The 57,671-nt window shown below is 38.4% G+C and carries 53 protein-coding genes and 1 pseudogene (2 of these 54 running past the window's edge); 30 read left to right on the forward strand and 24 right to left on the reverse strand.

Going from position 1 to position 57,671, the window contains the following annotated elements:
• On the forward strand, positions 1 to 383 hold the final stretch of the coding sequence (locus G6R09_RS01155; protein ID WP_065167232.1) for an alpha/beta fold hydrolase. Its footprint begins 418 nt before the window's first position; 383 of the gene's 801 nt are visible here — the last part of the coding sequence; its start codon lies beyond the left edge, outside the window; it ends in the stop codon at positions 381 to 383.
• A 54-nt stretch (positions 384 to 437) separates the two neighbouring features.
• Here G6R09_RS01155 and G6R09_RS01160 read toward each other — a convergent pair whose 3' ends face one another.
• From G6R09_RS01160 to G6R09_RS01170, 3 genes are all read right to left on the reverse strand, one after another.
• Complete coding sequence (locus G6R09_RS01160) at positions 438 to 1,256, reverse strand: alpha/beta fold hydrolase (RefSeq protein WP_163920114.1); 819 nt, start codon at positions 1,254 to 1,256, stop codon at positions 438 to 440.
• A gap of 84 nt (positions 1,257 to 1,340) precedes the next feature.
• The gene (locus G6R09_RS01165) at positions 1,341 to 2,693 is read right to left on the reverse strand and encodes an MATE family efflux transporter (RefSeq protein ID WP_240345679.1); all 1,353 of its coding nucleotides are present in this window, start codon (positions 2,691 to 2,693) and stop codon (positions 1,341 to 1,343) included.
• A gap of 116 nt (positions 2,694 to 2,809) precedes the next feature.
• A complete protein-coding gene (locus G6R09_RS01170; RefSeq protein ID WP_065167235.1) occupies positions 2,810 to 3,388 on the reverse strand; it encodes a nucleoside triphosphate pyrophosphohydrolase family protein in 579 nt (192 codons plus the stop codon).
• Positions 3,389 to 3,674: 286 nt separating this feature from the next.
• Here G6R09_RS01170 and G6R09_RS01175 point away from each other — a divergent pair, with 286 nt between their 5' ends.
• The 4 genes from G6R09_RS01175 to G6R09_RS01190 all read left to right on the forward strand — a co-directional run bounded on the left by G6R09_RS01175 (position 3,675) and on the right by G6R09_RS01190 (position 7,410).
• Positions 3,675 to 4,418: a glycerophosphodiester phosphodiesterase family protein gene (locus G6R09_RS01175; protein ID WP_240345680.1), complete on the forward strand. Its 744-nt coding sequence runs from the start codon at positions 3,675 to 3,677 to the stop codon at positions 4,416 to 4,418.
• Positions 4,419 to 4,751: 333 nt separating this feature from the next.
• Entirely contained in the window at positions 4,752 to 6,095 is a 1,344-nt protein-coding gene (locus G6R09_RS01180) for a sodium:proton antiporter (protein WP_163920116.1), read from the forward strand.
• A 149-nt stretch (positions 6,096 to 6,244) separates the two neighbouring features.
• Positions 6,245 to 6,976 carry a DUF4336 domain-containing protein gene (locus tag G6R09_RS01185; protein WP_163920118.1) on the forward strand — a complete coding sequence of 244 codons (732 nt, stop codon included), beginning with the start codon at positions 6,245 to 6,247 and terminating at the stop codon, positions 6,974 to 6,976.
• A 167-nt stretch (positions 6,977 to 7,143) separates the two neighbouring features.
• Positions 7,144 to 7,410 (forward strand): hypothetical protein, encoded by a 267-nt coding sequence (locus tag G6R09_RS01190; protein ID WP_065167238.1) that lies wholly within the window; start codon positions 7,144 to 7,146, stop codon positions 7,408 to 7,410.
• Between the two features lie 35 nt (positions 7,411 to 7,445).
• Here G6R09_RS01190 and G6R09_RS01195 read toward each other — a convergent pair whose 3' ends face one another.
• Complete coding sequence (locus G6R09_RS01195) at positions 7,446 to 8,312, reverse strand: LysR family transcriptional regulator (RefSeq protein WP_061000045.1); 867 nt, start codon at positions 8,310 to 8,312, stop codon at positions 7,446 to 7,448.
• A 114-nt stretch (positions 8,313 to 8,426) separates the two neighbouring features.
• On the opposite strand from G6R09_RS01195, the gene G6R09_RS01200 reads away from it, so the two are divergent.
• Positions 8,427 to 9,494, forward strand: coding sequence for an HlyD family secretion protein (locus G6R09_RS01200; RefSeq protein ID WP_163920120.1), 1,068 nt, complete (start codon positions 8,427 to 8,429; stop codon positions 9,492 to 9,494).
• Between the two features lie 51 nt (positions 9,495 to 9,545).
• On the forward strand, positions 9,546 to 10,562 hold the full coding sequence (locus G6R09_RS01205) for a DUF2955 domain-containing protein (protein ID WP_065167241.1): 1,017 nt from the start codon (positions 9,546 to 9,548) through the stop codon (positions 10,560 to 10,562).
• A 76-nt stretch (positions 10,563 to 10,638) separates the two neighbouring features.
• Here the strand turns inward: G6R09_RS01205 and G6R09_RS01210 are convergent, their stop codons facing one another.
• The 4 genes from G6R09_RS01210 to modA all read right to left on the reverse strand — a co-directional run bounded on the left by G6R09_RS01210 (position 10,639) and on the right by modA (position 13,861).
• Positions 10,639 to 10,932, reverse strand: coding sequence for a Bor family protein (locus tag G6R09_RS01210; RefSeq protein ID WP_065167242.1), 294 nt, complete (start codon positions 10,930 to 10,932; stop codon positions 10,639 to 10,641).
• Positions 10,933 to 11,107: 175 nt separating this feature from the next.
• Entirely contained in the window at positions 11,108 to 12,208 is a 1,101-nt protein-coding gene (modC, locus tag G6R09_RS01215) for a molybdenum ABC transporter ATP-binding protein ModC (RefSeq protein WP_163920122.1), read from the reverse strand.
• Positions 12,208 to 12,897, reverse strand: a complete 690-nt coding sequence (gene modB, locus G6R09_RS01220) for a molybdate ABC transporter permease subunit (protein ID WP_065167294.1) — start codon at positions 12,895 to 12,897, stop codon at positions 12,208 to 12,210. The genes modC and modB overlap by 1 nt, the downstream gene beginning before the upstream one ends.
• A 193-nt stretch (positions 12,898 to 13,090) precedes the next feature.
• Positions 13,091 to 13,861 carry a molybdate ABC transporter substrate-binding protein gene (modA, locus tag G6R09_RS01225; RefSeq protein WP_163920124.1) on the reverse strand — a complete coding sequence of 257 codons (771 nt, stop codon included), beginning with the start codon at positions 13,859 to 13,861 and terminating at the stop codon, positions 13,091 to 13,093.
• 254 nt (positions 13,862 to 14,115) lie between these two features.
• Between modA and G6R09_RS01230 the strand changes: the two genes are divergently transcribed.
• The gene (locus tag G6R09_RS01230; RefSeq protein WP_163920126.1) at positions 14,116 to 14,454 is read left to right on the forward strand and encodes a DsrE family protein; all 339 of its coding nucleotides are present in this window, start codon (positions 14,116 to 14,118) and stop codon (positions 14,452 to 14,454) included.
• A 233-nt stretch (positions 14,455 to 14,687) separates the two neighbouring features.
• Positions 14,688 to 16,094 carry an amidohydrolase gene (locus tag G6R09_RS01235; RefSeq protein ID WP_065167246.1) on the forward strand — a complete coding sequence of 469 codons (1,407 nt, stop codon included), beginning with the start codon at positions 14,688 to 14,690 and terminating at the stop codon, positions 16,092 to 16,094.
• Between the two features lie 55 nt (positions 16,095 to 16,149).
• Here G6R09_RS01235 and G6R09_RS01240 read toward each other — a convergent pair whose 3' ends face one another.
• The gene (locus G6R09_RS01240; RefSeq protein WP_205522966.1) at positions 16,150 to 16,743 is read right to left on the reverse strand and encodes a class I SAM-dependent methyltransferase; all 594 of its coding nucleotides are present in this window, start codon (positions 16,741 to 16,743) and stop codon (positions 16,150 to 16,152) included.
• A 206-nt stretch (positions 16,744 to 16,949) separates the two neighbouring features.
• Here G6R09_RS01240 and G6R09_RS01245 point away from each other — a divergent pair, with 206 nt between their 5' ends.
• Positions 16,950 to 19,004, forward strand: coding sequence for a hybrid sensor histidine kinase/response regulator (locus G6R09_RS01245; protein WP_163920129.1), 2,055 nt, complete (start codon positions 16,950 to 16,952; stop codon positions 19,002 to 19,004).
• A 48-nt stretch (positions 19,005 to 19,052) separates the two neighbouring features.
• On the opposite strand, the gene G6R09_RS01250 is transcribed toward G6R09_RS01245, so the two are convergent.
• Both G6R09_RS01250 and cqsA read right to left on the reverse strand, forming a co-directional pair.
• Positions 19,053 to 20,201, reverse strand: a complete 1,149-nt coding sequence (locus G6R09_RS01250) for a reprolysin-like metallopeptidase (RefSeq protein ID WP_065167249.1) — start codon at positions 20,199 to 20,201, stop codon at positions 19,053 to 19,055.
• Positions 20,202 to 20,498: 297 nt separating this feature from the next.
• Positions 20,499 to 21,672, reverse strand: a pseudogene (gene cqsA, locus G6R09_RS01255) (alpha-hydroxyketone-type quorum-sensing autoinducer synthase).
• Positions 21,673 to 21,849: 177 nt separating this feature from the next.
• On the opposite strand from cqsA, the gene G6R09_RS01260 reads away from it, so the two are divergent.
• Positions 21,850 to 22,503 (forward strand): HAD family phosphatase, encoded by a 654-nt coding sequence (locus G6R09_RS01260; protein ID WP_163920131.1) that lies wholly within the window; start codon positions 21,850 to 21,852, stop codon positions 22,501 to 22,503.
• Positions 22,504 to 22,601: 98 nt separating this feature from the next.
• Here G6R09_RS01260 and G6R09_RS01265 read toward each other — a convergent pair whose 3' ends face one another.
• From G6R09_RS01265 to G6R09_RS01275, 3 genes are read right to left on the reverse strand one after another with little or no spacing between them, the layout of a single operon-like run.
• Positions 22,602 to 23,171, reverse strand: coding sequence for a membrane integrity-associated transporter subunit PqiC (locus tag G6R09_RS01265; protein ID WP_065167251.1), 570 nt, complete (start codon positions 23,169 to 23,171; stop codon positions 22,602 to 22,604).
• Positions 23,171 to 24,814: an intermembrane transport protein PqiB gene (pqiB, locus tag G6R09_RS01270; RefSeq protein WP_065167252.1), complete on the reverse strand. Its 1,644-nt coding sequence runs from the start codon at positions 24,812 to 24,814 to the stop codon at positions 23,171 to 23,173. Before pqiB ends, G6R09_RS01265 begins: the two co-directional genes overlap by 1 nt.
• A gap of 11 nt (positions 24,815 to 24,825) precedes the next feature.
• A complete protein-coding gene (locus G6R09_RS01275; RefSeq protein WP_163921020.1) occupies positions 24,826 to 26,148 on the reverse strand; it encodes a paraquat-inducible protein A in 1,323 nt (440 codons plus the stop codon).
• 542 nt (positions 26,149 to 26,690) lie between these two features.
• Between G6R09_RS01275 and G6R09_RS01280 the strand changes: the two genes are divergently transcribed.
• On the forward strand, positions 26,691 to 28,202 hold the full coding sequence (locus G6R09_RS01280; RefSeq protein WP_163920140.1) for a diguanylate cyclase domain-containing protein: 1,512 nt from the start codon (positions 26,691 to 26,693) through the stop codon (positions 28,200 to 28,202).
• 71 nt (positions 28,203 to 28,273) lie between these two features.
• Here G6R09_RS01280 and G6R09_RS01285 read toward each other — a convergent pair whose 3' ends face one another.
• From G6R09_RS01285 to G6R09_RS01295, 3 genes are all read right to left on the reverse strand, one after another.
• Positions 28,274 to 28,696 carry a PACE efflux transporter gene (locus G6R09_RS01285; RefSeq protein ID WP_065167254.1) on the reverse strand — a complete coding sequence of 141 codons (423 nt, stop codon included), beginning with the start codon at positions 28,694 to 28,696 and terminating at the stop codon, positions 28,274 to 28,276.
• Positions 28,697 to 28,810: 114 nt separating this feature from the next.
• Positions 28,811 to 29,806, reverse strand: coding sequence for a RelA/SpoT domain-containing protein (locus G6R09_RS01290; protein ID WP_065176573.1), 996 nt, complete (start codon positions 29,804 to 29,806; stop codon positions 28,811 to 28,813).
• Positions 29,807 to 29,951: 145 nt separating this feature from the next.
• A complete protein-coding gene (locus G6R09_RS01295; RefSeq protein ID WP_065167255.1) occupies positions 29,952 to 30,164 on the reverse strand; it encodes a KTSC domain-containing protein in 213 nt (70 codons plus the stop codon).
• A 201-nt stretch (positions 30,165 to 30,365) separates the two neighbouring features.
• Between G6R09_RS01295 and G6R09_RS01300 the strand changes: the two genes are divergently transcribed.
• The 4 genes from G6R09_RS01300 to G6R09_RS01315 all read left to right on the forward strand — a co-directional run bounded on the left by G6R09_RS01300 (position 30,366) and on the right by G6R09_RS01315 (position 35,198).
• The gene (locus G6R09_RS01300) at positions 30,366 to 31,355 is read left to right on the forward strand and encodes a GTP-binding protein (RefSeq protein WP_163920142.1); all 990 of its coding nucleotides are present in this window, start codon (positions 30,366 to 30,368) and stop codon (positions 31,353 to 31,355) included.
• A gap of 115 nt (positions 31,356 to 31,470) precedes the next feature.
• On the forward strand, positions 31,471 to 32,856 hold the full coding sequence (locus G6R09_RS01305) for a TldD/PmbA family protein (protein ID WP_065167257.1): 1,386 nt from the start codon (positions 31,471 to 31,473) through the stop codon (positions 32,854 to 32,856).
• Positions 32,856 to 34,199, forward strand: coding sequence for a TldD/PmbA family protein (locus G6R09_RS01310; RefSeq protein ID WP_163920144.1), 1,344 nt, complete (start codon positions 32,856 to 32,858; stop codon positions 34,197 to 34,199). The genes G6R09_RS01305 and G6R09_RS01310 overlap by 1 nt, the downstream gene beginning before the upstream one ends.
• 168 nt (positions 34,200 to 34,367) lie before the next feature.
• Positions 34,368 to 35,198 carry a TOBE domain-containing protein gene (locus G6R09_RS01315; RefSeq protein WP_235859649.1) on the forward strand — a complete coding sequence of 277 codons (831 nt, stop codon included), beginning with the start codon at positions 34,368 to 34,370 and terminating at the stop codon, positions 35,196 to 35,198.
• Between the two features lie 555 nt (positions 35,199 to 35,753).
• Here the strand turns inward: G6R09_RS01315 and G6R09_RS01320 are convergent.
• Positions 35,754 to 36,488 (reverse strand): beta-ketoacyl-ACP reductase, encoded by a 735-nt coding sequence (locus tag G6R09_RS01320; protein WP_163920145.1) that lies wholly within the window; start codon positions 36,486 to 36,488, stop codon positions 35,754 to 35,756.
• A gap of 229 nt (positions 36,489 to 36,717) precedes the next feature.
• Between G6R09_RS01320 and G6R09_RS01325 the strand changes: the two genes are divergently transcribed.
• Positions 36,718 to 37,635: a LysR family transcriptional regulator gene (locus G6R09_RS01325; protein WP_163920147.1), complete on the forward strand. Its 918-nt coding sequence runs from the start codon at positions 36,718 to 36,720 to the stop codon at positions 37,633 to 37,635.
• A gap of 65 nt (positions 37,636 to 37,700) precedes the next feature.
• Here G6R09_RS01325 and G6R09_RS01330 read toward each other — a convergent pair whose 3' ends face one another.
• A complete protein-coding gene (locus tag G6R09_RS01330) occupies positions 37,701 to 39,620 on the reverse strand; it encodes a DEAD/DEAH box helicase (protein WP_065167262.1) in 1,920 nt (639 codons plus the stop codon).
• Between the two features lie 744 nt (positions 39,621 to 40,364).
• On the opposite strand from G6R09_RS01330, the gene G6R09_RS01335 reads away from it, so the two are divergent.
• The 4 genes from G6R09_RS01335 to G6R09_RS01350 all read left to right on the forward strand — a co-directional run bounded on the left by G6R09_RS01335 (position 40,365) and on the right by G6R09_RS01350 (position 45,001).
• Positions 40,365 to 42,377, forward strand: a complete 2,013-nt coding sequence (locus G6R09_RS01335; RefSeq protein ID WP_065167263.1) for an exoribonuclease II — start codon at positions 40,365 to 40,367, stop codon at positions 42,375 to 42,377.
• Positions 42,378 to 42,485: 108 nt separating this feature from the next.
• Positions 42,486 to 43,082: a DUF1415 domain-containing protein gene (locus G6R09_RS01340; protein ID WP_205522967.1), complete on the forward strand. Its 597-nt coding sequence runs from the start codon at positions 42,486 to 42,488 to the stop codon at positions 43,080 to 43,082.
• A 139-nt stretch (positions 43,083 to 43,221) separates the two neighbouring features.
• The gene (locus tag G6R09_RS01345; RefSeq protein WP_163920149.1) at positions 43,222 to 44,478 is read left to right on the forward strand and encodes a hypothetical protein; all 1,257 of its coding nucleotides are present in this window, start codon (positions 43,222 to 43,224) and stop codon (positions 44,476 to 44,478) included.
• Positions 44,479 to 44,818: 340 nt separating this feature from the next.
• The gene (locus G6R09_RS01350; RefSeq protein WP_061000000.1) at positions 44,819 to 45,001 is read left to right on the forward strand and encodes a hypothetical protein; all 183 of its coding nucleotides are present in this window, start codon (positions 44,819 to 44,821) and stop codon (positions 44,999 to 45,001) included.
• Between the two features lie 64 nt (positions 45,002 to 45,065).
• Here G6R09_RS01350 and G6R09_RS01355 read toward each other — a convergent pair whose 3' ends face one another.
• Entirely contained in the window at positions 45,066 to 45,368 is a 303-nt protein-coding gene (locus G6R09_RS01355) for a PepSY domain-containing protein (protein WP_235859650.1), read from the reverse strand.
• A gap of 183 nt (positions 45,369 to 45,551) precedes the next feature.
• Between G6R09_RS01355 and G6R09_RS01360 the strand changes: the two genes are divergently transcribed.
• From G6R09_RS01360 to G6R09_RS01370, 3 genes are all read left to right on the forward strand, one after another.
• The gene (locus G6R09_RS01360; RefSeq protein WP_163920152.1) at positions 45,552 to 46,937 is read left to right on the forward strand and encodes an aspartate ammonia-lyase; all 1,386 of its coding nucleotides are present in this window, start codon (positions 45,552 to 45,554) and stop codon (positions 46,935 to 46,937) included.
• 189 nt (positions 46,938 to 47,126) lie between these two features.
• Entirely contained in the window at positions 47,127 to 47,636 is a 510-nt protein-coding gene (locus tag G6R09_RS01365) for a hypothetical protein (protein ID WP_163920154.1), read from the forward strand.
• Between the two features lie 152 nt (positions 47,637 to 47,788).
• On the forward strand, positions 47,789 to 48,112 hold the full coding sequence (locus G6R09_RS01370) for a hypothetical protein (protein WP_065167267.1): 324 nt from the start codon (positions 47,789 to 47,791) through the stop codon (positions 48,110 to 48,112).
• A 78-nt stretch (positions 48,113 to 48,190) separates the two neighbouring features.
• Here the strand turns inward: G6R09_RS01370 and G6R09_RS01375 are convergent, their stop codons facing one another.
• Positions 48,191 to 48,532, reverse strand: coding sequence for a hypothetical protein (locus G6R09_RS01375; protein ID WP_156673538.1), 342 nt, complete (start codon positions 48,530 to 48,532; stop codon positions 48,191 to 48,193).
• A gap of 230 nt (positions 48,533 to 48,762) precedes the next feature.
• On the opposite strand from G6R09_RS01375, the gene G6R09_RS01380 reads away from it, so the two are divergent.
• Complete coding sequence (locus G6R09_RS01380; RefSeq protein WP_240345681.1) at positions 48,763 to 49,482, forward strand: HAD family phosphatase; 720 nt, start codon at positions 48,763 to 48,765, stop codon at positions 49,480 to 49,482.
• Between the two features lie 394 nt (positions 49,483 to 49,876).
• Positions 49,877 to 50,644 (forward strand): DUF2076 family protein, encoded by a 768-nt coding sequence (locus G6R09_RS01385; RefSeq protein ID WP_065167269.1) that lies wholly within the window; start codon positions 49,877 to 49,879, stop codon positions 50,642 to 50,644.
• Between the two features lie 76 nt (positions 50,645 to 50,720).
• Here G6R09_RS01385 and G6R09_RS01390 read toward each other — a convergent pair whose 3' ends face one another.
• Both G6R09_RS01390 and G6R09_RS01395 read right to left on the reverse strand, forming a co-directional pair.
• Entirely contained in the window at positions 50,721 to 51,479 is a 759-nt protein-coding gene (locus G6R09_RS01390) for a hypothetical protein (RefSeq protein WP_163920156.1), read from the reverse strand.
• 59 nt (positions 51,480 to 51,538) lie between these two features.
• Positions 51,539 to 51,985, reverse strand: a complete 447-nt coding sequence (locus tag G6R09_RS01395) for a septal ring lytic transglycosylase RlpA family protein (RefSeq protein ID WP_065167271.1) — start codon at positions 51,983 to 51,985, stop codon at positions 51,539 to 51,541.
• A gap of 529 nt (positions 51,986 to 52,514) precedes the next feature.
• Here G6R09_RS01395 and G6R09_RS01400 point away from each other — a divergent pair.
• The 3 genes from G6R09_RS01400 (at position 52,515) to G6R09_RS01410 (ending at position 55,883) form a co-directional block, all read left to right on the forward strand.
• The gene (locus G6R09_RS01400) at positions 52,515 to 52,847 is read left to right on the forward strand and encodes an SMR family transporter (protein ID WP_065167301.1); all 333 of its coding nucleotides are present in this window, start codon (positions 52,515 to 52,517) and stop codon (positions 52,845 to 52,847) included.
• A gap of 205 nt (positions 52,848 to 53,052) precedes the next feature.
• On the forward strand, positions 53,053 to 54,567 hold the full coding sequence (locus G6R09_RS01405) for a DUF1800 domain-containing protein (RefSeq protein ID WP_163920158.1): 1,515 nt from the start codon (positions 53,053 to 53,055) through the stop codon (positions 54,565 to 54,567).
• Positions 54,564 to 55,883 (forward strand): DUF1501 domain-containing protein, encoded by a 1,320-nt coding sequence (locus tag G6R09_RS01410; protein ID WP_240345682.1) that lies wholly within the window; start codon positions 54,564 to 54,566, stop codon positions 55,881 to 55,883. The genes G6R09_RS01405 and G6R09_RS01410 overlap by 4 nt, the downstream gene beginning before the upstream one ends.
• A gap of 54 nt (positions 55,884 to 55,937) precedes the next feature.
• On the opposite strand, the gene G6R09_RS01415 is transcribed toward G6R09_RS01410, so the two are convergent.
• Positions 55,938 to 56,564: a cold shock and DUF1294 domain-containing protein gene (locus G6R09_RS01415; RefSeq protein ID WP_163920160.1), complete on the reverse strand. Its 627-nt coding sequence runs from the start codon at positions 56,562 to 56,564 to the stop codon at positions 55,938 to 55,940.
• A 293-nt stretch (positions 56,565 to 56,857) separates the two neighbouring features.
• Here G6R09_RS01415 and G6R09_RS01420 point away from each other — a divergent pair, with 293 nt between their 5' ends.
• A protein-coding gene (locus G6R09_RS01420; RefSeq protein ID WP_163920162.1) for an ABC transporter ATP-binding protein crosses the window boundary here: on the forward strand, positions 56,858 to 57,671 show its 5' portion. The gene runs 1,055 nt beyond the window's last position; only the first 814 of its 1,869 coding nucleotides appear in the window; it begins with the start codon at positions 56,858 to 56,860; its stop codon lies beyond the right edge, outside the window.

Raw genomic sequence — 57,671 nt, forward strand, 5'->3', positions numbered from 1 at the left:
CTTATATGTGGTTATACCGTTTGTTTGCTTATGTCGTTATGCCGCAAAAAAGCCAGCGTCAATCACGGCACTTATTTATTCGTGAAGCTAAAAAATTATGTCAAAAAGAATTTAAGCGCTGGTTTAAACTCGCTACTGACGTTAATCCAATCATGAAGTACTTTAAAGAAAAAGAGCTCATGATCCCGACCCTTTATCTAATGGGTGAGCATGATTATATGTTTCTTAAATCAGTAAAAGAGATGATTAAACGTCATCAAAATAGTGTCTTAACACAACTCGCGAATTGTGGCCATGTGTGTAATATTGAGCAGCCAGAAGCATTTAACCGTCATTCTATTGGCTTTATTCAACAACACAGTCAAACATCCTTAGCTCACTAAAACACATAAAAACCAGTGAGGTATGACGGTCTCACTGGTGTCAATTAACGTATTTTAAGCAGCTAATACATTATTTAAAAAACGCTGTAATTGTTCGGTCACAAATTGCGGTTGCTCTAAGTTACTGATGTGTCCAGCGTCTGGAATAAGTACATATTCACTGCCATCAATCGCATCATGCATTAATTGCGCTTCCAGCGGTGGACGTGGGTTATCTTCCATGCCTGACATAATTAATGTTGGTAGCGTCAGTTGTTCTATATCATCAAAGGTATCACGACGACCAAACACCATTCGTCCCATATCAGACACAGCAATAGCACGATCTCCTTGTAAGCTTGATAAATAATCGCGGAAATTACTCACTAGTTGCGGATTATGAAGCTGGCCGTCACGGCGAAAAAATAATGGCGTAATCATATCAATCAATGCTGCTGGTACCTGTTGTTGATCGCGTAACGTATCTAGCATCGCAAAATATTTAGTATGTAACACCTCAGGCTCATAGCCTAAAAATGTATCCATTAACACTAATGCCGTCGCTCGCGCAGGTGCTTTTAGAGCCAATTCAGCGCCCCACATACCGCCAACAGATAAACCAATCATCGCAAATTTTTCAATCTGCAAATGATCAAGTAAGGCCAATACATTATCAGCATAGTCACGTAAGCTACGCGTTGCTATCGGCGCACTATCAGAACCACCGTGAGCCCAAAAGTCAGGTACAATACAACGATAATGTTGGCTTAATACCTCGATTTGCGGTGCCCACATTGTACTATCCCATAAATAGCTATGACCAAAGACCAGAACTGGGCCTGTACCTTGATCACGATAAGTCATTTGCTGACCATCAATAGCGAACGTTTGCATTGTAAGTATCCTTTCTTAGTTAACATTATTGATTAATATGGATGAATTATTACGCTGCGTTATTGCAACACACTAGCATAACAACTATGCCATTGATGTTTCTTGGTATTTATTTCGAATATGCGCAAGCCCTTGGCGATAGAATACCCAAGCACACAATCCAGCCGCGATATTACCGACCATAGCCCCTGTAAACAGCCCTGATAAACCCGAAAAATGGGCTCCAAGCCATAGCACCGGTAAATAACACACAAATAACCGCAATGCAGAAATCAGTAATGCACGCATTGGTAGCCCCATCGCATTGCAAACCGATACCATTAACATACAAATACCTAATGCCCCTAAACTAATAGGCACACGCGTTAAGTGAATCATCAAAATATGCTGTACTGAGGTGTCTGTGGTTAATAGCTGTGTTAATGGTTGCGCACTCAAAAATAATACCGCGGCAATCGCAATTTGCCATAGCAGCACAAAACGTACCGCGATCATGATTAACGCTTCAATGCTGGCGATGTCTTTTCTGCCCAGCAACCGCCCAACCATCGGTGGCATTGACATAGTGAGCGCAAGTACCACCACTAGCGAAAAGAACTCTAATCGTGATCCCAGCGCCCAAGCAGCAACTGTTGCAGCACCAAAACCGGCCACTAATTTAGTCGCTAAAATCGCTGAAACTGGCGGTAATAATTGGCTTAACATTGCCGGTGCCATAATATGAAGTAGTTCTTTAATGGCTTTATAAACCGCGAATCCTCGCCAGTCAAAACTCAACCATTGGCGTTTAATTAACAGCGGATAAACCACTAACATGCCAATACTGAACGAAGCAATCGTTGCCCATGCTGCGCCGTTAATACCCATATTAAAAGTAAACATGAATAACGGATCTAAACCAATATTAAGCACGCTGGTAATAACCATCATTATTCCCGGTAGCAAGGTATTACCATTGGCACGACAAATGCTATACGCAAAGTACACCATCGAGCCACACCAAGCGCTTGCCAGCCATACTGGCCAATAACTATCAATGACCGCAAACACATCGGATGGTGCACCAAGCAACCATAATAATTGATGACGACCAAACCAGATTGCAGCACACAATGCCATGATCCCTAAATCACCAATGATCACCACCACCCCACCAAGCTGACGCGCACGATGATGATCATTATTTCCTAACACTCGTGAAATTAATGCCGTGGTCGCAATGCCTAATCCGACCTGTAAACCAATAACCAGCATTTGCATTGGTAAGGTAAAGCCTTGCGCTGCTAAAGGTAAAATACCTAATTGACCAATAAAGGCACTGTCGACTAATTGAAAACTCATCAATGACAATACCCCAAATAACATCGGCCACGTCATGGTGAACAATTGATGGGCTAACCCGTGAGATTCGAAAGGAGTAGGTGTTTTTTGATTCATAATAGTAACTTAAATAAAACGTTTATAAATATCTAGTGTCAAGCCACAACCTTGTACTCAATACCAATAAAAAATCCCCGCCATAGCGAGGATCAAAAGTAATCTTGAAGCGTAAATTAGCGTATGACTAATTTTACTAAATCTGCGGGGCGATAATAGACCGATTTCAACACTTTTCCTGTACGAATCAGTTTTCCATCGACATCAACATCTTGAGCACATTTAGCAATAATATAATCACCTTTAGTGCTCGCCATTAATACAACACCTTGCTTAGCATAGAAAGCTTCAGTTTCGTCGTATTGTTGCTGACTACGGCATACTTTACTCATGTTACTTGAATGCACTTCATTCCAACAATCAATAAAGCTAAAACCTAGACGCTCAGACATTTGCAATAAGATATCAATTAAGTAACTGATACCAATATTATCATCAATTTTTTTATCGCCTAAATGCACCAAGCGGCCCATTAAAACATACACTGAATCAACAATCGCATCAGCTTGCTCAACTAAAGAATCAGCTTCGGCCAATTCGGTCATTTCTTCAACGGCTAATGAGGTATGTAGCGCATCAGCTTGTGCATCAAGACTGGCTGGGTTTTCAATATCTAAATCAAAGGTGGAACGAAACTCTCGAATATCGCTGTAAAGGTGATCGAAAAGGGGTTGGTCTAGCGTAGAAAGCTTCATTCGAATATCCTTGTTTCAGGTTTAAAGGCTGGCGGGATTGTAGCGTTGATAATCATACTGATGGTCTCAACAAAATCACGCGACGGTCGACGATACTAATCCAATCCTTTGTCAGATACAAAACCAATTACTGAAAAATCGTTAGCTTGATGACAAAATAGACTTAACCGTTGTTAGGTGACGCTAAAACATAACAATTGAGATATCATTATTCGAATTTAATCACTTGCGAATAAAAGTAAAGCCAATAAAATTTCTACGGTAACGCTCATAGCGAGATAATAACATGTATGTTGGAGAAGTGATGATTGCAGGTCACCGTGGCGCGCGCGCAGTCGCCCCAGAAAACACATTAATATCCATGAAAGCCGCAGCTGATGCTGGCGCAACATGGATTGAGACTGATACTCAGCTGTGTGATGATTTAATCCCTGTCATCATCCATGATAAAAGTGTTCGTCGTTGTACCAATGGTTCTGGAAGTGTGCGCCATAAAACACTCAATGAATTAAAACAATTAGACGCTGGAAGCTGGTTTGCAACTGAATTTGCAGGCGAAACAATTCCAACATTAACTGAGTTACTGCAAGCCTGTGACGATTACAGATTAAACCTTAATCTTGAAATCAAAGTCCATTATGAAGAAGAAGTTGAACTTCAAGTGCGTAAAACGATTGAGGCGATTAAAGATTATGGTTTCGATACTGAACGATTAATTCTTTCTAGCTTCTCCTATAACGCGGTAAAGCACTGCCTACAACAATGGCCAGAAGTTCGCCGTGGACTGATCATTGAAGACTGGGTGCCTGATATTGCACGTTTAGATGAAAAGCTGGATCTCTACAGTATTCATTTGGATCATCATTTACTTAACCAAAAGCTTGCACAAGAAATCACAGATGCAGGTAAAGTGCTCCAAATATGGACCATGAATGATCCTAAAAAAGTAGAGAAATTTACTCAATGGGGTGTCAGCACTATTATTAGTGATGATCCTGGGTTATTAATTTCAGCAACAAATAACCAATAGCCACTTCCTAAGATATTGTTTGTGAGTCAATTATTTGAAATGATTGGCTCGCTACAACCACCCTTTCCCACTTCTTATTTATCCACTCTTCGTTAATCATTGTTAACCTATAATTAAGACAGCAATAATTAATATTTAAAATCGCAACCTTACATTTCGAAATAACGCGGACAATTTATATTTGATCTCATTAAAATGTAACTATATGTTTATAGAGAATATAAATTATTGTCATTCTATTTATAACTCTCTTTTATTACACACAAAATCAGATAATTATGCTAGCAACAGTCAAACGACAACTTATTTGATATCTAGTGGAGTACACTATTCATGTCAGCTTATGACACCATCTGTATAATGGCAGCCATTGCTATCCTTATATCAATTATTAATCACCGTATCGGTAAATTTCAGCCGACCATTGCCATCACAGGTTGGTCAATAGCAATATCATTTATTCTCTTAATATTGAGTAAATTAGGCTATATACCATTTAATGATGAACATGAACTGATTCAAATGGTACAAGGTGTAAAATTTGATGACTTCCTACTCAAAGGCGTGCTGGGTTTCCTCCTCTTTGGTGGTGCATTAAATATTCAATTACCTCACCTTAAAGATCAAAAGTTTGAAATATCATTTCTTGCGCTTGCAGGTACTGTTTTCTCAACCTTCTTTATTGGTACTGTGTTGTGGGTGCTATTTAAAATTTGCACCATTGATGTTGATTTTATCTATTGTTGTTTATTTGGATCACTCATCTCACCTACCGATCCTATTGCGGTATTAGCCATTGTTAAAAAACTCAATGCGCCTCAACGGATCTCGACCCAAATTGAAGGTGAATCACTGTTTAATGACGGTGTTGGCTTAGTTATTTTCGTTACTCTGTTCGAAATTGTATTTAGCAAAACCGCTCCTACGGTATCAAGCACAGCACTGCTGTTTATCCGTGAAGCATTAGGCGGTATTGCGTTTGGTGCAATACTTGGCGTGGTCTTCCATTTCTTAATTAAAACCTCGCATGACAATATGTTCCGCTTAATTTTAACCATTTTAATTCCAACATTTGGTTATGTGGTAAGTGAACATATTGAAGTTTCAGCGCCACTTGCGATGGTTGTTGCCGGGATTATTATTGGTAACTGGACGCGTAATACGATTTCAAAAGAAGCATCTCACCAGATTTCACACTTATGGGAACTGGCCGATGAAATTCTAAATGCAATTTTATTCTTACTAATCGGCTTTATGATGATCACCTTTAGTTTCCACTTTATTGATATTGTGGCAGTGGTAATTGCAATACCATTAGTATTGCTAAGTCGTTATCTTACTATTAAATACTCTTATAAAATCTTTAGCCGCCACCGCCGCTATAACCCGCTATCAGTTAAAATATTAACCTGGGGTGGATTACGTGGCGGATTAGCACTAGCGATGGCAATGGCGATTCCCGCGGGAATACCAATAGGTTTTAGCCCTGATATTGATGTCAAAGAAATCATTGTATTAATGACTTATGCCGTGGTTATTTTCTCAATCATCGTGCAAGGTTCAACGATTACACCAATGATTTATCAAGCAAAAGCTGAACAAGAAAAAATGGATCAAACTGCTGCTGATAGCGTCTCAACCACAGAGCCATCAACATCTGATACCATTAATCGTTAATCGTTAATCAGCGTACTGGCCACCGCCAATAACGGTGGCCTTTCTATTGCCAAGTTACTTATATTGAGTATTAATGTAATAAAAATGTTGACCGCTACTAAATTAATCATATGATGATCATTACCTATTAATTAACTGTCATGACGCTTATGAGCAAGGATTGCACTCTCGTTGAATGGAGCAAAGATCGAATTTGGTATTGCACGATGCCATACCGAGTTGCGGGCGCGCCGATTGGCCATCGCATGACAATAATTCGATTGAATAACGATAAACTGTTTATTCACTCTCCCATTGAGATTACCCCGACACTACAACAACAGATTAGCCAATTAGGTGATGTTGGTTACGTAGTCACACCCAATAAAAGTCATCACATTTATCTATCTGATTGGTGGCTCGCTTATCCTCAAGCCTACTTTTATGCACCGCCAGGACTCATTCATAAACGCAGTGATCTCACCTTTGATGATGCCCTTGGCAATACCACTCCCCATCACTGGCAAGGTCAATTACTGCAAACTGTCATTCGCGGCAGTGATACCATGGAGGAAATTGCTTTTTGTGATCCACACTCTAAAACGCTGATTTTAGGTGATGCTTTAGCGTGGATGGTAGAAAGCCGTCACCCACTCACGTTCCTTATTGCGACTATCAATGGTTGTTACTTTAAACCAGCAATGCCGTGGTATTGGCGTATTACTTTTCAAAACCACACTCAACTGCGGCAATCAATTCAAGAAATTCTCACTTGGCCTTTTGAGCGTATTATTCTGTCACATGGAAAAATCATTGATCATAATGCCAAAGCACATTTTTCTGCCGCATTCAGTTGGTTAATGCCACATAAAATAAAGCTTACCACCACCAAAAAAGCATAAATAAGCCTATCTATTGGTTATTTAAATAGATAGGCTGCAATAGATATCAATTCATGTGCAAGATCAATATCGTCATTACGCTAAACGTGCATAGTAATTAAAGTAATGATAACAACACCCATAGCGATATTCATTATCCTCAATCGCTAGAGTTTAGGAGTTAATTAATGAACTTATTGAAACTTTATTCTCGTGATATTCTCGGTCTTAGCGTGGTCGGCTTTTTTATTCTCAGTGTACTTGGCATGATATTCGGTGCTATTGCATTATTCAATTATGCGAGTGGCGATACAGTATTAGCGACATCAAATGCTCAGCTTGCCGTATCACATATTGCTTTTATTATTCCTGCACTGATCATCGGCCATTATATTAATCGCCCAACTTGGGTTGCCACGGTAGAAAAACTAAAATTTGCGCGAGAAATAAAATAACGCAGCACCAATATATTCAACGAAACGGATTAATATTATTCTTCTGCAAATTTCTGACGTAATAACGTTACCATTGCGCGCGTTTTTTCAGGTAAAAAACGCCGCGATGGGTAAACTAAGGTCATCATAATATCGGAGTAATTAATATCAGTTAACACTTGAACTAATTTCCCTTGCTGTAAAAACTCCCGCATTAAAATAGTCGGTAACAATCCTATACCTTGCCCTAAACTTGCCATATGTTGAATCATATTAATGTCTTCAGACACCAGTCGTATTTTGGACCCTTCAGGCAATAAGGTCGCATTATAGCTGCTGGTTAATAACCAATGCTGCTGCAACTCTGCCATATTTTTAGGCTCTGAGTGTTGTTGTAAATAAGCAGGTGATGCAAATAATCCATTGGTCGAGGTTAAGAATGTTTGCTGTACATAATCATGGTTAATAATTTCAACCATATTTGGCAATAACTGCAAATCAATATTTTCTCTTTCTAAATCAACACTTTTTTGCAAATAAACCAATTCCAGCCTCACTAACGGGAATTGGCTAACATAAGTATTTAATACTTCAGCAAACATCGGAGATGAAATAAAAGAGGCTGTCGCCGCTAATCGTAATGTACCTTGTAAACTATTTTGCTGGCTCTCAAGTAAATTGATTGCGTGATTAACATCCGTTAATGGTTGGCTTATATGTTGATACAGTAAGCGGCCATTTTCGGTTAATTCAATATGTCGTGTAGTGCGGATAAGCAGTTGACAATGCAGCGCTTTTTCTAATTCTTGCAACCGACGACTGACTTTTGAACGTTGTAATCCATGCACTGTCGCAGCAGCACTAATACCACCATGCCTTACTGTTAGCATAAATAAATACAGATCATCCATTGATGCTTTCATCAAAGTATCCACTATTGTCCTATTTTTAGTACGTAAGTGTCACATTTGTTGCAGTATTTAATCAAGCTCAATATTTTTATACTACTCGCTTGATCATGACCTTCGGAATATTCCATGCCTAATTCTCATACCACTTTTCAACGTTGGATGCGTTGCCTTATTGTGCTTTTTATTCTACTAATGGCCTATATTGTTATTGCTGATAGATATGTTCCATTAACCAGTGAAAGTCGTGTTCAAGGTTATGTTGTACAAATAGCGCCTCAAGTATCAGGAACAATTACCCAAGTTGATATTAAAAATAACCAACCCGTATCCAAAGGCGAATTATTATTTCGTATTGATAATCAAAAGTATCGTTTAGCCGTTGATGAAGCGCAAGTTGCGTTAGAGCAAGCTCACCAACAAGAACAAGGGTTATATGCGCAAGCTAATGTCGCTAAAGCAAATATTGCCACCAGCCAAGCTAATTATAATAACGCTCATCGTGACTTTATCCGTATAAATAAGTTAGCAAAAAAACAACTCGTTTCAGCATCAATGCGTGACAATGCTTATGCAAAAAATGAAACCGCACAGGCTAATTTAGCAGCCGCAAAACAACAAGCGGTGGTGATCAACACCCAACTTGGGCCTAAATTAGGTCAAAGTACTATCGTATTAACGGCTGAAAATGCCTTAGCGCAGGCTAAACTGAATTTAGCCCATACTGATGTCATTGCTCCAAGTAATGGTGTGATCACCAATCTTCAAGTTGATATTGGTACTATGGCAAATGCTAACCAACCGATGCTGACCTTCATTCCTACTGATTCAATGTGGGTAACAGCTGATTTTAGAGAAAAATCTATTGCTAACTTCCATGAACATTCAAATGCTTATGTCGCTTATGACGCTTTACCCGGTCAAGTATTTCCCTTGACCGTTAAAAATCGTGACTATGGTGTCGCTGCGGCTCAACAAATGGCTAATGGTCACCTTACGCATATCGATACCAGTAACCGTTGGGTCCGTGATGCACAGCGAGTACGGGTTAATTTCACCAACCAACAACCATTGCCGCCACAGCTGTTTGTTGGCTCTCGTGCAACAGTGGTTGTCTACCCACAACATGATCCTATATGGCAATTGTTAGCCAAGATTGAAATCCATATCGCCAGTGCTCTGCATTTTATTTACTAATTCACAAGTGCTGTTAATCCACTTGATGATGAACTGACGGAGTCATAACTTATGAAAACAATGCGCCTTTGGTTTGGCTGCGTCGTTGGTCTCGCTATTACGATGGTATTTGGCTGGTCATACGGGTTTTTCGCGGCTTTATTACCTATTATTATTATGACCAATACCGATCACTGGCATTGGGGTAGTTTTCAGCAACTGATTGTGGGTGTTATTTGGGTCACGATTGAAGTCAGTCTTATTAATGGCTTTTTTCAATCATCGCCCTTACTGTTAACGGTTGTGGTAGGAATATTCTTCCTCGAAAAGTGTATTGCGATGAGCCATAAAAGCAGTTATTTATTTGGCTTTGTCGGCTTACTTATCGGCTCAATTGCCCTCAATTTTGCCAGTTATAGCAGTTTTGATTTGGAAGACTTTTCAATTACCTTGTGGTGCTGTGCGCTGGTTACTGTACCTATTTGTGCTCTGGCCTATTTTCTGTTTCCAGAGCCCATGGTTGAACAGGCAGTCGATACAACTCACGATGCACAACGTTATGATCATATTGGTATGATAAGACAAACCGCACTAGGATGGATCATTGCCATGTTGGCATTTGTGGTATTTCAAGTCGGCGATCTTAATGACTCATTATCAGCTCAAGCCTCTATTATTATTGTACTAGCACCGATGACCTTAATTGGCTCATTGGCTGCTGCTAAAATACGTATTATTGGTACTTTTCTGGGGTGTTTAGCTGGGTTAATTATTCAAGTTGGACTCTATTCATGGTCCGATAACGGCATCCTCTTTATTATGGCTTATGCTATTGCTGCGGGGATATTCTGCTCTTGGTTATCACTTGGAACAATTAAATCGAGTATTGCTTTTTCGGCAATGTCAGCATTAACTGTACCGCTTACTAGTTCATTAATTCCTGATAAAAAAGATGCTGTATATGCTATATTTTATCGGTTTAGCTCTATTTTCGTTGCTGTTGTTTTAACTTCAATGTCGATTTGGATTATTCATCATTTTCTGGTTCGTGTGATCAAATCGCCCAATGAATCTTTTGATCACGGATAATAGCTATCCATTATTGCTGAATATAAAAAAGCCTCCAACGAGGAGGCTGAATACACTATAAAATCATTAATTACGATTAATTACAGAAAACGCGTGCTTGACGTGGAGTATAAATACCAAAAGTCACCACACCTAACAAGCCATTAACAAAAGTTTGTTGTACTTCAACCTTAGCAACTTTATCTGCGCCGCCACATAATTTTGCAGCATCGACGGTTTTATGTTGGCCAATACCTGAAACAAAAAATGGTTGAGATTTATTTAATTCAGCAGTCTTAGCTTCTGGTGTAGAAGACATCATAAACGTTTGCTGTGCACAACCAGTCATTACCGTCGTCGCCATTAGTGCAGCAAAAATAATTTTTTTCATTGAGTTAGCTCTAAAAAGGGTAAATAAAAGTGATACTCATTTAAGCACATAAATAGCACCTTTCGTATTCTTTTAAAGCATAAAAACATCAACCGTTTACTTATCACCCCAACCGAATAAATTTCACACAAACCACTGCAATGGTTATATAAATCACTATGTTATCTATAAATTATTACGCCAAATCATCTTTAGTCACGCTGACACCTTTAATCTGAGCAAAAACCTGATCACCGACTTTTAGCGCTAATTCATCTGCTGCCCATGCAGTAATATTGGCCCATAAATGGGTCTCACCAATACGCAACTTTACTTCAACTCTTTCATCCTCTGCATAATGAATTTTATCAACTCGGGCTGCAAGAATATTACGAATACTGCTGGCTTGAGGGTAATGGCGCGCAATTGAAACGTCGTTAGAAAATATGCGAACACGCACCCATTCTCCTCGTTGATGAGGCAATTGTGTTACCCACAGTGAAGCATCATGACTAAGCATCACTTGAGTAAGCGCATAGCGTGGATGATTAATATTCACTCGCGCGCTCAGCAACGAACTCTGCTCTTTTGCTGGTAACCAAGGGCGCATTTCAGGCGAACTCCACACCGAATTAACATGGCCCGAAATTAACACCTTGCCCTGATTAAGCATCACCATTGAATCTGCTAACCGTAAGATCTCATCTAAACTATGGGTAACATAAATAATTGGCGTATTGACTTCTTTCGCTAGTTTTTCTAAATAAGGCATTAGCTCTTGTTTACGCGGCATATCAAGTGAAGCTAGTGGTTCATCCATTAGCAACATATCTGGCTTAGTCAGTAATGCTCGCCCTATTGCCACCCGCTGTTTTTCACCGCCAGAGAGTGACGCCGGATAACGCTGTAATAGTGCTGATATCCCCAACAGTTTAACCACATCATCAAAGTGCTGTTGGTCTGGGTGCTTAACGCCGTAATTCAAATTGCCTTTAACAGTATAATGTGGAAATAAACGAGCATCTTGAAATACATAGCCGATATTGCGTTTATCCGCGCTTAATGCGATCCCTTGTTGGCTATTAAACAATACCCGTTCACCAAGCTGTATATAGCCATTATCAGGATGACTAAGCCCACTCAAAATATTAACTAACGAGGTTTTACCTGCCCCTGAACGACCAAAAATAGCGGTGATCCCTTGCATCGGCACATCAAGATCAATCGCTAATGCAAGATCACCGAGTTGCTGAGTAAAACACATTTTAAGTCGTTTTTGGTGGATGTTGGTGTTCATTACGCTGCCCCTAATCGTTTTCGGGCAATACGAGTCAGCCATTCAGAGGCAAATAATGATAATAACGCGATAATAATAGCAACCACACACAGTCGAGCCGCTTCACTTTCTGCGCCTGGGGTTTCAATAAAGGAGTACATTGCTAAAGGAATGGTTTGTGTTTGACCTGGAATATTAGACACAAAAGTTATCGTCGCGCCAAACTCACCTAATGCACGTGCAAAGGCTAAAATAGTGCCTGTCAGGATCCCCGGAATCATTAACGGTAAAGTGATGGTCATAAACACTCGCATAGGCGATGCGCCTAAAGTACGTGCTGCTTGTTCTAGCTTCTTATCTACCCCTTCCAATGCTAATCGAATTGAACGTACCATCAATGGAAACGAGACTACAGCCACTGCCAATGCTGCACCACGCCAACTAAAGCTAAAGCTAAAACCAAACCATTCATAGAGCCATTTACCAATCGTACCTTGACGGCCCATAGTGATCAGTAACAAGTAACCAATCACCACCGGTGGTAACACCAAGGGTAAATGGATCAATCCGTCAAATAAGGATTTACCCCAAAATTGACGTCGAGCTAGCACCCACGCACAACCAATACCTAACGGTAAACTGAAGAACACTGCCACACTGGCAATTTTCAAACTTAGTAGTAACGCTTGTAATTCATATTCAGTGAGCACTAACAACAATCCTGTGGCGTTTTGATTCGTTATAGCAATAGCATAGGTAATCATTGACTTTCAGTCAGCAATGATTTGATTTCTGTGCTTTATTCGCCGTCTTTTTAAGCATAATCACGGTAAAACATAAAAGACACTCAGTTTTCACTCAGCACCTTGTTATTCATTCACAAATGAGCATTGTCGTTAACTATTACTTTGTCACCTGATCAAAACCATAAGATTTAAAGATCGCTGCTGCTTGAGGTTGCTGTAGATACTGATAAAACCCTTTTGCTGCAGGAGTAACATTGCCTTTCACTAATGCCATTGGGTAGACAATCGGCTTATGTGAATCGGCGGGGAATTGATAAACTGTTTTTACTTTTTTAGAAATCTCAGCATCTGTTTTGTACACAATTCCTAATTGCGCCTCACCACGCTCCACTAACACTAATGCAGAACGGACATTATTTGCGCTGGCTAATAATGGCTGTGCTTGTTTCCATAATCCTAACGATGCTAACGCTTGTTTTGCATAAATACCGGCAGGAACATAATTAGGATCCCCGACCGCTAGGCGTGTGCCGTCTAATGCTTTGGCTAAATTCCAACTCGCACTCACTTTGATGTTATTTTGTGGGTACGCTAATGGTGCGACCATCACTAAGCTGTTTTTAACAATATCTTTACGAGTGTTGGCTGCAATTACCCCTTGCTGCTGTGCATAATCCATCCACTTTTCATTGGCTGATAAATAAATATTTGCAGGTGCACCTTGGCTAACTTGACGCGCTAATGCTGATGATGAAGCAAATGATAATGTGGTTTCAACACCCGTTTTCTGTTGATATTTTGCGGCAATTTCATTAAGTGCATTGGTAAGCGATGACGCAGCAAATACCGTCACTTTCTCAGCAGCTAAAGCAGGTTGTGTAAAAAGGGATAATACCGCAGCGGTGATAACAGCAGATTTTAATGACATAACAGACTCCATATAATTTCGATATATAGTAATGTATATATCGAAATTTACCAAGGACAACTTGATACCAATATCACCTTCTACATTTTAGGCTTTGATGAATATCACTGCTGTATTTATGCTCTATTACAACAAATAAACAGATAAATTGAACAAAATAAGTTTTTCATAATTAACGATTTCTATACTCAAAAATAGGCATATTATCTAATAAATAATTAACGGTATTTATTACATAATATAGTAAGCAGTATATGAAAATTCTGATCCATGTTAACCAAGTTGAGCGCTGGGAGATTGCGTTAAATAATGTCAAAAACATCATTACAATGGATAACGCTACAACCATTGAATTGGCATTAAACGGAGAGACTCCCGCTCAGGTAACGTCCACGATGCTGGCACAAAATAAGCAAACCGAGATTATTAACGACTTCCTGCACCAAAATGTCATGATCACTGTATGTCACCATTCACTGACAGCGTTAGCTATTAGCCCTAAACAGCTTCTTAACGGCATTGAAATAGTACCCTCCGGTGCCTATGAGATTGCCCTTCGACAACATCAAGGATTTGGTTATCTTAAACCTTAACCACAATCTAAAAAGACATACCAAGGTGTTCGATTTTAAATTCTGTAAGATTGATTATTTGAAAAGCAATCGATTACTTTTTTTTAAATTGAGCATCTTTATACCTTTTATTTGTTAAACTCACCTCATCAACAAGATCTCGATCACAAATAAAAGTAATCCGTGAAATAGTTATTTTCATTCATCTATTGCGCTGTATTATCGGCAAAAATCCATCGTCACGGTAATACATCATGTTTAAAAAAACGTTACTTGCTGTTTCTTTAGCTGCTACTTCACTTATTAGCACATCTGTTTATGCCATTGAAAATGTCGATTTGTTGATAAAAAATGCGACTGTACTCACCATGGATCAAGACAAAACTGTCTTTGATAATGGTTTAGTCGCTGTCAAAGGCAATAAGATCTATGCTGTTACTGATGGTACCAATATAAGTGAATATAAAGCTGCTAAAACAATTGATGCTGATGGCGATATTGTTATGCCAGGCCTTATCAACTCACATACTCACGCTTCGATGACAGTTTTCCGTTCAATGGCTGATGATGTGCCCGATCGTTTACACCGCTACATTTTCCCATTAGAAAAAAAGCTGGTTTCACGTGATATGGTTCGTATTGGCGCGCAACTTGGCAACGTAGAGATGCTAAAAGGCGGCGTCACTACTTACGCTGATATGTATTATTTTGAAGATGAAGTTGCTAAAACTGTAGATCAAATCGGCATGCGTGCGATCTTAGGCGAAACCATTATCCAATTCCCAGTTGCCAGTGCAAAAACACCGGAAGATGGTATTAAATACACCCTTAATTTTATTGAGCAATATAAAGACCATCCACGTATTACTCCAGCATTTGCACCGCATGGCCCATACACGAACTCAACCGAAACACTGCAAACCATAGCTAAACTATCACTTAAACACGATGTGCCTGTAATGATGCACCTTGCCGAATCTGATCGTGAGCGTGAAGTCATTGCCAAGCGTTCAGGTGGCCTATCGCCAATTCAATATATGGAATCCATTGGTGCATTAAATGCTAACTTCTTAGCTGCTCACGTTATTGATGCTAATGACGAAGATATCGCTATTTTGAAAAAGCATGATGTGGGTGTGGCTCATAACATGAGTGCAAATATCAAATCAGCTAAAGGTGTAGCGCCTGCATTAAAGATGTTTAATGACGGCTTGCGAATTGGTCTAGGTACTGATGGTCCTATGTCTGGCAATACATTAAGCACCATTGATGAATTTAACCAAGTAGCGAAAGTACATAAACTGGTTAATAAAGATCGCGCAGCAATGCCTCCTATCAATGTGATTGAAATGGCAACAATTGGCGCTGCACGTGCTTTACATATGGAAGATAAAATTGGTTCTTTAGAAGTAGGTAAGCTAGCTGATATCATTGTTATTGATACTAAAGCACCGAATATGATCCCAGTTTATAATCCTTACTCAGCATTAGTATATTCTGCTTACGCGACCAATGTTAAACACTCAGTGGTTGACGGTAAGCTGCTAATGGAAGACCGTAATATTCTGACGGTTAATGAGAAAACGGTGCGAGATGAAGCATTAAAATTTGCAGATGTGGTACGTAAAGCTGTGGTTGAAAGCGGCGAAATCGTTCAATAATTTAATGCTAATAGTGATAGAAAAGAGTGTATATCAGCACTCTTTTCTATTTAAATCAATCACATGCTATGCGCGCAATCCCTCTAATCGTTGGCTGCACAACCGCTATCATTTTTCGCATTTTTTCATATTGTATTTCTTCAATTACAAATCCAGCATCAATGATCGATTGTTCAGTGGTTCGATTTAAGTGACAATTATCCGCCACTTTACGCCAAATAAAATTCAGCCGTTGCTGCCAACGGTAGCACTGAGATCCAGGTTCCGCGGCGACATGTTCTAAGAAAATAAACCGCCCTGTTGGCTTTAATACTCGCTTAATCTCTTGCAAAGATGCAGCAACATCTTTCACGGAACAACACACTAACGACACAAACACATAATCAAAAAAATCATCTACAGCTTCAATAGATTCCGTTGAACATGATAATACTGTCGCTTTAATCTCAGGTTGTGATTGTAGTTTTTGTTGTAACTGCATTCGCATATGCTGATCTGGCTCAGCTAAATAGAGAGTTAACGAAGGTTTAGACGGATACACACCTAAACTCGCTCCTGTACCTGCGCCAATTTCCAACACATTGCCGTCTACATTCTCAAGTAACACTCTACGCCATTCAATCAAACAAGCTTCTTCAGTGTATTGCATTACTCTGTCATAAAACAAAGCGCTAAAAAAAGACATAAATACTACTCACACTCACAAATGATCACCATAACATGTTAAAAGTAATAAACAGAGGCTGAGTGTCTAATTATTGTATTCAATCAGCCTGAAACCATATGTAAAAACTTGCTAATAAACAGCGATAAAGATAAAATTAACAATAGCCACCAATTAGCATATAAAAACTAATGAATACCAACAAAAGAATATCCGATTCTTATCGTTATATTGAACCTAACCTGTTTATTATTGGGCTGTTTGGTAGTATCGGTTTTCCTGCATATTATTTTATTTGGACGTATCTTTTTCCTCAGTCCTATGAAAACTTGCCATTACGCTTAGTTTGTATGTTGCTATTTGTACCCTTTGCTATTAAAGATTATATGCCTAAGCTGTTTTTGCGCTATAAAGAGAAGCATTTTGTTTTTACTATCTGCTTTGGGCTCCCTTTTTTCTTTTGTTATATGATGATACGTAATGAATGGTCAATTGAATGGATCATGTCGTTTATGGCTGCCATTTTTTTATCAATTATAATTATCTATGATTGGCTACTTATTCTTATCTCTACCGCAATAGCCGCATGTATCGCAGCTCTCATTAGCTATCTGACGATGGGGGATATTAGCCACGGTTTTCATTATTCTTACATTATTGTATTTAGCTTTTCTTACTTTACTGGTATCTGTTTTAATTACCGAAATCGAATAGAAATTGAAAGTAAGCAACTGTTTTCGCGATCATTTAGTAGTGGTATAGCTCATGAAATGCGTAACCCTCTCGGTGCGTTATATGCATCCCAAGAAGTATTGTTAGAACTCTTACCTGAGAGTTTGACAGATGATCCTCAGCATAATCGTCTAATATCTAACGCGGAAATAACCAAATTACGCAATATAATTAAAGATAACATTTCAATTATAAATAATGGCCAGAGCACAATTAATCTATTACTAAGCTCTATTGATAGTCAAAAAATATCACCACATTCTTTTCACCATCTTTCTATTGGCGATGCTATTAACGATACGCTTGCTGTATATGGTTATCAAACAAAAAGCGATCGTGATTTAGTCTTTTTTCAAATAAACAAAGACAACATTTTATTTGGCAATGAAATTCTTCTTCGCTATGTTTTCTTTAATTTATTGAAGAATTCTTTTTATTATAAAGAAAAAACTAATTTTAAAATATTTATCTCTGTGTATAGTAAAAAGAATGAAACCATTATTAGTGTCAAAGATTATGGCAAAGGTATCCCTTTAGCTTTAATTAAAAACATATTTGAAGAATATTATACATCAGGAAAAAAGAATAATACTGGCTTGGGACTTTCTTTCTGTAAAAAAGTGATTGATGCTTTTGCGGGAAAAATTGAATGTTATTCAACAGAGAATGTATCAACGACATTTATCATTCGATTACCTAGCGTTTCATCCCCTATTATAGATAAAATTAAATATAACCTAATGGCAATGAAATCGGTATGTTATATAGGTAATCAAAGTAAAATATTATCTGATCTTAATCATCTTGCCTTTTTTTATAATTTCACGCTTTATTGTAAAAAGAACTCATCAAATAATGTTGTTGATATTAATAGCGATAATTATGACTGTATAATAATTGACATTAACTCAGTTGATAGTCATTTACTGAAACAATTACAAAATAAAATTGACACCACAACAATTAATATTATTTTTGTTTCACATACAGATTATGTTAATAAGATAATTTTATCTGACACATACAAAGCATATTTATTTGAATATAACCATATTGAAGTGTTACAGAAAAAAATTATAAGCCAATTATTCAGCAAAAGAAAACCCAATAATAGTCTGCCATCGCCTGCGAGTGTTGCTAAAAATAGGATCATGATTGTTGATGATAATGTTTCACTACGTTTATACTCTGGCATTTTACTAAAGAATGCAGGTTATGACGTGGTTGAGGCTGATAATGGGCTGACAGCTCTCAATTATTTACAAGAATCAGCAGTTGATCTGATTCTAATCGATTCACAAATGCCCGTTATGTCGGGTATTGAGGCAACCAAAGAAATTAGAACCAATAACAAATACCATGCACACCAGCATATACCTATTATTTGTTATTCAGGCTCGTTGGATGAAGACCAAAAAGAATCTTTCATCAATGTGGGTATGACTGATTTACTCCTAAAACCATCATCAAAAGCAATATTGCTGCGTACTGTCCATAAATGGCTTCATGCATAGCATTAGCTAAAGTAGGTATAAGTGATTATACCTACTTTATACTATGTCTTAGTTCGCCAATTTACGTCGACCGTAAACAACTAATGACATCATCATCATCCAAAATAGAGATAAACTGCCACCAGAGCCGCCATTATCATTATTTTGAGGCCACTGTGTATTAGAGTCTAATAAATTAATGCTCGCTGGCATCACTTCATCATCCGTAACAGCCACTAAATACGTACCTTGCTTGGTATCAGCATTGTCAAATAATGGATATACTTGATCAAAAGGTAGCGTTACTACTGTGGTCTTACTACCAGCTGCAAAGCTAACCTCTATAGGCGCTAAAGCCGCTTGCTTATCACCATGCACCTTGGTTGCAACATAAACAGTCGCTTGCTGTGCGTTATCAATATCTTTGCTTCTAGTAAGGATAATTTCAAATTGTTGCGCATTGATATCTTCACGTGGTGAAGCGACTAATGTCTGTACACCAGTTAACGGCGTAAGGTTGTCTTTCTTGCTTGCGCTATGATTAAGGAGTTTAGCAACATCTGCAGTACCTTGATCACAACCTGCTTGACCATTCATAAACGGTAGGCCATTCGCGTGATTATAGCTAGTGAAGCCTGACATTAAGCTGGTTGTGCCTTCAGCATTACATTGCTTAGTACCATAGCCATTTTTGAACAGTTCTTGAGTACTATTAGTAGTATTTGCTTTGGTATGTTTCGCACCAAAGGTGTGGCCAACTTCATGCGCATAAACAAATTGGTAACGCTTATTAATGATACTATCAGCACTTAATACTAACGGCGTGTTGTTCATCTCAGCGAAATCTTCATCTCCAATCGGTGAACGTGCATGACCTTTGGTGGTATTTGATAGCTGCGCTGCAAAAGTGGTTAAGGTATTTTTAATAATACTTGGATCACTCTGTATCATTTGCTCAATATTTTCAGATACTTCTTCAATAGTGGCATAAGAATAATCAAGATAAGTTACCGTTGCAGGAACAAGATGAATATCAATATTATAATGATCCCATACCTTATTTGCTTGCACGATATTTTGATAATGACCAACAACCCATTGTGAAGCGGTTGGTTGATTTGATAAATCAGTTGGTAAAATTAACGGCGATTCAAAATTAGCTGCATTTACAGTGCCAGTAAACATTGCTAATAATAAGCATAATTTTTTCTTTTGCATGATTATCCTTTTAAAATAATACAAGATTGATTATTTAATGAAGTGAAGTCTCTTTTAGTTCGCGATGTAAATAAATACTACAGAGGCTGAAAACAATATCAACATTTAATTTATTTATATTTTAAATATACCCAAAAAGATTATTAATAGACTAAAAACGTATTTTAAACACCACCTAAATAAAACATACAATTAAGTAATTAAAAACAAATAAGCCTACTAAATACTATTAGCAGGCTTAATACCATCTAATCAGTTAATACTATATATTTAACTGTTACTATATATTAGTCATTATTATGATACTAATTGTAATTTATTATTCATCATAGCGCATGCATTTAATATAATATTAATCTCTTTATCTGTTAATTCACTATTCACCGAAAATCGTATTAGATTTTTATTTTTTGGTGTTGCAGGAGAACAAAAAACAGAACCAAAAACGTTCATATCTTCTAAATAATCACGCATAAATTCAGTGTTCGTTTCATTGCCTGTTTCTAGGGCAATAATCTGTGACTGGCTTTGAATAGTAAATCCAAGTTTAATCAACCCATAACGTAATTTATCCGCTTGTTCGACCAATCGTAAACGACGCTCATCACTGTTTTTTATGACATTTAATGTCGCTTGTAATACCGCAATTTCATGAGGTAATAAAGCGGAACTAAAAATAGCCGGTCGCGCGACAAACGGTAACGCTTGCCCTACTTTATGGCTACACAATATCGCACCGGCACGATAAGCAAACGCTTTTGCTAAACTAACTGTTATAAAATCAACATCATCCGTTAATCCTAATTCAGCAACGAGGCCTGCACCTTGTGGTCCATGAGTGCCTAGCGAGTGCGATTCATCAACCAAAATAGCACAGCCATAACATTTAGCTAATGCGACAATTTCAGTTAATGGTGCAACAGTGCCTAGCGTACTATAAACCGAATCAACTAAAATCAATCCAGGGCCATTACGCTTAATCAGTTTTTCTAAATGACGAATGTTGTTATGTAAAAAACTGTGAATTTTTGCTGCTGCTATTCGTGCGCCTTCCCATAAAGACATATGTGCAAAAAAATCAATATAAACGGGCGTATTAACCGGTAAAATAGTCTGGATTAACCCAACATTAGCCGCCCATCCTGACTGAGACAAAATGCAATGTTCAAAACCAGTGTAATCAGCAAGCTGATGTTCAAATGAATGATCATCCTCTTTATGTTGGAATATTGCGGACATAACAACATCTTTTTTATTATTACGTAAGGCATCAATATGTACTTTACGAATATAATCATGATTTGAAATTGCTAGGTAATCATTACTTTGCAATAACACACCATTATCTGTGGGCTTTTTCCCTAATACTAAATGTTGTTGATTTTTTCGAGGATAAATAAGATCTTCTAAATGATGTTCAATTTTTTTTTATAAATTCAGGTAGCACTTTAGGCGAATTATGGATTGTCATTGATATATACCTTTTATTAAATTAACGTTATTCACACAATTATAAATAACACTGGTATATTATTTATTAATATAACTTCGCACAACTATTTATTTTTGTTATCTGGCTTCAATTAACCTACTTTGTGATTTGATAATATGAGAAACTCTATAAAAAAATAATCACACAGAGATAACAATGAAATACACCGCAGCAATTTTTGATATGGATGGATTATTACTTGATACAGAAAAGGTCTGCATGGCAGCATTTCAACAAACCTGTATTGAAATGAATATTCCCTTTAAAGATGATATTTACCTCAATATCATTGGCCGTAATCAAGCTGGCATCAAACCGATTATTGAACAAGGGTATGGCGATAGCTTAAATTATGCTGTTTTTTATCCACGTTGGATGCAACATTATCATGCAGTTGTTGAACACCAAGCCATTCCTGTAAAAAAAGGCGTCATCGAATTATTAACGTGGCTACAAGCACAGAAAATTCCTATGGTCGTTGCAACATCAACCCATAATGCACTAGCACATAAAAAACTTCATTTAGCGGGGCTGTCTCAATATTTTTCACGCATAACCAGCGGTGATGAAGTCATTAATGGTAAACCCGCCCCTGAGATATACCTGCTTGCAGCGCAGCGCTTAAATATTGAACCTCAACAATGCCTTGCTTTTGAAGATTCAAATAACGGTGTAAAAGCTGCCGTTGCTGCCAATATGACAACCCTACAAATTATCGATTTAGTTGAACCTGATGCTGATACTCGTGCATTAGGGCATCATATCTTTAATACTATGGATGAAGCATTAGCATTTTTAATCGCAGTTTAGCCAATATATCTCGCACTAATTGCCAATAAAAAAGCCCACCAGTTATGACTAACAGGTGGGCTTTTATTCATTCGCTAAGCTTAAAACAAGCTAATACGTTACTTCACTGCATTTGCTATCTGTGTGGTTAACTCACCAACAGCGGTTGATAATGCTTCCACTTGTGCACTGTAACCGTCTTTTGCAAGTGGAACACTAAACTCAAATGGATGTACTGTTTGCAAATTACCATTGGCACCAATAATCATCCACTCACCAGCGACATTAGCGACACCAGTATATACGCCATTAAACTGGTTAATACGTACTTGTAATCGTGACGCTCCCGCAGTTGATAACGTTGGGGTTAACTGTGTAGCCCATAAATGATGTTGCTTTTGACGCAAATCATGAGTAATACGGCGCGTTAACTGTTTTGCTAATGCCTCACCCCATAAGTTTTGTTGGGCTTCAACCATTTCAGTTGCCGAGGTTTGATAAACCAAACCATTCCCCGCTAGATGCGCAGCTACCTCAACAGGTCGTACAATCAATAATGGCTGATTAGTTGCGTGCGATACTGTTAGCGTCTTACCTGCTGGTAATAAGAATGTATTTACTCCTTCAGGCGCACTACTACAACCACTAGCGGCTAACGTAATTGCTGCGATGACAAACCATTTTTTCATTATTTACGACCTCCAACAGGTACTGGATCTTTTGTTTTCTCATCACCAAACACAAGTGAATTTGGCTTTTCGTTGATTTGACGTAACACCGGTTGAAGTTCAGTCATAACAGCTTCGAAACGAGTTAACGCACCTTCAAGATTCTGATATGGCGCAGCATCAGGACCAAAACCATTCAGGGTTGTTTGGATCTGTTTAAGGCTTGCACGTACATCACCAGGCAATGCTTGGGTATCTTTTTGCTTTAATAATCGATCTAAATCGTTGATCGCTTTTTGCATCGTCGCCATTGTTTTTTCAGATGCTTTTAATGTCGCTGTCATTGAATTTAACGTATCTTCAACCGGCAGCTTATTAAACTTATTCAGTAAATTAGTTAATTGCTTCTGTACTTCAGCTAAATCTCCCGTTTTGGTTGGGAAGAGATCATAGCCATCATAGGTCATTTGTTTTACAGGTTTTTCTGCTTTGTAAACATCAGTGCCAATATACAATGCACCAGTTAATAAATTACCTGTTTTCAATGTTGCACGTAGACCTAGCTTAAACTCTTTTTCAAGATTTGTTTTCAGTGAAGCAAGTGTACCTTCATCTGAACGATCATAAACGCGCCCTAAATCAATACGTATCAATACTGGGATTTGCTTGCTGGTAAATCCTTCTTGACTGGTCGGTAAACGCAGCGGCACTTTTTGTACAGTACCAATTTGAATACCACGATACTCAATCGGAGCACCTGCTTTTAAGCCTCGAATCGATTCACTAAACAGCATTACAAAATCAAGGTGTCGCTCAAACATTTTTTCACGCACAGCAGTACGATTATCATATAAACGGTAATAGGCTTTTTGCTTAAGTTGAGGCGTACCTTGATCATCTGCTGGTGTTGTAAATGTCACACCGCCAGTTATTAATGATTCTAAAGAGCCAATTTTAACATTAAAGCCTTCAGCACCCACTTGCACTTTTACACCAGAAGCTAGAATGAAATTGCTGCTAGTACGCACTAAGCTATCATAAGGTTCAAAAATAAATAGTTGATAATTAGCACGTTTACTATTGATATCAAAACTGACTTTCTCTACTCGGCCAACAGTAAAACCATCATAAAGTACTGGATCACCAACACCTAATTTACCGGCTTGACGGCTGGTTAAAATAACCCGTAAACCTTTCGCATCGGCTGGCGCGACAGGAGGAACATCTAACGCGACAAAGTGATCTTTATCTTTCTTTCCTTCGCCTGGTTGCATTTCAATGTATGAACCAGAAAGTAATGTATCTAAACCTGATACTCCCCCTTTACCTATACGCGGCTTAACTACCCAAAATAGAGTGTCATTTTTAAGCATGCGGCCAGTATCATTGTTCATCTGGGCTGTCACTGTGATATAGCTGTAATCTTTACTTAATTGAACTTTTGTAACGACACCAACTTTCACATTCAACGATTTGATTGCTGTTTTTCCAACTTCAATACCCGATGCATTTGGTAATCGAATCGTGATCACGGGTCCTTGGCTATTAAGGTATTGAACAAACATCCAAATACCAATAGCAAGTGCAACTAATGGAACGATCCATATTGGCGACACTTGTTTCAAACGTTGTACTTTTGCCTCTGCTGGCTGGTTATCACTCATAATCTGCTTTCTCATTTATGTACACTAGGCACTTCTGAAATGGATTCAGTAGCGTCTAACTCTGAATCTTGCTTACATGGTTTATTTTTTGGTGTCCAAAATATCCGCGGATCAAAACTCATCGCAGATAACATCGTAAATATCACCACCGTCGCAAAGCACAACGCTGCAGGACCCGGTGAAATCGCCATCACATTTTGTAACTGTACTAAAGCCACTAAAATAGCAACCACAAAAATATCAACCATTGACCAACGACCGATAAATTCTGTTAAGCGATATAATTTTAACCGTTTAATCGCGACATGACTTGAGTCATCCGCGCGTTTACCTGCACAAAAATAAAGCCATGCTAGAGTAAACATTTTGGCCATCGGAATAAAAATACTCGCGATAAATATTACTAACGCTATCGGCCATGATCCCATTTTCCAAAGTAAAACAACGCCGCCAAGGATCGTTGAACCTTCGGTTTGCCCTAAACTCACGGTATACATCATTGGATATAAATTGGCAGGAATATAAAACACTATCGATGCGAGTAAATAAGCCCACGAATATTGCAACGAGTGGCTAGCGTTAAAAACATGTAATTGACTATCACAACGCAAACAACGTGCTTTATGCGACGTTGGCAGCGGATTAATTTGATTACAGGCATGACAACCAACATGATTATGATCTATATGGGTATCACCAGCACGCACGCCGTTCACTGGTTTCATAGCAAAAAACTGATCCCACAACCATGTTCTATCAACTAACGATACACATTTGACCACTAACACACTATAAAGACAAAAAGCCCAAAATGAGTTACCTAAACCAATATGAGCTAACGCTGAAATTTTTACTAAACTGACTAAAACGCCAATTAAAAAAACATCAACCATTAACCAAGGTTGAATAGTAAATAAGATGCGGCATAAAAATTTGATCCAAGCGCGAGCATGAACAATATGTCCTACATTCTTTACTTTATGAGCATGATAATAAAGATATAACACCAGCATTACATATGCGGCAGGAAAAACAATTACTGTTACCATTAATAAAATAGCTAATACACTATTTTCAAAATGTTGTAATGTTTCAGCTGCATTTAGCAGTGTAATTTGATGCCCCATTCCATTAACTGTAAAAGAGAGAAATGGAAATGATAGGCTCAATGCTAACATCAGCAAACAAGCAATACCGTAAGCAACAGGACGTTGAAAAGGTAAACTAACAGCCTTAGTTAAGGTATGCCCACACCGAGGACAAGTTGCTTTATCACCTTCATTTAAATTAGGGATATCAACGACTAACCCACATTCTTCACACGCAATCATCATTGATTGTTGCACGTCAATCGCCTCTCGTGCAGGCTTAATTTCATTACTCAACGTACATCACCTATAACAAAAATCTGATGGTATAATTCACTAATATTCTAAACATCGTCTTAAAAACAAACACATGCCTAGCGAACTATCGCAGACCAATTTGAACTAGTTTATAAATAAATTTAATTTAAATAAATAGTATTATCTATAGTTGCTGATTCAGTATATATCCAATACTACTCTACTTATTAGAGCTGATTTTGAACGGTATACATTATAGCAGTATTCTCAATTAATACTGTACTAGATTTGACCTCTCGTCCTTTAAACAGATATCTAAAGACTGCCATATACCCCAAAATTACTGATAAGTTTCACTCTTTGTGCATAAAAAACTGATAATCATGGCTTAGTAGTGTTTTATAGTAATTTTCATAGTCAAAAATATAAGAAATTGTTACAAATTAAGACTATTCATCAATGATTATAAAACAGTAGAATGCTTCACAATTAGCTACCACTGCATTTTCTAATGAAAAAGACACTACAGCATGAACATTAGCCATAGTATTAGAAAAAAAATCATCCAGTACACTTTACTATGCCTAGGCTTATTAATTATATTTAATATCTCTTATTGGTCTTATAACCAATATACTAGCATTAATAAATTACTTTCACGGAATAAAGCTGTTACAGAAAATAACGTTGCAACTATTATTAGTAAGCATACTAATCTACTCACCGCCATTGCAAATGATGATATAGTCAAAGATACATCATTATTATTAACACAACGAATTGAGATTGTTCGCCCTTACCAAGAAGCTTTTAATATTGAAATATTAGGTATCAGCGATATGAAAGGCAACGCAGTAACAACATATAGTGATAGTATAGAAAATATTAGTTACCGTCGTTATTTCCAACAAGCAATACAAAAAAATAAACTGGCAATAAGTAATTTAATCTATTCTCCTATTTCAAATAGTTATGTTTATATTATATGCAAAGCTTTCACTAACGCCGATGATAGCGGTACTATTTTTGCTTCTGTCTCATATTCTGAAATAAAAAATGCACTTGCTTATCAAGAAAACATTAGTATCCGAAATGATATTTTAAATAATTGCCGAGACTCAAATAACAATTGTAGAAATATTAAAATACTCAAAAACAACAAACTTTATTCTTCATTAGATAATAATCAAATATCAAAAAAAATTAAAAATAAAAACACATTCAGCTATTATACTTTAAATAACAATTATCAACTTGAAAAATTAACACTTCGTCCATTAATAAATACACCATGGTATTTATTAACAACACTTAACTATAATCAATTTTTAAAAGATAAATTTTCATTCATTATTATAAATATTTTAATTTCCATCTTAGCATCAGTTGGCCTGGGATTTTATTTAATGAAAAAAGTCTCTATTATTACGTCACCTATTGATGATTTTATTAAAGAAAGTGCTGGTATTATTCCGATTCAATCACAATCAAAAAATGATAATGTTTCAATAAATCATCACTTTAACAACATTATTAGTACAACTAAAGATGGTGTTTATTGCTCACGTACTAATTTATTGAACCGTAAATATTTCATTCAACATGCTAATATTACTATTCAAAAATATCCTAATGACTTTGCACTGTTATTTATTGATCTTGATAACCTAAAAACGATCAATGACACATTAGGTCATCATTATGGGGATGATGTTATTGCAATGTTTGCTCAGCATGTTGCTTCATTCTTTAACCACCCTACAGATTTAATTGGACGATTTGGAGGGGATGAATTTATCGTTCTTACTAAAAACTTCAATAAAGAATTTGATTTAATTGCTAAATTACAACAGTTAATTGTAGATCTTAATGGTTCAGTCAGTAATAGTAAATTAACGATTCCATTTTCAGCATCCATTGGTGTTGCGCTGACAGATAATGAAACACGCGATATCGAACAATTAATCATTAATGCTGATAAAGCCGTTTATGACAGTAAGAAAAAAGGCAAAAACTGTTATAGCTTTTATATTCGTCATTAAAAAAAGCCCCTAATTACATATACTATTTCTAGTTAAAAGTATTTAGGGGCTCTCAATCAAACAACTATATTTTAATCTTGCTGTACTGCTGGTATAGGGAATAATCGATCATAAGCAATGTTATAAACATACGCATAAATAAGATAAAAAAGCACCATACCAATATCAAGTACAAAAGCCTCCCAAAGAGTCACTTTCAGCACCCATGATAAAATAGGGATAGTAACAACAAGTAGACCAGCTTCAAATCCAAGACTGTGAACAATACGGATAGCAGTTGTTTTTACTGCTGTTTTATAGCGACGGTATAACATACGATCAAACCATATATTATAAATATAGTTCCAACCCGTTGCTAAAATTGAAAAGGCAATCCCTACTACGCCAACATGACTTCCATCAAACCCTAATTGACTTAATACTCCAACCAATAAAATTAGGCCAATAACTTCAAAACAAACCGCATGGCGAATACGATCCAACCGCGTTCTCATCAAAAATTTCCTCAGTACATTTATTTTTTATCATTGATAGCTTTTATGCATATTACTATAAATGTTTTTTTGCTCTTAACAAGCTAGAACCCATCCGAAAAACAGATAGATTAACTATTTGTCTAACAATTCAGATGCTTTATAATATCGTTGAGTCGCTGCTGTAGTTGTTGCAAGAATATTGGAATGTATCGATCGCTGTAATGCTTCTTTATCTGTCTGAAGCTGCATAACCTGCTGGCGCAATTTCTCTATAACCAATTGATAATCATCTTGTTTTTTTGAATCCTCTGCTAACTTTTGGAATAGGGATTCCATATTTCCTGTATTTTTTTCGGTCAAATTTTGTGATGCAATTAATGCCTGCTGGCGCTGTTCTGCTTCAATAGCAAGCTGTTTGACAAACGATCCCATCTCATCAGCAGATCCAACCAGACGATTAAATATTAATAAAAAAGAACAGATTTCTGCATCGGTAGAAAAATTGGGATAACGAATTTTATGATCTATTTCTGTCCATGCTTCTTCAAAAATAGTCCGTACTTGCACTTCAGTAAAAATACGCCGTTGTTGTAACTCACTACCAAAGACATAATGCAACGAGCGATAACCAGCGGGATGAATTTTCACTTTAATATCTAATGGTAACTCAGCAAAAACTTCATCATCACCACTTCTTACATAATAAACAGGTGGTTCTTCATACTGCCATTGATTGATTAAATAATCATGAATTGCTAAACCATCATCTTTATATAAATGTAATGCTCGAACACCAATCAGATCAGTAACAATTTCATCATAATTATCTCGATTAATACCAAGATATTTAGCTTTAAATGTCGCACTTTGAGGTACGGTTTTCCTGACAATTTTTGCCATTAAATGTTGAGGATTTTTTACTCGCCAACGCACAGAATGAACGTGGGAGCACTGCTGGATAATACGTGCGTATGATTCTGCAGTCAGGTTTAAGGCTTGTGTTCGTTGTTCATGGCATAAACCTATCGCTTTTAAGGTCGGCCACGTTATTGAGCTCGCTTGCCATTGTTGGTCGCTGATTCGATTATTATGTAAAAACTGTTCTTCTGTCAAAAAAGCAATGCTCATGATGACCACTTCTTGATAACTAACTTTATATGTGGCACTTATCATAGATCAAGCAATGCATAGTTTGCTATTTTAATTGCGGTAAAATATCCTTTTTACACTTACTTTCCCATTTTAGTTATTTAAAATGATGACTAAATTACCACTAGGATATAATTGAATAACTCGTTTTAATCACTTGCTGGTAATATTCATCAATCGATGCTGCTAACCTAAAATGAGAAAAAGCATATAATGATACATGGTTATATATCTCATACTCACCACGCTGTCCAAAATCGATATAAAGGTAATCTTTGGTCGCATCATGACCTATTTTCCTGATCAAATCAGAACCAACAACACACCAATTAATCATTCTTATTTTCCGTCTTATCATTGAATAACTCATCATGCCAAAAACGTTATAACATACCTAGGCTTTTTACATTTGCACTATTTTTGCACTCAAAAACAGCACTTAGATAACGCTTAATCGAGTTGTGCTAGTCACTTTAATGTCACTCACGTAAACTGAGATAATTATTTCGTGCTCAATTGTTTAGGAATTTAGTCACATATGAAACGTATTCCAACTAATATCATTACCGGCTTTTTAGGCGCGGGGAAAACAACCTCAATTCTCTCTTTACTTGCTCGTAAACCAGAACACGAAAAATGGGCAATTTTAATTAATGAGTTCGGCAATGTTGGTGTTGATGGCGCTATCTTAGAACAACAAGGCGCTATCATTAAAGAAGTACCTGGTGGCTGTATGTGCTGCGTTGCTGGGCTACCTATGTCAGTGGGTATTAATGCGCTACTGGCACAAAAACCCGATCGCTTATTGCTTGAACCTACAGGTTTAGGCCACCCAAAAGAAGTGATCCACAAATTAACGTCTGAAAGCTACCGTAATTATGTCGATCTTCGTGCAACAATTACTGTCGTCGATCCGCGCCACTTTGCAGATAGCGTTTATACCGATAACGCCAATTTTCAAGATCAACTTGCACTCGCTGATGTCGTGATTGCTAATAAAATTGACCAATGTGATGATTTTGATTTATATACCTTTCAAACAGCAATGGAAAAAGCTGAACCTAAAAAAGCCTTAATTGCAGAAGTTGAACATGGTCGCCTTGAACTTGAATGGCTTGATATTGAACGCACAGATCGTAAAGCACAGCATAGCCACCATCATCACAGCCACGATCAAGCTGAGCCATTACCAGAATTAGAATTAGCACCAGGTCAGCAATTTATTCGAAAAGAAAACCACGGTCAGGGATATCACAGTTGTGGATGGTTCTTTGCCGCCGATCAATTATTTGAATTTTCAAAACTGTTTAGCTTATTTTCTAATCTTAATGCTAACCGTGTTAAAGCGGTGGTTAACACTGAAAATGGTTGCTTTGCATTTAACGTTGTCAATCAAGTGGTATCGGTTAATGAACTGTCATTAGAAGGCTTTGAATCTCGTATTGAAGTCATTGATAACGAAATTCTGCCATGGGATGAACTTGAAAATATTTTATGTTCTATTGTGGAAAATACGCTCGCTAACTAGTTTTATTTTTTTTCATTATCGAACCATTGCTCATACCGATTGCAGTAATAGTGAGAATTTTTATCACTTTACTGCTACGTTATAAAATAGAGCTCATAAAAAGAAGGGAGCACAGATGCTAAACCCTAATACTGCTAAAACAGTGATTGATCACGCCCTATTCCTTGGTGCTGACTTCGCTGAATTATTTGTTGAACATCACCAATCCAGTTCTGTCCAACTTATTTCAGCTGAAATAGATAAAGTTAACTCAGGCATTGATTTTGGGATTGGTATTCGCCTATTTTTTGGCCATAAAGTGCTTTACGGTTACACCAACAGTACTGATGAAGAAGAATTAAAACGTGTAACGTCTCTGCTCGCAGCAAAAGATAAACGCGACCAAATTTTAACGGCAGGTGCGCTTAATTTAAATCGTTATGACAATAAACATAGCTGTCAATTACCGCTAAGCCAAGATGCTAACATGGCGGCTAAAATTGCTTTTTTACGCCAAGCAGATCAAGCCGCTCGTGCTGAGAACGAAAAAATAGCCCAATTTATTGGCAGTGTTGCTCAACGCGAACAACAAATCGAAATCTTTAATTCCGATGGCCTTCATATCGGCGACACCCGCCATTATACCCGTATATCGGCAAATGCCGTTGCTCAAAATGGCAGCGAACAATCTACCGGCTATGAAGCTCCTGGTGCATTTACAGGTTGGGAGTTTAATACTCACATTGACCCACAAAAGCTTGGCCATGATGTCGCTCAACAAGCAATGGTAAAACTGTTTGCAGAAGCGTGTCCTTCAGGGGAAATGCCTGTCATTATCGGCAATGGGTTTGGTGGCGTTATCTTCCACGAAGCCTGTGGTCACTTACTTGAAACGACCTCTGTCGCCAAGAAAGCCTCTGTATTTCACGATAAAATGGGTGAAATGATTGCTAACTCTGTCGTCAGTGCTGTTGATGACGGCACCATGACCAATCAATGGGGCTCGATTAACATTGACGACGAAGGCATGGAAACGCAGCGTACGCAATTAATTAAAGACGGTAAGCTAACGAGCTTTATGGTTGATCGTATGGGTGGCTTAAAAACAGGCTTTGCACGCACAGGATCAGGCCGCCGAGAGTCTTATAAGTTTGCACCCACCTCACGCATGCGTAATACCTTCATCGAACCTGGAGCAAGCACGCTTGACGATATGCTTGCTGGCGTTGAGCGCGGTATTTACGCTAAAAAAATGGGTGGAGGTTCAGTGCAACCCGGAACAGGTGAGTTTAACTTTGCGGTTCAAGAAGCATATCTGGTTGAAAATGGCAAAATTACTAAACCACTAAAATCTGCGACTTTAATTAGCACAGGTCCTAAAGTATTAAAAGAAATCAGTATGATCGGTAATGATTTTGCCCTTGCCGCTGGCATGTGTGGTTCAGTGAGCGGTTCAGTACCAACGACAGTAGGTCAAGCTGCGCTGAAAGTGGATAATATTCTTGTAGGAGGTGGCAACTAATGGCAGATCAAAACGCACTACAGCAAGCGATTGATTACGTACTTGATCGTGTTCAGGCACAAGATGCTGCTGCCGATGTTATTGCTAACCGTAGCAACAATTTTTCATTAAAAGCCAACCAAGGTGAACTTGACGAATATAAAGTGACCTCAGGTCAAGTAATTGGTGTACGTGTAATTAAAGATCAACACACAGCCACCAGTTATTCTGAATCACTTGATCTCGCAAGCCTTGATTTAATGGTGGATAATGCACTCACTAATGCGCAATATTCCCAGCAAGATCCCCACCAAAAAATAAGTTGTATTGATAGTCGACTTGCAACCACTGAGCCTGAAGTTTATCAAACTGAAACGGCTACCGTTGATGAAAAAATTACACTCGCATTATCACTAGAACAAGGTGTTGTAAGCAAACCTCACGCAACCAGTGCGCCTTACAATGGCTTTGCTGAATCAGATAGCCATGTCATTCTTGCGAATACTCAAGGCACATTGTGTAACCATAGTGAACGTTCAACCTATTGCTATGCCTACACCCTTTATGAAAAAGACGGTAAGCAAGCAATGCATGGCGGCATGTCATCTGGACGTTTATTTAGTCAATTAGATCCTAGCTATTGTATTAATCATGGCTATGAGATGGCACAAGCACTATTGGATGGTGCGCCTATTGCCAGTAAACATTATTCTGTGATTTTCACGCTTAGTGCTTTAAGTAGCCTATTTTCTGCGTTTGGAATGTGCATGTCTGGACAAGCAGCGATGAAGGGGATCAACCCTTGGCGTGATGCTCTTGACACACTGGTCGCGAGTCCACTGCTCACCATTACAGATACAGCATACATTAATGGCGGCTTCTCTATTAAAGCGTTTGATAGTGAAGGCTTTGCAACCCATGACACGTTATTAGTCGGTGATGGCAAGCTACAAAGCTTATTACACAATAGTCACACAGCGAGCTATTTTGGTATTGACAATACTGCCAACGGTTCACGCTCAGCTAAAGGTGGCTTAGGTGTCAGTTCTCGCCATACTGTTATTAGTACGGGTGCAAGTTCTGAAGCAGAAATCACCGCTGGTGAGTATCTAGAATTAGTCGAATTACAAGGTGTCCACTCAGGTGCTGATGCAGTAAGTGGCGACTTCTCATTTGGTGCTAGCGGATTTCTCTGTCGTGATGGCGTGCGTCAACAAGCCGTTCGCGGTATTACTGTTGCTGGTAATTTCTATCAAATGATCAAAGAAATTGATGCTATCAGCAACCAATTAGAAAATGATTATAATCGCAGTTTCTACGCGCCTAAAATCCGTTTTACACGCCTAAATATTGCTGGCAAATAATCAATAATCCGTTGTGATAATAAAACCTTACTGATGATAATGTTCTACATTCAATTCAGTAAGGTTTTTCGCAAACGCTAACACTTTTCTGTATACCTACGCCCTATTTATCTACACAACACACAATCATCATGATTAGATTTAAGATCTATTGCAAAATGCGATACCATGAGCAAAACACCGAATAAGAATAAGACCATGAATCTTACTGCTATTGCGACACTCCAAATTGATAATAAAATGTTTGCCAACCCACGTCGAATTGCATTATTAAAAGCGATTGATGCTACAGGCTCAATTAGCCAAGGCGCAAAATTAGCAGATATTAGCTATAAAGCAGCTTTTGACGCCATTAAGGATATGAACAGCTGTCATCAACAACCATTGGTTAATAGCGAAAAAGGTGGCAAAGGCGGTGGCGGCGCAACCCTGACACGTTTTGGTCAACGTTTAATCCAAATGTATGATCTGTTAGATAAAATTCAAGACATGGGCTTACAAGCACTTAATGATGATAATGCTCCGCTTGATAGCCTATTGGGTATAATGAGTCGATTCTCCTTACAAACCAGTGCGCGTAATCAACTATTTGGCCATATAACGACGATCGAAACCCATGATCTACATGATATCGTTACTATTGCAATCACAGAGCATCATCATATTCAGGCGACAATCACCCACGGCAGCACAATCCGCTTACACCTCAAACCCAATAAGGATGTGGTAACATTAATTAAAGGTCCAGCCATTACGGTTTGTAGCGAAGAAAATCTCATTCATGGCAAGCGAGATCGATTTGATAACCAATTACTTGGTACGCTGACCGCAATGAAGCAAGATCGCCAATCGACTGAAATCACTATCAGCTTAACCGATGAAATTAGTATTTGTGCTTTTGTAGATAATCAAGATGTTATGGATGAAACATTACGCTTAGGAATGCCTATTTACGCTTTATTCCACTCCACTCAAGTTATTGTGGCAAGTATGTATTAAATAGCAGAAATATGCTCAATAATCGTATTACGCTCAAAGGAATGAGCTTATATCGTCGGGGATTGGTTCTGGATTCTGTGAATCAACACTGCATTCAGTTGAGAACGCATTATAATTAAACCCCTTCTTTATACAGGCAGTAAAATTAATATAATCCTCATATTGCTGAATAATAATCAGCCCACAAGAAATAAATACAAATACTAACGTTATTATATTTAGCCAAATTTTTTGCTGCTTTAATGAACGTAAAAAAAGCACGACCGATAACGGTACACAAGCAAGACTAATAAACCACAGTACCGATGATGACAATATCATTAAATAACCACTACCCAATAACACTGGTAGCAGTTTAAGGCTTTTTATGCAAAATATCCCGTTATAATGTAGAAATATACCTATTTAACAAAGAAAGCACACAAAGAGCGATATTTTTAAATCTTAGTGATGCTTATGTGAGCATATTTCAATCCTACAAACCATAGTGTCTATTTATATTGAATACAAATAGACACTATGGTTTTGTAGTGACGTTGAGCAATAAATTGAGAATTAAATAACAAGACCACCATCGACTTTTATTACTTGCCCTGTAATAAAACTCGATTGAGCACTGGCTAAAAACAATGCGCAATTAGCAATATCTTGCGCTTTACCCATCCGTTGTAATGGCGTTTTTGATGTCATATGATTAATCACCTTTTCAGGTAAATCAACCGTCATTGGTGTTTCTATAAACCCAGGTGCTATACAATTTGCGCGTACTTGTGCACCTTTACGAGCAAATTCTTTCGCCCATGATTTTGTCATTGCAATCACACCCGCTTTCGTCGCGGCATAATTAGTCTGACCAATATTACCATCTGTACCAACAACAGAAGACATGGTAATAATAGAACCACTTCCTGTTTGCATCATTGTAGGGGCAATGGCTTGGGTCATATTAAACACCCCTTTCAGATTCACATCCATGACTAAGTCCCAATCAGACTCAGTCATTTTATCAATCAAGTTATCACGTGTAATACCGGCATTATTCACTAACACGTCAATCTGCCCATATTGCGCTGTAATTTTTTTGGCAGCTTCTGCAACACCCTCTCTATCACAGACATTCAGCTCTAAAGCTGTAACATTAGCAAATTGTTGCTCCAAATCAGCCATCATGCCCATGTTCATATCACAAGCAATAACACGGGTTGCATTTTGGCGGGCAAATGTCTCAACGATGCAACGACCAATCCCTTGAGCCCCACCTGTTACAAGGCATACTTTATCTGTTAGCATATTTTTCCCTCATTGTATTTATTCGCGTCCTACAACCAAGCTAAAACTCAGCACTTACTATCAGTCTAGATAACTCTCGCCAGAACATTAAGCTCAATATCACAAGACACAATTGCAGAAATAAGACACTTACGCTCAAATTCAAGCGGTAACAAATGCAACTATGTTTATATTAAGTATACTTTGATCATAGAAGTAATATCGATAAATCGATAACGCAGGGAAAGCGATGTTAGATAAAATTATTTTTTTTCTTCATGTAGTACGCTGTCAATCCGTCACAGAAGCAGCCAAGCAATACGGTATCTCTGCCTCAGCAGGAAGCCGTTGGATCACTGAACTTGAAGAAATGATGGGCATAAGCCTTGTTAAGCGTACTACGCGAAAAATTTCAGTCACCCAAGCAGGACAACATTTATTTCAACGATTTACGCAAATTAATAATCAAATTACTGATGTTCTCAATGAAATTCAAAATATCAGTCAAGAAGATATCGGCACCATCAAGGTCGCATGTACCCCGTTGTTTGCTAAATATTATCTAAGCGAAATCATTGGTGAATACGTCAGTGATAATCCTAATATTAATTTCGTAGTCATTGAAACTGCTTTTGAGGTTGATAATGTCCATGAAGTCGATTTTGCTATCCGTGCCAATGCGACATACCGTGGTTTTCAAGACAAAGACAGTTTGTTAGTAAAACGTACGTTACTACGAGAGCCGCTTAAAGCATGTTGCTCACCCGTATATATCGCCCGTTACGGTCAACCCGTTGTGCCGAATGATCTCAAAAAACATTTATGCTTATTTGCGACAACATTGGTGGGTGGGAATCGCTGGATATTTGAACAAGATGGGGAATATAATTCAGTCCAAATTTCGCGTACCGTTGAAGTCGATGACAGTGAAATTTTAAAAAATATTGCCTTAGCTGGCGGTGGGATTGCTTATCTACCCTACAGTTTGATTCAGGATGATTTACAAAATAACAAATTAGTCTCAGTACTCAATGACTATATTAGTAGCGAGTTTGAATTAAGCTTGTATTACAAACCCAGAAAATACATGCCTGCACGTTGTGCAAACTTTAAGGATCATTTACTCAAACGGGTTACAGATATTAACCTGAGTCGTAATGTCACTTAAGGTGCTATAAATCACATACAAAAAAGCCAGACTTTCGTCTGGCTTTTTTATTACACTAGCGCAAATTATGCATCAGTGCGAGGCTTACGGTCGCCTGATGGACGTGCTGCACCATCACGGTTGCCACGGTAACCACCACGGCTATCGTTGCCACGGTTGCGATCGAAACGACGCTCGCCACCGCGCTCACCGCCACGGTTGCCGTCACGGCTACCACGATGACCACTACGCTCACCGCCACGGTTGCCGTCGCGATTACCTGTACGTGGACGGTGCTCACGTAATACTTCACCTTCAACAACAACTGCTTTCACGTCATTCTGACGAATGCGTAGTTTCTTCAGTTGCTCTGATACTTCTGCTGTCATCTTCTTAGGAAGTTGAACAAAAGTATGAGAAGGAGCAAGTTTAATTGCACCGATGAACTCTTTGCTTAAGCCAAGTTCGTTTGCGATTGCGCCAACGATATCTTTAACTTGAACACCTTGCTCACGACCAACTTGTAATTGGTAAGTATCCCAATCAGCGTTGTTGAAGCTACGACGCTCACCACGCTCAGGACGATCACCACGACGTTCGCCACGCTCAGGACGGTCACCACGACGGTCATCACCACGACGCTCACGACGTTGTGATTCACGCTCGATAGCAGCGATCATTGGGTCTGGACCTTTGTAGAATAAAGGACGGTTACCTTGCTGACGCTGAAGAAGCATTGCCGCTAGTGTTGCTGCATCAACATCGATTGACTCTTGTAGTTTTTCAACAAGTTCAACAAATGCATCCACGTTAGTTTGTTCTTTTTGTGCTGCTAGTTCTTCACCTAAACGGTTTAAACGAGATGCAGCAACTAGATCACGTAGAGGAAGTTGGATTTCTTCCATACGAGACTTAGTAACACGCTCGATAGTACGTAGCATGCGGATTTGGTTAGTACGAACCAATAGGATCGCTTTACCGTCACGTCCAGCACGGCCAGTACGACCAATACGGTGAATGTATGATTCAACATCAAATGGGATATCGTAGTTGAATACGTGTGTAATACGTGGAACATCAAGACCACGTGCCACAACGTCAGTTGCAACTAGAATATCAATCACGCCACGTTTGATATGGTCAACAGTACGCTCACGAAGCGACTGAGGAATATCACCGTGAAGTGCCGCAGCTTTGAAGCCACGAGAAGATAACCAATCAGCTAGACGCTCAGTATCTTGACGAGTACGAACGAATACGATTGATGCATCTGTGTTTTCAGTTTCAAGCAGACGACTCATTGCTTCGTCTTTTTCTACGCCCTTAACAACCCAAAATTGTTGAGACACTTGAGAAACAGTGCGGTTTTCACCTGCAACGTCAATACGTGCTGGATTACGTAGGAAACGATCAACGATTTCTTTAACGATAGGAGGCATAGTTGCAGAGAAAAGTACACGTTGTGCAGTTTCTGGTGCTTGTTCCATGATCCAAGTAACGTCGTCAACGAAACCCATTTTTAGCATTTCATCAGCTTCATCAAGAACGAAAGTATGTACTTCGTCTAGGTGAAGTTGCTTACGTGAAATAAGGTCTTTAACACGACCAGGTGTACCTACAACAATGTGTGAACCATTTTTTAGTGCACGCATTTGGTCAACGATTGAAGCACCGCCGTAAATCTCAAGAACCTTAAGGCCTTTGATGTTTTGACCAAGTACTTTAATTTCTGCAGCAACCTGAATTGCAAGCTCACGTGTTGGAGCCATAACAATAGCTTGTGGCTTATGCTGAGAAAGATTTACTTTATTCAGTACAGGCAGCGAGAACGCTGCAGTTTTACCAGTACCAGTCTGTGCTTTACCAAGCGCATCTCTACCTGTTAGAAGTAAAGGAATTGAAGCCGCCTGAATAGGTGTAGGCGAAACAAAACCCATAGAGTCTAGAGCAGATAAAAGCGTATCGGCCAAATCTAGTTGGCGAAATTCTGTAACAGTTTCTTGCATTGGGATCCCAATATATGAACGACTTAAAAACGGGGCCCCTTTGCTACAGAGGGTTCTGCAACAGCAACCACTAGCACGGGCCTCGACTAATAGGAGGCGTATTGTGGGCTAATACTTGATAAAAAGCTAGAAAAAATTGAACAACGTCACAAAATAACTCACAAACATCTATTTATTGAACAAATAGTACGACTGATAAACATCCGCTAATTTCTTATCGATTATCAATTAACTATGTTGTTGAAAATACGAACAATCATATAATTCAAATCCTGCCATCTTTGATTGAACATACTTTCGTTATTAGATTAGAGTTATCTTTTATTAGTCTTTTTATATTAATCGTTACCCTTTATCTTTTTATAGAAGTTAGTTTTAAATTTTTTATTTCCTGCTTTAATACCAGTAACACTGAAATCTTATTATCTATTGATTATAAAGATATTTATTTTTATTTACTGACGATTTATCACACAACAACGTGGATAACTTAAACTAAAAGCATAAAATATACTGACTTAAGGCTATTTTTTGTTTCTAGCTTACATTTACGACATAATTTAAATATTTTGTCATATATTGTCATTGAACATTTGAATTATGATAAAAAACGCGTTAAATCACAATTAACCGATTGATTATATAGCTTATGATTATGCCGAATGAAAATTTAGACAGTCAAATCTTGGTTTTAGATGACCAAAAACGTATAGTGTCTATGTCGATAATCTGAGACCAGACATAATGTTTCAAGATAACCCGCTGTTAGCACAGCTAAAAAAGCAAATCCAAGAAACACTTCCTAAAAAGGAAGGTTACATCAAAGCAACCGATCGTGGCTTTGGCTTTCTAGAAACTGATAACAAAGAAAGCATCTTCATTCCGCCTATCTATATGAAAAACGTTATGCATGGTGATCGTGTTATCGCCGTGCTTCGTACTGAAAAAGAGCGCGAAGTTGCTGAGCCACAAGAGCTTGTTGAGCAATCTATTACACGCTTCATTGGCCGTGTAAAACTGATTCGTAATCGCCTACATATCATTCCAGATCACCCGCAGCTAAAAGAAGCGATTAGAGCACGTGCAGCAAAAGGCATTAACCCAGAAACCTTAAAAGAAGGTGATTGGGTTGTTGCTGAACTGACTCGCCACCCTCTTGCTGGTAGTAATCAACCATTCTTCTGTGATGTCACTCAAAAAATCACTGACAGTAATGACAAGATTGCACCTTGGTGGGTAACACTAGCTCGCCACCAGCTTCCTAATGCAGAGCCAGCACCACAAGATAGCTGGACGATGCTTGATGAAGGTATTGAGCGCCAAGACTTAACTGATTTGCCTTTCATTACTATTGATGGTGAATCAACCAAAGACATGGATGATGCTTTATATACTGTCGCTAGAGATGACGGCAGTTTTGAAATCACCATTGCGATTGCTGATCCTACTTCTTATATTGCTGTTGGCGATAAGATGGATGATGAAGCACGTGAGCGTGGATTTACCATTTACCTTCCGGGCCGCAATATTCCAATGCTGCCACGTGAACTAAGTGATGAATTATGTTCACTTATCGAAAATGAAAAACGCCCTGTTTTATGCTGCCGTGTTTCAATTGATAATAGCGGTGTCATTCAAGATGATATCTCTTTCTTTGGCGCATGGATCAAGTCTCAAGGTCGTTTATCTTATAACAATGTGTCTGATTTCCTTGAAAACGGCCATTGTGATGACTGGACTCCAAGCCCAATCATAGAGCAACAAATCGTTGCTCTACAGGGTTTTGCTACCTTACGTTCTGATTGGCGTATGGCAAATGCAGTGGTATTCCCAGATCGCCCTGATTACCGCTTTGAATTAAGTGAAGATAACGACGTTGTTGCTATTCACACCGATTTACGTCGTATTGCTAATCGCATGATCGAAGAAGCAATGATCACCGCTAACATTTGTGCGGGTCGTGCTTTACAAGAGAAATTTGCAACGGGTGTATTTAACGTTCATAGCGGCTTCAACCAAGAAAAACTTGATGCTGCAATGGAGTTCATCACTAATGCAGAAGCACCGTTTACTAAAGAAGACGTTGTTACTTTAGAAGGCTTCAGTGCATTACGTCGATGGTTAAATACGCTAGATAGCACTTACCTTGATAACCGTTTACGTAAATTCCAAGCATACAGCGAAGTCGCTAATACACCGGCACCTCACTATGCAATGGGACTGGATGTTTACGCGACATGGACATCACCGATTCGTAAATACGGTGATATGATCAACCATCGCTTACTTAAAGCGTTGATCACAGGCAATGAGCCAACTCAAAAGCCTGATGACAATGTGGGTGATGAAATTGCTAATCACCGTCGTCATCACCGTATGGCTGAACGTGATGTGTCTGATTGGTTATACGTGCGTTTACTTAAAGATGCCGTGAAGAAAGAAACGGTCTTTAAAGCTGAAATCTTTGATATTAATCGTGCTGGTATGCGTGTACGCCTACTTGAAAACGGTGCAGCAGCCTTTATTCCTGGCTCGCTGATTGTTGATAACAAAGAACGTATTGTGTGCAGTGGTGAACTTGGCATTATCAGTATTGATGGTGTTAAAGAATACCAACTAGGTGATACTTTTGATGTGAAATTAGCCGAAGTTCGCGCTGCAACACGTCAATTAGTGGCTAAACCTGTACAGCAATACCCTGCGCCAGAAGTGACTCCTGCGCCAGAGCAAGCAACAGACGCACCACAAAAAGCATAACGATGTAAATCAGCTTTACCACACTACAAAAGGCCAGTGAATGCTGGCCTTTTTTACAGCTTTCACACTATTATTCCAATATAAATCATTCAAAGAAGTCAGCTATCAATGTCAAATCACATTCCAGCAAGCAATAACAAAAAAAATCACAGCTCAGAACAAATTCAGCTTATCGAGCAACAAGTAAAACAGTGGCTAGAAGATGTTGTTATCGGTCTTAATTTATGCCCTTTTGCTGCCAAACCTAACCGCAATAAACAAATTAAAATCTTTGTCAGCGAAGATGATAATGAAAATGATCTGCTTGAAACCATTTATATGCAGTTCAAAGAGCTTGATGAAACACCAGCAGAAACACTAGAAACAATTTTAGTCGTCGCACCTTTCTTATTTGAAGAATTTGACGATTACAATCAATTTCTCGATCTTGTTGAAGGCTTGGTGGTACAACTAGGTAAAAGTGGCATCTACCAAATTGCGAGTTTTCACCCTGATTACTGCTTCTATGGCGCAGAGCCTGATGATGCAGAAAACTTGACTAACCGTTCACCCTACCCTGTGTTTCATCTTATTCGTGAAGAAAGCATGGCTAAAGTGATCAAGCATTATCCAAATCCGGAAGCGATTCCTGATCGTAATATCGAATGTGTAGAAAATTTAACCCCAGAACAAATGCGCCAGTTATTTCCTTATTTAATCAAATAACGCTACGCTTACTGCAGGTTGTAAATATCTGAACTAATCACACTAAAATGACGGCAATATCGAATCATTGTCGTTGTTTATTTGTTATATTCATGAGCAGCTAGATTTTTCGTTTAGGTCTCATCATTCAATGCTATTAATGTCACGTTTATACTCACCCAATACTCGCTTTATACTGCCTTTTTTCATTACCACACTCATGATCATCAGTTATCCTTTATTAATACCGATGATGACTGCTTATTCAGCATTATGGATCAATCTTCCTTTTGTATTATTGGGTATCGTAATAATCCTTAATTACAGGCTTCCTCAAGCTGAAAGTGGGCTAATTGCCATCATTATGTTGATTGCCTACAGCATGATTATTAACTGGCTCCAAGTGTCATTAGCAAACACAGATACCAAGTTGATATTTTGCCTTTTAGCGACATTATTACCGCTGAATCTGCTATTGTTACGCTTTATTCGGTGTTCACAGCGGTATGTATTCGCATCAGTAACGCTAGTGTCATTACTGATGATCCAGTGTGCTACTGGCGCAGCGATTAGCTATTTTTATCAAGCTGATTTCTCAACTTGGCAACAAATCCATTTGTTTACCTACCACAATATTTCATCATTACCGCTTATATTGATTGTGTTTAATCTCGCAATAAGTTGTTGTACTGGCGCGTTAGCCATCAAATATCATCACCGTGTTGATCGCCATATATTTATCTGTACGTTGCTATCAACTACCACATTTATCTTTTTTCATTACCCTTTTATTTCCAGTAGTGCGTTTACACTGTGTGCGTTGTTGCTATTAATTGACATCGGCTATTGTCGTTATCAGCAAAGTTTTTATGATGCATCGACTCAACTTGCTGATCATCGCGCATTGGAGCAAGCCTTAACTCGCCTGCACTCCCCTTACACTATTGCCGTTATTGACCTTGATAATCCCGACAAAATTATTGAGAAGCATCATCCCCAAGCTATCGCAGATATTCAACGCTCAGTGGCAAACTTACTCACACAACAGCCACAATTATTACCGCACTGCTATTTTGTGTCACAGCAATTTATTGTCATTTTTGAGCATATGGATTGTGATACTGCACTGGTGGTATTAACCCAATTACAGCAAAATATTGCGGTAGAAAAACATATTATTGAGCCGATTATCGTTGAATCTGAGCATGATGAAACAGCAGTAAAACCAAAAAAAGGACGTAAAAAGACTCTTAAAATCAGTGTCAGTATGGGTATTAGTCATGCTCATGATGAACACCAACCAATGACGGTTTTAGAGCGCGCAACTGATGCTTTAATGACAGGAAAACAAACAAAAAAGAAGAAAAATCAGATCTATACTGCGGTAAACAATGACCAACAAGCACTTATGTCATAATGTAACAGGCAAATAAAAGCCCGAGAGTTATCGGGCTAACTAAAAGTTTACAATCATTATTGTAATTTTAGTAAAGAGCAAGGCACAACCATAAGTCGTATTAGCGCTCTCAGCGGCCATACCTGCGCTAACGACTACATAAGAAACATTTTTATAACATTAATTACCAAAAAATAACCTCCTTATTTGCCGATCGAGCGAATATCTGAACATAACAGTGGTAAATTGAAATAATCTTACTTCAAGCGCTAGCTTACTGCTCAACTGCTTATTTGAAATTTTGGTATAAAATAATAAGAGCTAACTAATTATTGATGAGCCATCACACGGGAGGATTAAAATGAACAACCAAGATAGAATTGAAGATATGGAACAAAAAATATCCATTGCCTATCAAGAAGGTCATTTTGAACAGGCTAGAGCCCTTGAAAAAACACTCAAGCGTATTCGTGGACATCATAATTTATACGATGAAAATGACCCCTACTCTCTAGAAGGGCGAATTTTTAACGATGATGAATAACATATCAACGGATAAGTAAGATCTGTTATCTTGCTTATCCATTGTATAACTTATCAGATGATAACTACTGCTGAATCTCGGTGTTATTTGCTTGTTCATTTAAAATAGCACCCGAATACAAATCCATTTCTAACTCAACTTGCTGGCCGGCTTTATTACGCGCTTTAACCATAATCTCATTATGCTTGCGCTCGACTTTAATCATTCGAAAATCATAATAACCACTCGATTCGAGCTGCTTCATTGCTGTAGGTACACTTAGCATTTCAACCACGGATGTATCAATCGGATCTGCATTGCTAACATAGCTTTGTAGAAGACAACACATACTGCTACTAATGAATAAGACTTTTATACTTCGAATCACCTTTACCCCTTAATAGCATTATCGCTATGGTTTGATTGAATAATAACGTATTCGCAAACTATGATGCCAATAAAAATCTATGCCAACAGTAGCCTATAATAATTTATCAACCCATGATAATTATTAGCGGTTACATCCTATAGCTTGCCATTATCAAACATCTTCATTTTAAAGGATAACATTATGTCAATATTATACCGTATCGAAACTGATAGTATGGGTGAAATAGAAGTTCCTAAAGACGCGCTGTACCAAGCCCAAACCCAACGCGCAATCAATAATTTTCCCATTAGTGGCTTAACCATGCCAAGTGCCTTTATTCAAGCTCTGGCTTATATCAAGCAAGCGGCTGCGCGCACCAACCTCGATCTCCAACTGATTGATGACAAAATTGCACACGCTATTATTGACAGCTGCCAACTGATTATTGATGGCGATCATCATGACCAATTTCCCATTGATGTGTTCCAAACGGGTTCAGGCACAAGCTCTAATATGAATGCCAACGAGGTTATTGCCACCTTAGCATCACAACAATTAGGCATTACAGTAAGTCCAAATGATGATGTTAACTGCGCTCAAAGTAGTAACGATACCATTCCAACCGCCATTCAAGTCAGTGCCGCATTAACTTGCCACCAGCAACTCTTACCGGCATTACTTCATTTAGAGCAAGCACTCGAGAATAAAAGTCAGCAAGTTAATCATTGTGTGAAAACAGGCCGTACCCACTTAATGGATGCAATGCCGATAACCTTAGGACAAGAACTAAGTGGCTGGCAAAGCCAAATTGAACATGCGCGACGTGGCATTGAGCTAGCACTAGACAATGTATCGGCATTAGCGCAAGGAGGAACCGCGGTGGGTACTGGTATTAACACCCATCCACACTTTGCTGCGATTTTCGCAAAAAATATTGCTATCGCAACCGCAGTGCCATTTACCACTAGCAGCAATTTCTTTTACAGCATGAGTAGCCAAGATGCTGTTGTGGCTTTATCAGGCCAATTAAAAACTCTTGCTGTTGCTATCATGAAAATATCAAATGACTTACGCTGGATGAACTCAGGTCCGTTAGCGGGTTTAGGTGAAATTGCATTAGAACCATTACAACCTGGCTCATCTATCATGCCCGGAAAAGTTAACCCTGTGATTCCAGAAGCGGCAGCTATGGTTGCAGCGCAAGTGATCGGTAATGACGCAACTATTACCGTCGCAGGTCAATCAGGCAACTTCCAACTCAATGTCATGCTACCTGTTATTAGCTATAACTTACTCCAAAGCATTAGTTTATTAGCCACAACAGCAACGCAATTAGCTGACAAAGCGATTACTACATTTACGGTTCGTGATGATCACCTCAAGCACGCTCTTAGTAAAAACCCGATTCTTATTACTGCATTAAACCCTGTTATTGGTTATTTAAAAGCAGCAGAGATTGCTAAGAAAGCCTATAAAGAACAACGACCAATAATTGATGTCGCAGAACAAGAAACGGATTTAACCCGCACTGAGCTAGAGTTATTATTAGATCCTAAAAAACTCACTCAAGGTGGCATTGCGAAATAACACCGCATGTCACTATAAAATAGAAAACATTGTTCAGTTTTTGAGCATTAATCCAGTGAATGTTAGTATTAAGCAATAAATCACTACCATTACTTGTCCAATAATAAAACTGGATGTAACGTATAATATAAATAAACGCCAGTTCAGTACTCTGCACTGGGTATCACTTACAAGCAAAGAGCATTATTAATGAAAAAATTTGTTTTAGCAGCAGCTATCGCATCAACACTATTTTTAGCAGGTTGCAGTGATAAAGTTGACGAATCTACACTTACCAATGTTGTTCAAACAAGCCAATATGAGCAACCTAATCTAGGTATTACTGCACAAACAACACCTTTTGCAGTTAAAAACCTAAAGATCACCAAAGTATTACTTGATACTAAAACAGACTACAAAGCAGAAGTAAGTTACGACTTGGTCGCTAATAAGAGCTTAGATGAATTTAAAAGCTCAATGAAAGAAGTAACGGCTAAATCACAAGCACCAGCTACAGATACAGATACAGATACAACAGCTGATGCCAAGAAAGATGATATGTCATCAGCGTTACATACTCTAAAAAACAACCTTGCTGCTGAAGTAATGGTCGTTGCATTTGGCGCTAAATACGGTGATTTTAAAGCCGGTCAAATTGTTGATACTGTTAATGAAACTGTATCATTGAAAAAAGTAAATGATCAGTGGGTTAAAGATTAATTGTCTTACCCGCAACCATACAAAAACCGCCATCACGGCGGTTTTTTTTATTCTATTAAAAATCGTTATTTACATTAAAAGCTAGAGCGAAGCGATAAACTCAGTTACAGTTATTGTCATAGATGAATGGATATTATAAGGAAGAATATACGATGAATCTTACTCAAGCAGTCCTGACAGTACCTTCTCATATGGTACCTGGTGGTATGCCACAGCCTAATCTCAAACAACTGGGGTTTAGCGATTATAAACGTAGTGTAGATGTTGATACAACGACACTGACACGTTTTGAATTTTCTCGTCCAACCAAACATGCGACTGAGACACAATTTGACGAAGCAATTGAACAATTTATTTGGTTATTCGCTAAAGGCACGCCTTATGTTATAGATAAAACCTTTGCTGATAATACTCCCGATAGCCATTACCGTTATTACTACACCAATAATCAACGTGTGTGCGAATCTATCAACTAACCTATATCTCTTTATAGCCAATCTGTCATATTCATCCTCAATATTCTGAAACCAGATTGGCTATAACGCACACAAATCTTATAATTTTGCAAGTATTCCACTGTCACAATGCAGACGAATCCAATCACCATCGTCTTTCAATAATAATAATGTGCCGTCAATATTGATTGATTTTTCAGTTAGTTGATTAAGTTGATGATCATTACTACGAAATACACGTTTCAAATTCATGCCTAATAATGTATTCAAATAATGCTGTAATGCTGGATCTTTTTGAAATAGTACTGACGAGTTATCGGCCAATTGAAATTGGATTTGTTCAATATCAGTAACAACAACCTGTTGCTGGGTTAACTCAGATGCTAGATTAATATCATTGATGCAGTTTGTTGTTATTATAATTGTTGTATTTGTCATCATTGTTCCTATCTACAAATTAATATCCTGTGATTTACATTACACCCGCTATCACTAAATGAACATAAGATCATTTTTATATTGCAACAACTTCGCTTTATTGCTCGTGTCACGCACAGTAAATGTCGTAAAAAAGCCATAACAACGTCATAAAACTGTCATCGCTATTTCCTACTCTACAGTCCATTGCACCACAATCATAAAGCTATAAACAATAACGGAAGGAATGACACGTGCCATTGACAACCCAAGCAACAACCGCCATTAAAGCAACAATGCCAACTTATCTAGCTATTTTTGACTTAGATGAAACGCTCATCGCCGCTGATTCAGCCAGCTTATGGAATAATTTTATTGTTACTAAAGGATTAGCCCCTGTTTCATTATTAGCCCAAGAACAAGCCATGATAACAGCCTATAGTAAAGGCACACTTGATATGGATAGCTATATGGCAGCAACTCTTGCCCCACTCAAAGGCAAAAGCCAACAACAAATAAAACCCTTGGTTGATGAGTTTATCGATAACATCATCACACCAGCCATCTACCGACAAGCACTTGAGCGTATAGCGTGGCACCGTAAACGTGGCGATCATATTCTCATTATTTCCGCAACTGGCGAGCATTTAGTAAAACCAATAGCAGCCGCCCTTGGAATCAATAATGTCATTGCGATTAATTTAGAGCAAGATCATGGTGTTTATACCGGAGCGACAACCGGTATTCTGAGTTTTAAAGAAGGCAAAGTTGAACGGTTGAAAATGTGGCTGCAACAACAAAGTCATACTTATAAAGGCAGTTATGGCTACAGTGACTCTGCCAATGATTTACCCCTACTTAATGTTGTGAATAAACCTTTTGCCGTTAACCCTGATCCAACATTAGCGATGCATGCGCAAATGAATGAGTGGACGATCATGGATTGGCGCCATGAAAACAATATTCTACGCTGAACATTTAACGCCTCTTCTCACAAAATATCCCTCTAGCCAACCTTCTCGATTCACTATAACAGGCTCTCAAAAGTGAGAGCATGTTAACAAACGATAAATAAATCTATTAACTATGCTTGATAATACATTTTCAGTACCCATTTACAGATAGTAACAAACTAAATGAATTATCTTGTAGCCAACTATAGATGTAGTACAACGAACGTAATACAGTATTCGCGCATTATATTTCGATTTACAAATTACAACGGTGTATTCATCACCAGTTCAATATATTTATGAGAATAATGTAGTTTGTAAGTAATCTTATTTAGCAAGGCTGAGAGTCAAAGTATCTCATCAGCCAAGCAACGGTACACCCTACCAATGACAGGGTATTGAGAAGGTAATCATCATGACTCCACAAGAAAAAGAACTGATTCAAAGCGTTGCTGCTAAGCTTCAAAAAAGCCCTGAAAGCAAAAAAGATGCTGAAGCAGAGCAATTTATCAACACTGAAATTGGCGCACAGCCAGATGCTATCTACAAATTAACACAAGCGGTTCTTGTGCAAGAGATGGCACTTAAACAATTAAAAGAAAAAAACGATTACTTAGAGAAAAACGCTGAGTATTACAAAGAAGAATCAAACCGTGGCACTATGAGCCGTATGTTTGGTGGTTCTCGTCAAGCACCTCCACAACCGCCACAGCCACCAGTTCGCCAGCCAAGTGCTTTTGGCGGTTTCATGCAAACAGCTGCTGGTGTTGCTGCAGGTATGGTTGCAGGTAGCGTTATCAGCAATATGTTATTTGATGATAAACCAGCAGAAACAGCAGCGGCAGATCCTGCGCCAGCAACGGATCCTGCAGCAGATACAACAGCAACTGATACTGCACAAGCAGATCCAGCTGCCGATGCAACCACAGATCCACAAGCAGATGATTCAAGCTTCTTAAATGATGATTCAAACAGCTTTGCTTCTGATTATACCGGTGGCTTTGGTGACGCTGGTTTTGACGATAACAGCGGCGGTTTTGGCGACGCTGGCTTTGGTGATTCAGGCTTTGGCGGTGACGACAACGGCTTTGGTGGCGATGATCTATTCGCTAACAACAGTGGTTTTGGCGATACTGACGGCGGCTTTGGCGGCGATTTCGGTGGCGACGACGACGACTTCTAAGCTCGTAATAACCAACAAATAAAAAGAGTGCGTTTGCGCTCTTTTTTTATCCCCCAACACCTATAAAGGTTAAGTGTTATACCTGATTAGAAATTTCAGTAGCGTTTGATTTATCGATTAAAGCGCGATAAGCCGTTGCTTCAATGGCCGCAATAACAAACGGAATAGCGATCACAATAACACCCCAAATAAAGATATAAATAAACTTGAGACCCATTGCTAAATTAGGATTAGCAAACAACAAGAAAATTGGTAATCCAATAAAAAGAATATAAAAAGCAACCGGTAATAAACCAGCAATCACAAATGCATATAACTTTTTATCTTTTGTTATTGCCAGTGCATCTTTAAACGAGGCTTCTTTACCTGCTGCAATAGCTGGAAGAACGAAAGATAAACGTGAAAACACAATCCAGCCAACGATACCTAATACCAACATTACGCTGTAAACAAAACCATTTGATGCGATTTGATAATCAGCCTCAATTAACAGCCAAATAGCTTGTAATAAAACAAATAACACTAACAAATAGCCACTATAACGACGTTGTTGAGCATCAAATTTAATCCCCTGCCACGGCGCGTCAGCGGTGTCATCTGTATCATGTTTATCTAATATTTGTTGAGTGCGTAAACAAATAATCGAAGAGATCAGAAAGATCGCTATATTAAAAATAAACACCAATATTTCATTATAGAGTTCATTGCCAGCTACTGAGACTTTCATTGAACGTAAAAAATACGTCACTAAAAAAGGAATCAGTAAGGCTTTTAATAACCTTTTTTTATTATGTAAAACCGTCGATAGCGACTGGCTTAATGTTTCCAAAATCATATCCTAACTCCTTAATCAACGTAGCAATACTGACGATTACAACGTTAGCTTCCTTATTGTTATTTTAAAATTTCCATTTTTACATTTAACACGCCGGATCGTGTATTCCCTATTGCCTTAAATGCAGAACTCGATAAATCAATCATACGTCCTCGAATAAAAGGGCCACGATCATTAACCGTAACAATCACACTTTTATTATTACTAATATTAGTAACTTTCACTCTCGTACCAAAAGGTAAAGTACGGTGAGCTGCGGTTAATTTACCTTGGTCAAAAATTTGACCGTTAGCTGTTTTACGTCCTTGAAACATATTGGCGTAAAAAGATGCTTTACCGTAAATGACTTTATTGGCTTTTTTATGTTCAACTGGCTTAATGATTAATACTGGACGCTTAGTTTCAACCGTTGGTGCTTTATTAAGTTGTTCGGAATTTGTACACCCAGACATCATCATAAGGGCCAAAAAACTCACTCCACAATAGCGTATAACAGACCAATTCATATCATTCCTCCAGCTCATCAAACTTATTCAATCACTCACTTATAGACCAAGTAATACAATCAATTACTTGTTAAATTCTATCATTAAATGTAACTAAAAACCGAACAAGATTATATTCAACTGTTTTTAAAAGAAAAAAAACCGACATTAAAGGTAATGTCGGTTACAAAAAGAAATAATAAAACATACTGTATACACCCATTTTTATCTCTACTTCCAATGTAAAAATAAACAATGACACTATAAACCCAGCAAATAACATACCAATATTTAATCCGGTAAATTTCTGTATCTTATTGCTGCTAATAAGCGATATTGTTAGCTAAATATTACTTAAATATTTTTTAGTACCTAACTACAAACAATTTCATTGCAATATAGATAGCAAAATGCAACACCAATCGCTGCATTATTGAAATGCCGTAATAATTAATTACTCAAATTTACACTAGTCGCTTAGTTAAAATATCTTTAGAATGCGCGTTTTCAACTCCTGTAGAAATCCAATATGTTTAAGCTATTAATCTCAATGCCGCCTCAGATCGCCCTTGCTATCGCAATTATTTTTGAAGTCATTGCCACCTCTTTTATTCCCAAAGCAGAGCAATTTACTAAATTAGTACCGAGCACTATTGTTATTGTCGGTTACGCAGTCGCTTTCTTTTTATTATCGGTTACAGTCAAAACAATGCCAGTAGGAATTGTTTATGCTATCTGGAGTGGTGCTGGGATTGTTCTGGTTGCGACCATTAGTTACTTTGCCTACGGACAGCGATTAGACTTACCTGCAATTGTCGGTATTGGATTAATTATTGCGGGCGTATTAGTGGTTAACTTATTATCAAAAACAGTGTCACACTAACCGCTAGTGACTCTTTACAACATCAAATAAGGAATGAAGGATCAAAGACTTCTTCCTTATTTATCACTGCTACATATTGCGGTTCTGCCGTTCGCCGTTTCAAGTAATACTTTGATACACTTAATAGATAAACTTTTTTAATGGTAGATATAAAATAAACCTATTGAAATATCGGTGCAGTTAGCGTCGTTAATAAGGATATTTTATGTCACATCCATCATTGAAATTCTCGCATCAACACCAAGCAGCAGCGCTGTTATACCGCGCAACCTTTGGCCCTCAAATTGATGATCTAAATCCACTGGCTAAGCTCGATGTTAACCAATGGTTTGAAGAACAATACAATGCCTCGCCTTCTTATCATTTGCCGCAACTGCGTCATGCGGTACTAGTATCAGGTAAAACTGAGCCCACAACTAATTTACGGCTTGGCGTATGGTGGCAATATGCATTAACAGCTAACGATCAACTACGCCAGCGTATGGCTTATGCCTTGAGTCAAATTTTAGTGGTTTCAAGTGTTGGTGTTGGCAATCGCCATGAAGAGCTTGCAGCATATTATGATTTATTGGTTGAACATAGTTTTGGCAATTTTAGAGATTTGCTCAAAGCGGTAACAACAAACGCAGCAATGGGTCGCTATTTAACCTTACGTCGCAGCACCAAAGCAAACCCTAAAAATAATACTTTCCCTGATGAAAACTATGCCCGTGAATTAATGCAATTATTCACTATCGGTTTATGGCAATTAGATAAAAATGGTCAGCCACTCACTGATCATAATGGCGATCCAATTGCTTCATACACCCAAAATGATGTTCAAGAATTAGCTCGCGCGCTTACTGGTTGGCAAAGTGGTCATAATGAACACCCAATGACACCGCGCGAACGTAATCATGACACTGAGCAAAAATTCATTTTAGGCCAGCACTTTGCGGCAGGTCAAAATACCGAGCAAGATCTAGATCAAGCATTAGATCTGCTTTTTAAGCATCACAATACGCCATTTTTTATCGCTAATTTATTAATTAAACGTTTTGTTACCAGCAATCCAACCCAAGCCTATCTTTACCGTGTTGCACAAGCCTTTATTGATAATGGCAACGGTATTCGAGGTGATTTAAAAGCGGTGTTATGGGCAATATTAACTGATAGCGCTGTTATTGATGGTCAAGCAAGCAGTCAAAGTCAACTAGGGTTATTAAAAGAGCCAATTCTCATGGCCGCTAACCAAGCTCGTGCACTAGGTGTGACATCATTAGGGGATTATTGGGAAGTAAAAAGTAATGTTCGCTACTTTGGTCAAAGTCCATTACAAGCAGAAACCGTGTTTAACTTTTATCTGCCAGACTTTGCGCCGCAAGGTGAAATTGCCGCAAATGGGTTAACAGCACCTGAATTTAGCCTATTAAGCAGCTATCAAATGCTCAATATTCATAATCGATTATGTGCAGTCCTAAATTGTCACCAATCAACCAAACCGCAGCAATGGTTTTATGCAATTCAACCTTTTATTGCCGTTCAACATGATAGCAATGCCTTAATAGAGATGATTAATACCCGTGTTTTTGCAGGGCTTCTTTCTGATTCTCTACGCGCGCAATTATTTGACCTGTTAGATAATCACATTGCGATAAATCAACAAGTTCGCCGAGTTGAATCTGCTCTTTATACCGCCTTTACTTCACCAGAGTTCTTTTGTCAGGAGTTCGTAGCATGACAATTACATTATCTCGCCGCCGTTTTTTACAATCAACAGCTGCATTATCAGCCGCGACATTATCAACCCCATCGCTTGCGTTACCACAAAACAACACTGTAGATGGCCATAAAGCACTGGTGGTTATTTTCTTACACGGTGGTAATGATGCTTATAATATGATCGTACCAACCAGTGTTGATGCGTATGCCGATTATCACGCTGCACGACCAAAGTTATGCTTAACTGAAACTGAAATTATTCCGCTACCGGTGGCAACAGATAACCATATAACGCTCGGTATACACCATAAAATGTCTGCGTTAGCTGAGTTATTTAACAATGGTGAAGCCACCGCACTGATCAACAGTGGTCAATTACTCGCCCCAACCACAGCATCAGCCATTGAGACTAACCAAGTTGCTTTACCGCAATTTTTGATGGCGCACAACATGCAACAAAACTTATGGCAAACAGGTTCTAACGGCCACAATAACCCACTTGGCTGGGCTGGAAGAATGATGGACATGCTTAATTTACAGAGTGAGCTGTCGCCGCTTATTGGTCTCAATGGTGATAAGCGCCTATTACGCAGTCAGTCTTTAGGACAAACCGTTGTTAGCGACCAAGGTGTAACGAAATACGCCGAATGGAAAGATGAGGTTAAACTTGATCAATATTTTGCTCACTTTACTGAGCGTAGTTACGACAACATCTACAGCCGCCATTTCGCTAAAGTAATGCAACAAAGTGTGAGTGAAAATGAAGCGTTAAAGCAAGTACTTGCGGCTCATCCTGCAACAGCTGTTTACCCTGAAACCAAATTAAGTAAACAGTTAAGCATGGTGGCACGCTTAATTGATGCTCGCCAAACGCTAGGCCAACAACGCCAAGTTTTCTTTGTTGGCTTGGGGGGATTTGATACTCACGTTAATCAAAAAGCCGTCCATGATGAACTTTATACTGAAATTAGTGAAGCCATGGCAGCTTTTAATCAAGATATGCACTCGCAAAATGTTCATCAACAAGTGACAACTATCACCATGTCTGACTTTGGGCGTCGTATTCAAGCCAATGAATCGGGAACAGATCATGGCTGGGGTGGACATCAACTTGTAATGGGAGGTGCGGTTCAAGGTGGACAAGCTTATGGACAGTGGCCAAATCTTACACCTGACAGTGAAGATGATTTTAACCACGGTCGTATTATTCCAAGTATGGCAGCTGATCAGGTCAATGCTTCTTTATGTCGTTGGTTTGGACTTAATGACCAACAAGTATTAACCCTATTCCCACATTTAACCCAGTTTAACTCACCGTACGTCCCTTTCATTTAAGCGGCCAACACAGGAGAAGTAAAGGCTTCTCCTGTGAATATCTACCACTTATTATTAAATAATATTACTCACATAAGCTGCCATATTATGCATAAAATGGGCACCAAACGGCGTGAACATCAGCATAAACAGCGTAATATTAACAATAATTGTTAACCATAAAATCGCTTTAAAGGGCTGTTTCTGAGATTTATGGCGCAGTATTTTTTGAGCCCATAAAGCACCAGGCCACCCTCCCAGCACAGCAAGTAAATGTAAACTTGCTTCCTTCGTACGCCAAGCATCTTTTTGAGCTGCACGTTTATCATGTGCGTAAACAGCAAACGTGACAATACTTAGGCAAATATAACCAATTAACACCCAATATGGACAGCGCGCTAACCACACCCACCCTGCCACTAATGCCAAAAAGAGAACACTGAAACCTTGTGCTTTACTCATAGGCGCGGTGTATTTATACATACCTGAATGTGATTTAACAAATTGAACCGATTTGGCTGCAATTTTACCGTTTTGGCTCGTACCAAGTTGATAATAAACACGTTCATTAATTCGTGGGCGACTTTGGCGTTCTGCTAAAGCACTCACATGAAAAAAGACATTATCACCTCCAGCTTGAGGTCGAATAAAACCAAATCCTTTGTGGTGATTCCACTGCACAATTGTGCCTTGCTTGCTCATTTTTTTACCTGTGGTTTTACATTGTAAACAGATTAACTGCTGATTATTAACCATGATCCTATTGTAATGTCTGTTGTCTCCCTATTTGAGCGTTATAAATTACTTTTTTGGTATCAGGTTAATATTTTTCTCATTAAAAATATCGCGATTGTTGAGTAGCGTCAAAATACTGCATACAATGGCTATGCATACTAGCGCATTTTTACCTCTAAAATCGTCGTTAATAGTGACATTATACTCAACTATATTGCTTTTTATTGACTAATTACGACCGCTCATCAATTAGGTTAACTATGTTTAAACGTTTTGAAAACTTTACCGAGGCATTTCCTCAGCAAGATCCCGAGCAACCGCCACAAGGGATCATTGCTTTTTGCCGTTACTATAGCCGTGGATTTGAAAAGCCACTGCTGATTATGGCTTTTCTCAGTGCTACCGTCGCGATCCTCGAAGTGATTCTCTTTGGATTTATGGGTAAACTGGTCGACTGGCTAACAGAAAGTGATCCCCATACATTTCTTGCTCAAAATGGCACAAGTCTGTTTTGGTTAGGCTTAGTCATTTTAGTATTGATGCCAACATTAGTACTGATTTCATCACTGATCACACACCAATCGCTATTGGGTAACTATCCAATGTCGATTCGATGGCTAGCGCACCGTTATTTGCTTAAACAAAGCGTGTCGTTTTATCAAGATGATTTTGCTGGCCGTATTGCGACTAAAGTCATGCAAACATCGCTGGCTGTACGCGAAACAGTAATGAAAACTGCCGATGTATTTGTTTATGTCTCGGTTTATTTCACTTCATCGTTAGTCATTTTAGCCCAAGCTGACTGGCTTCTGATGTTACCGATGCTATTTTGGTTAGCCGCTTATGTGTGTATTCAGCTTTATTTTGTACCCAAACTAAAACACATTGCAGCAGAACAAGCCGACGCACGTTCAACCATGACGGGATCAATTGTTGATAGTTATACCAACATTTCAACAGTTAAATTGTTTTCTCATGACCAACGTGAAACTGAGTATGCTGAAAAAGGCATGCAAGGCTTCCTAGCAACCGTCCATACTCAAATGCGGTTAGTTACTGGGTTTAATTTCTGCG

The sequence above is a fragment of the Photobacterium sp. Alg240-V54 genome (assembly GCF_900537155.1).
In the GTDB taxonomy this organism is placed as follows: domain Bacteria; phylum Pseudomonadota; class Gammaproteobacteria; order Enterobacterales; family Vibrionaceae; genus Photobacterium.

Excerpts from the sequence above, each read along its gene's own strand:
- G6R09_RS01160 (WP_163920114.1), bottom strand. The coding sequence starts at position 1,256 with ATGCAAACGTTCGCTATTGATGGTCAGCAAATGACTTATCGTGATCAA.
- G6R09_RS01165 (WP_240345679.1), bottom strand. The coding sequence starts at position 2,693 with ATGAATCAAAAAACACCTACTCCTTTCGAATCTCACGGGTTAGCCCAT.
- G6R09_RS01170 (WP_065167235.1), bottom strand. The coding sequence starts at position 3,388 with ATGAAGCTTTCTACGCTAGACCAACCCCTTTTCGATCACCTTTACAGC.
- G6R09_RS01175 (WP_240345680.1), top strand. The coding sequence starts at position 3,675 with ATGTATGTTGGAGAAGTGATGATTGCAGGTCACCGTGGCGCGCGCGCA.
- G6R09_RS01180 (WP_163920116.1), top strand. The coding sequence starts at position 4,752 with ATGTCAGCTTATGACACCATCTGTATAATGGCAGCCATTGCTATCCTT.
- G6R09_RS01185 (WP_163920118.1), top strand. The coding sequence starts at position 6,245 with ATGAGCAAGGATTGCACTCTCGTTGAATGGAGCAAAGATCGAATTTGG.
- G6R09_RS01190 (WP_065167238.1), top strand. The coding sequence starts at position 7,144 with ATGAACTTATTGAAACTTTATTCTCGTGATATTCTCGGTCTTAGCGTG.
- G6R09_RS01195 (WP_061000045.1), bottom strand. The coding sequence starts at position 8,312 with ATGAAAGCATCAATGGATGATCTGTATTTATTTATGCTAACAGTAAGG.
- G6R09_RS01200 (WP_163920120.1), top strand. The coding sequence starts at position 8,427 with ATGCCTAATTCTCATACCACTTTTCAACGTTGGATGCGTTGCCTTATT.
- G6R09_RS01205 (WP_065167241.1), top strand. The coding sequence starts at position 9,546 with ATGAAAACAATGCGCCTTTGGTTTGGCTGCGTCGTTGGTCTCGCTATT.
- G6R09_RS01210 (WP_065167242.1), bottom strand. The coding sequence starts at position 10,932 with ATGAAAAAAATTATTTTTGCTGCACTAATGGCGACGACGGTAATGACT.
- modC (WP_163920122.1), bottom strand. The coding sequence starts at position 12,208 with ATGAACACCAACATCCACCAAAAACGACTTAAAATGTGTTTTACTCAG.
- modA (WP_163920124.1), bottom strand. The coding sequence starts at position 13,861 with ATGTCATTAAAATCTGCTGTTATCACCGCTGCGGTATTATCCCTTTTT.
- G6R09_RS01230 (WP_163920126.1), top strand. The coding sequence starts at position 14,116 with ATGAAAATTCTGATCCATGTTAACCAAGTTGAGCGCTGGGAGATTGCG.
- G6R09_RS01235 (WP_065167246.1), top strand. The coding sequence starts at position 14,688 with ATGTTTAAAAAAACGTTACTTGCTGTTTCTTTAGCTGCTACTTCACTT.
- G6R09_RS01240 (WP_205522966.1), bottom strand. The coding sequence starts at position 16,743 with ATGCAATACACTGAAGAAGCTTGTTTGATTGAATGGCGTAGAGTGTTA.
- G6R09_RS01245 (WP_163920129.1), top strand. The coding sequence starts at position 16,950 with ATGAATACCAACAAAAGAATATCCGATTCTTATCGTTATATTGAACCT.
- G6R09_RS01250 (WP_065167249.1), bottom strand. The coding sequence starts at position 20,201 with ATGCAAAAGAAAAAATTATGCTTATTATTAGCAATGTTTACTGGCACT.
- G6R09_RS01260 (WP_163920131.1), top strand. The coding sequence starts at position 21,850 with ATGAAATACACCGCAGCAATTTTTGATATGGATGGATTATTACTTGAT.
- G6R09_RS01265 (WP_065167251.1), bottom strand. The coding sequence starts at position 23,171 with ATGAAAAAATGGTTTGTCATCGCAGCAATTACGTTAGCCGCTAGTGGT.
- pqiB (WP_065167252.1), bottom strand. The coding sequence starts at position 24,814 with ATGAGTGATAACCAGCCAGCAGAGGCAAAAGTACAACGTTTGAAACAA.
- G6R09_RS01275 (WP_163921020.1), bottom strand. The coding sequence starts at position 26,148 with ATGATGATTGCGTGTGAAGAATGTGGGTTAGTCGTTGATATCCCTAAT.
- G6R09_RS01280 (WP_163920140.1), top strand. The coding sequence starts at position 26,691 with ATGAACATTAGCCATAGTATTAGAAAAAAAATCATCCAGTACACTTTA.
- G6R09_RS01285 (WP_065167254.1), bottom strand. The coding sequence starts at position 28,696 with ATGAGAACGCGGTTGGATCGTATTCGCCATGCGGTTTGTTTTGAAGTT.
- G6R09_RS01290 (WP_065176573.1), bottom strand. The coding sequence starts at position 29,806 with ATGAGCATTGCTTTTTTGACAGAAGAACAGTTTTTACATAATAATCGA.
- G6R09_RS01295 (WP_065167255.1), bottom strand. The coding sequence starts at position 30,164 with ATGATTAATTGGTGTGTTGTTGGTTCTGATTTGATCAGGAAAATAGGT.
- G6R09_RS01300 (WP_163920142.1), top strand. The coding sequence starts at position 30,366 with ATGAAACGTATTCCAACTAATATCATTACCGGCTTTTTAGGCGCGGGG.
- G6R09_RS01305 (WP_065167257.1), top strand. The coding sequence starts at position 31,471 with ATGCTAAACCCTAATACTGCTAAAACAGTGATTGATCACGCCCTATTC.
- G6R09_RS01310 (WP_163920144.1), top strand. The coding sequence starts at position 32,856 with ATGGCAGATCAAAACGCACTACAGCAAGCGATTGATTACGTACTTGAT.
- G6R09_RS01315 (WP_235859649.1), top strand. The coding sequence starts at position 34,368 with ATGAGCAAAACACCGAATAAGAATAAGACCATGAATCTTACTGCTATT.
- G6R09_RS01320 (WP_163920145.1), bottom strand. The coding sequence starts at position 36,488 with ATGCTAACAGATAAAGTATGCCTTGTAACAGGTGGGGCTCAAGGGATT.
- G6R09_RS01325 (WP_163920147.1), top strand. The coding sequence starts at position 36,718 with ATGTTAGATAAAATTATTTTTTTTCTTCATGTAGTACGCTGTCAATCC.
- G6R09_RS01330 (WP_065167262.1), bottom strand. The coding sequence starts at position 39,620 with ATGCAAGAAACTGTTACAGAATTTCGCCAACTAGATTTGGCCGATACG.
- G6R09_RS01335 (WP_065167263.1), top strand. The coding sequence starts at position 40,365 with ATGTTTCAAGATAACCCGCTGTTAGCACAGCTAAAAAAGCAAATCCAA.
- G6R09_RS01340 (WP_205522967.1), top strand. The coding sequence starts at position 42,486 with ATGTCAAATCACATTCCAGCAAGCAATAACAAAAAAAATCACAGCTCA.
- G6R09_RS01345 (WP_163920149.1), top strand. The coding sequence starts at position 43,222 with ATGTCACGTTTATACTCACCCAATACTCGCTTTATACTGCCTTTTTTC.
- G6R09_RS01350 (WP_061000000.1), top strand. The coding sequence starts at position 44,819 with ATGAACAACCAAGATAGAATTGAAGATATGGAACAAAAAATATCCATT.
- G6R09_RS01360 (WP_163920152.1), top strand. The coding sequence starts at position 45,552 with ATGTCAATATTATACCGTATCGAAACTGATAGTATGGGTGAAATAGAA.
- G6R09_RS01365 (WP_163920154.1), top strand. The coding sequence starts at position 47,127 with ATGAAAAAATTTGTTTTAGCAGCAGCTATCGCATCAACACTATTTTTA.
- G6R09_RS01370 (WP_065167267.1), top strand. The coding sequence starts at position 47,789 with ATGAATCTTACTCAAGCAGTCCTGACAGTACCTTCTCATATGGTACCT.
- G6R09_RS01375 (WP_156673538.1), bottom strand. The coding sequence starts at position 48,532 with ATGATGACAAATACAACAATTATAATAACAACAAACTGCATCAATGAT.
- G6R09_RS01385 (WP_065167269.1), top strand. The coding sequence starts at position 49,877 with ATGACTCCACAAGAAAAAGAACTGATTCAAAGCGTTGCTGCTAAGCTT.
- G6R09_RS01390 (WP_163920156.1), bottom strand. The coding sequence starts at position 51,479 with ATGATTTTGGAAACATTAAGCCAGTCGCTATCGACGGTTTTACATAAT.
- G6R09_RS01395 (WP_065167271.1), bottom strand. The coding sequence starts at position 51,985 with ATGAATTGGTCTGTTATACGCTATTGTGGAGTGAGTTTTTTGGCCCTT.
- G6R09_RS01400 (WP_065167301.1), top strand. The coding sequence starts at position 52,515 with ATGCCGCCTCAGATCGCCCTTGCTATCGCAATTATTTTTGAAGTCATT.
- G6R09_RS01405 (WP_163920158.1), top strand. The coding sequence starts at position 53,053 with ATGTCACATCCATCATTGAAATTCTCGCATCAACACCAAGCAGCAGCG.
- G6R09_RS01410 (WP_240345682.1), top strand. The coding sequence starts at position 54,564 with ATGACAATTACATTATCTCGCCGCCGTTTTTTACAATCAACAGCTGCA.
- G6R09_RS01415 (WP_163920160.1), bottom strand. The coding sequence starts at position 56,564 with ATGAGCAAGCAAGGCACAATTGTGCAGTGGAATCACCACAAAGGATTT.